The sequence below is a fragment of the Aureisphaera galaxeae genome (assembly GCF_028561275.1).
GTDB lineage: Bacteria > Bacteroidota > Bacteroidia > Flavobacteriales > Flavobacteriaceae > Aureisphaera > Aureisphaera galaxeae.
In genome coordinates this window covers 919,756-977,426 of sequence record NZ_JAQQTF010000004.1, presented here as the reverse complement: position 1 = coordinate 977,426, position 57,671 = coordinate 919,756, and the positions used below count along the sequence as shown (strand labels likewise).

The following is a 57,671-nucleotide window of genomic DNA, read 5'->3' as shown; positions in this document are numbered from 1 at the left end:
ACGAATCCTTTTTTTAGAAGCTTATTGGAAAAATACATTACCTTAACAAGTACATATTTGTTTTACGATTCTAATAAGTGTTCCAATAATGATTGCAACCCTATAATATTTCATAAATAGAATGAAGATAAAGAGCTTAGACACATTGCCATTCGCCTCACTTATGGATTGCTTCCTAGTGGCTTTTGCCAATTATTTTGTCAAAATGCCTACGGATCATGATTTCTACGAAGAACGTTGGAGAAGGGCCAAGGTAAGTTATGCGGATTCCTATGGAATGTTCGATGGAGATACCCTGATAGGCTTTATCATACATGCTATCGATACTCGGAACGGGGATAGGATTGCCTTCAATACAGGTACAGGAGTAATTCCCGAATACAGGGGGAAGCGTATTGTACAGCAATTATATGATCATTGTATCCCCAAACTGAAGGAAAAAGGAATTTCCCTATGTGCCTTGGAAGTCATTACCGAAAATGAAAAAGCTGTTAAAGCATATGAGAAGGTAGGTTTTTCGATTACCAAGCGCTACAAATGCTATGGGGGAACCTTTCAGGTAGGAGCGGAGCAACATGATTATGTCCTAAAAAATGTAGACGCTTCCCATTTTTTGTGGGAAACACTCCATCAGGAAAGCTATTCCTGGGATAACCATATAGAGACCGTCCAAAGGGGATCCTATGATTATTATGTGATCAATTCAAATGGAAAAGAAGCGGCCTATTTCATTTTAGAACCAAATAGGTGCTACGTAGCGCAATTCGATGTTTTTGAAGATACACTTCAGAATTGGGAGCGGCTTTTTTCGGCCATTCAAGGTATTTCGGAAGAAATTCGAATTAATAATGTGGACGAGCAACTGACTTCAAAAATTAATTTTCTGAAACACATTCAATTGAAAAATACCGTGGATCAGTTTGAAATGGAAATGCGTTTATAATCTACTGTAAATAAAAAACCCTCCTTCGCATGAAGCTCCAGAGGGTTTTGATATAATTAGAGGGAAGGCTAATTAATTATTGATGGTCCAAGATAGGTAGTATACAGATCCTACCAATCCCGTACCGAAAGCGGTAATATATTCGTCTTGTAATAAGTTAGAAGCACCTAATTTGAATGTAGATTTCAAGAAACTAGGAACTTTGTAGTTTATTTGCGCATCCACTACATGGAAAGCAGGTACTTGCCCTGTTCCGAAGGTAGCTTCCCACAGATAGGTGTCGCTCCATCTCCAAGCTACATTGAACCCAAAGTTTTCGAACAAATCTGTACTTCCTAAAGTGGCTTTTACCTTATGCTCTGGCGTGTTGAAAGAGGTAAGGAAATCTGGGTTTGCCTCACGATCAAAATCCAATTTGGCATAAGTATAATTACCAGAAAGATCGAATTTATCGGCAATACGCATTGTCAATCCAATAGAACCACCGTAGGAGTTTACTTCGGCATCTGTGTTGGTATAAGTTTGGAAAGCCTGGAAGTCACCATTTGCCAATGCAGCAACCGCTACAGGAACTCCATTAGGCAGTGCCTGTGTTAAACCTACATCTCCGTAGAAAGGAGTTACAACCGTTTCATTGGTAATGAAATCTTCGTAGCTGTTGTAGTATCCGCTCAAGTCTACAAGTAATTTGTTATCGAACAACTTACCACGATATCCCAATTCTATGGTAGATACCTGCTCGGGTTTTACAGCTTCTGGATTGGACACCACCAATTGCGTTGGATCTCCTGTCGCAGCAAATACTCCTACAGAGTTGGCAGAGAAGGAATTGTTATACGCTCCCGTACCGTCTAACTGTAGTTGAGGAACCCCCAAAATGGCTTGTCCACTGGCACTTAAAGGATACGTACGAACATCCATGGCAGGGTTACCTTCGGCACTACCTACTAAAATGGCACGCCCTACATCCAATCCGATAAATAAATCCTGAGTTGTTGGGTTTCTGAAACCAGTTTGGTAAGAAGCCCTAATATTGTGATTCTCGGCAATGGTGAAACCGGCGGCTACCCTTGGAGAGAAGAAACCATCGAATAATTCAGACTTATCGTAACGGATAGATCCTGTAAGTTTTACATCTACATTATCGGAGATCGGTAATTTCTTTTGAATTTGGGTATACAATCCCACTTCAGAGTAATCGATAGGTCCATCACCATCGGTGTAAATAGTACCCGAAGAATTTAGTCGGTATCTTCTATACGATCCACCCACTTGTACTTCGGCAGCATCCCAAAGGTGTCCGAAGTTATAGTTCCCATCCGCATGGTAGTATCTTGATTCGTCTTGGAATCGAGATCCTTCATTCAAATCGGGATTACTAATACTGTTATTGAAAGCAGTGTTGAATTCTTGGGAGCCTGGCTCAAAACGTCCAGTATCGGCTGTTTGTCGTCCTAGGGCATGAGCTTCAGTTTCCGAAAGACCTGCCAAAGTTCCCTGTACAAAAGCACCAACATATTGCCCGAACCACGTCTGATCGTCTTTCCATGCGCGGTTGATGTTAATTCCGGTAAATACCATGTCATAGGAGTTTCCTGCTTTGTCAGGAACAACATATCCTCTTAAAAAGAAATTGTCGTTACGGAATTCAAGTTTATGCTGTTGTTGGAAGAAGTTGTCGATACGATAGCGGTTGGCACCTTGATAAATGGTTTTTCCAGTACCTACTTTACCTTGGTATACAATTTCGAAATCATCCTCCCAAGGGCGGTAGTACAGACCCCAATCGGCTTTTACGCTTTCTGCGTCATAGTCGGTAAGATCTCTTTCATCATATCCTGTTCTACTAACGTCTATAGCAGGTACTAATGCATCAGCTCCTGGAGGAAGTGCTCCAATCGCTACCAAGGTTTCGGCTACACTTCTAATATTCGTGCTTACCTCATCCCCGTATACGTTGATTCCGTCATAATCGGTGGCAGAACGGTCGATACCGCGTTGTAATTTATCTTCTGTATTGGTAGCAAACCAATCGGTTCCGACCAATAGACCGAAATTCACTTTGGCCGCGAATTTATTACTGAATTTATGTGCTGCACGTATGCCTACATCGGTATAATCATTGTTTCCGGCAGCTTCCTGGGAAGTAATCCCTCTTTTAACCATGATGCTTAGACCTTGGTGATCGAAAGGATTCTTACTCGTCATAAAAAGAATACCGTTAAAGGCGTTGGCTCCATATAGGGCGGAGGCGGCTCCTGGAAGAATTTCCACACTCTGTACGTCGGGCTCTATCATTCCCAAAAGGTTACCCAGAGGGAAGTTAAGGGCGGCGTTGGAGTTGTCCATTCCATCTACCAATTGCAGGAACCTATTGTTCGCAAAGGTGGAGAAACCACGGGTGTTGATGGACTTAAACGTTAAACTGTTGGTATTCATATCGATTCCCTTCAGGTTTTCGAGTCCGTCATAAAACTCGGCAGAAGCAGAATTCTTTATTTCCTGAATACCATAGCGCTCTACAGTTACAGGGGATTCGAATAGGCGTTCTGGTGTTCGGGAAGCAGAGATTACTACTTGGTCCAGTTCACTACCTTCTTGTAATGTAATGGAAACACTTTGGTTGTTTTGGGTAATCTGTACCGTAGCGTTTTCGTAGCCAATGCTACTTATTTCTAGCTCAAATGGGGGATTCTCTTCTACGGTTAGGGTAAAACTACCATCAGCATTCGTTGCGGTTCCAACGTAAGTGCCTGAGACTATTACGTTAGCACCAAGGATAGGTTCGTTATCTTGACTGGTCACATTTCCGGTTACAGTTGTTTGGGAATAGGTGGTTCCCACCATAAACAGAAATAAAAAAAACAAAATTCTTTTCATGTCATCAAGTTTAGTGGATTGTGTGGTTGTTGTTCTCATATTTTATGCATGCATAATATAAAGGTGTTTAACCTTCTGGATTAGGGGAAATTGGTTTTTAGTTGTCGTAAATATATAAATCCTATTCAAACAATAGGGTAAATTCCTACATCTATTGCTATTTATGATTTGGTGGGGCCGTTGCTCCAAGGTAAAGAAATTTATCAAACAAATTGATATAATGGTAATTAGCTTTTAACATATTACTAACAAAATACAGAGTTAAACATAGATAAAATTCATTATATTTGTACCTACAAATAATGTAGGTGTTATGAATTATTATTATGAGGCTATTTTTGAGATTATTCGAACCGGGCATTGGATAACGGATTCTGTGTCTAAGGATTTACGGGAATTCGATATTTATGAGCCTCAATTCAATGTACTCCGTATTCTAAGAGGAGCCAAGGGGAAGCCCGTATCCGTAAATACTATATTGGAAAAAATGGTACAACGTTCCAGCAATGTAACTCGAATAGTGGACAAATTAACTGCCAAAGGATTGGTAGAACGTACCTTATGTGAAGCTGATAGAAGGAAGATGGACATCATAATTACCGAAGCAGGTTTAGCGCTGTTGGAAAAATTGGATGCCAAGGTAAACGAATTTCACAAGCCCATGATGAATAACCTGAATCAAGAAGAAGCAGAACAATTAAAACGACTTATACGTAAACTAAAAGGAAAAGAAATATGAAAAAAATAGTTGCCCTAGGCGGAAGTAATAGTAAAAACTCTATTAACAAGACCTTGGCTAGCTACGCGGCTAGCTTGGTGGAGAATTCGGAAGTGGAGGTGATCGATTTAAATGATTACCGTCTACCATTGTACGGAATCGATGAAGAAACGGAAAATGGCATCCCCGAAGATGCACGTAAACTTGATGCGCTTTTGTCATCTGCAGATGGACTGGTCATCTCCTTGGCAGAGCACAATGGTTCTTATAGTGTGGCCTTTAAAAATGTATTCGATTGGTTGTCCAGAATTGACAAAGAGGTATGGAAACAAAAACCCATGCTGCTCATGGCCACATCTCCCGGAGGAAGGGGAGGGGTTACTGTTCTTCAGGCAGCGAAAATGTCGTTCCCTTATTTGGGAGGAAATATCATTGCCGATTTCTCGCTGCCCTCATTTCACAAGAACTTCTCGGAAAATGCACTATTGGACGAAGCATTGAAATCGGATCTTGACGGAAAAATCGATCTACTGAAGGAAGCTATTTAGCGTGGTCTACAACATAAAATTATCCATATTAATTTGTTTTATGAGTATTATGAATGTAACAGCACAAACAATAAATTCTAATACGGATCATTCCAAGAAAAGCATTCTCGCAAGAGGTTGTGATCCGTATCTATCGAATCAATTCGCAAGGATGATCCCTCCCCGTATTGGAAATGCCCATTATGTCCCAACGACCAATGATGAGGATTTTATTGAAAAACTGAAATCCAAGCAATGGTCCATCATATATTTCGCCCCTGGAGCCTGTAGGTTTAGTGCGGCAAAGAAACAGATTCCAGGAGGTAATACCGATACTGCTGGATGGACTCTAAAAGAGTATAAAGACTTGATTCTAAAACTTCAGGGCTCTGATGTACGGATAGTGGAAACTACACAGGAAAGTGAGGCCATTGCCCTATTGAACGTAGCGCTTGAAGGAGCGAGAACCACAGAATGATTTTTTTTAACAAAATTATATGTACCTACAAATAATGTATAGGTTAATAAATTAACAATAGATATGACAACAAAAAGAAACCTTAAGAAAGTATCCCTAGCGGTAATTGCATTGCTTATAATGTCTTTGGGCTATGCCCAGAAACCTGGGGAGAACTATATTCCGAAAGATCCCAAATTCGATAATCTTTTAACCTCCGAGAATACAGTATTGTTGGTGATCGATTTTCAGGAGGAAATGATGGGTACGGTAAGAAATATCGAAAGAGATGTGCTAACGAATAATACCCAAGCCATTATTAAAACGGCACAGGTGTTTAACATCCCTATTATTGAAACTACTATTGGTGTTGGCATTGGAGCCAATGAGTCGACGTTAACCGAGTTTAAGGACCTCATGCCAAATCTAAAAAACATTGATCGTATATCCCTTAATGCCTGGCAGAACCGTGAAGTGATACATGCAGTTGAAAAAACAGGACGAAAAAAGCTAATCATTACCGGACTTTGGACGTCGGGTTGCCCAACGTATACGGCTCTCGACGCCATACAAGCAGGGTATGAGGTATACATTCTCACGGATGTCATGGGAGATGCGACCATAGATGCTCACAACCGAGCCATTGAAAGAATGGTGCAAGCTGGAGCTATACCTTTTACCTGGGAAGGTGCTGGAGCCGAAATACTAAGGGCCTATATTCACCCAAATGCCATGCAATCTGATAAAGTGGAAGGCGGATTTGTGGGAATAATGAAAGAGCATTTCTACCCATTTGCTGGTAAGTATTAATGAATTTATAAAAAGGGCGTTCCGTAAAACGCCCTTTTTTTGATCTGGACCAACATATTGGATTAACTATAATTTTATAACTTTGTGTATCCTATACACATATTAATGAAGCAATCCATAAAACTTACGGTAGATGCAGTGGTATTCGGTTATGAAGAAGGGGAGATCTCCGTACTTCTCATAGAGCGAAAATACGATCCCCATCAAGGTGCATGGGCCATCCCTGGAGGTTTTGTACTGGAAGGTGAGTCCTTGGAAGATGCGGTAGAAAGGGAACTACGGGAAGAAACCGGAGTACGAATTAATTATCTGGAGCAGCTGTATACCTTTGGAGCGCCCGAAAGGGATCCGCGGGGTAGGGTAGTGACGGTAGCGTATTTCGGGTTGGTACGCCCTACGGCCTTTCAATTAAAAGCTTCTACAGATGCTAAAGAAGCGCAGTGGTTTAATATAAAGGAGTTACCAGATCTAGCTTTTGACCATGACTATATCCTTACCGCTGCCATTAAACGACTACAGGGGAAGATTACCTATGAGCCCATAGGGTTTGAATTACTGGACCAGAAATTTCCGTTTTCGGATTTAGAAAAACTATATACTACGCTATTGGGAAGACCCATAGATCGCCGAAACTTTCGGAAGAAGATCAAAGGGCTGTATATATTGGACGAACTTCCCGAAAAAGTGTCCAAAGGCTCCGGAAGACCCGCTCATTTATTCCAATTCAATAAAGAAAGGTACTTCAAGCTGAAAAAAGAGGGTATCATCTTCGAAATTTAATTTACTGATATTCAACAACAAAGAATGTTTTGTGTAAAAAAGACACAAATAAACTTGGCAATAATTTCATTTCATTTTATATTTGTGTAATAAATACGCAAATAACTAAATTTTTACGTCATGTTTGGAATCAGTTATATCAAGTTCGATTCGATGAATTATGTCATCCATTACAAAAATGGTAAGGTGAAGCGCGAGGGGAGAGGGTTGTCCTTCTTCTACTTCACGCCTAACTCTTCCATTGTATCGATCCCAATTCAGAGTGACGATTTTCAATTCGTCTTTCATGAAACTACCAAGGATTATCAGGAGGTAACCTTGCAAGGACAGATTACCTACAAGATTCAGCATCCAAAGCAATTGGCAGAGACGTTGGATTTCACGGTAAATCACAAGAAGCAATACCTGAAGAATGATTATGAAAAGATACAGCAACGTATTATTAATGAGGCCCAAACGGCCAGCGCAGGGATCATTCAGCGGTTGAGCCTTAAAGATGCCCTTAGGAAATTGGATGAGATTGAAAACGAAATTTTCAATAGCCTTCAAACTTCCAAAACTGTTCAAATGCTGGGGTTAGAGATTCTTAGTGTGAATGTGCTAGGGGTAACGCCCAATCCTGAAATGGCAAGGGCTTTAGAAGCTCAGACACGTGAGTCGCTTCAAAAAGAAGCTGACCAAGCGATCTACGAGCGACGCAATTTTGCTGTAGAGCAGGAACGAATGATTAAAGAAAGTGAATTGAATACAGAGATTGCGGTCGAGGAGAAACAGAAGCAGATCGTAGAAAAGAAGATGGAAACCGATGTGGTAAAACAAGAGAACGAACAGGTGCTACAGGAAATGGAAATGGCTTCCAGTATCTCCTTGGAGGAAAAGCGCAAGGAACTGATCGATATTAAGGTGACCAACGAGAAGAAAGAGGCTGATGTGAAAGAATATGTGTTGAATGCTTCTTTGAAACCTTATAAGGAACTCGACTGGAAAATCCTGATGGCGATTTCCAATACTGGGAATGACCCAAGTAATAACATTGCTTTGGCTTTTCGGGAATTGGCCGAAAATGCCGAAAAGATTGGAAACTTGAATATTTCTCCAGAATTATTGGAGTCCATAATGAAAAATAAATCCTAATCATGGAATTTGAAAAGGTCATCATTATAAGGGATAAAACTAGGCTTGAGCAGCTTATAGAGCGATTTAATTCAAAAGCTCAAGCCCGGTTTTACCTAGAACGTACTGGAGGGGATTTTGAGTTCTACGAAAAGGAGCATCAGATATTCTACAATTCCCTTAGGCAGGTTCAGGATTCGGTTTCAAACGTATTGAAGCATAAGGTGATCGACCGTTCGTTTTTGCCTACCTATATTTTCACCGAAAATGACTTGATTGTGGTGCTAGGACAAGATGGTTTGGTAGCAAATACAGCAAAGTATGTAAATGGATTGCCTATTGTGGGTGTGAATCCCGATCCGAAACGCTATGATGGTATTTTGTTGAAATTTCAACCCAATAAAGTAGGATCTGTAGTAAGGCGAATGGTGAAGGGCGGATATGAGATTGAAACCGTGACCATGGCGAAGGCAACACTCCAGGATGGGCAAACCCTTTTGGCATTCAACGATTTTTATATTGGGGCAGATTCCCATGTCTCGTCACGCTATACGATTGAGTTCGAAGGGAAGAAGGAAAGACAGTCTTCCAGTGGTATTTTGGTATCCACCGGAGCAGGTTCTACAGGATGGCTGAGTTCGGTATTCAATATGGCAAATAACATTCAGGGGCATTATTTCATGGACCGCAGGGAATGCAAAACAACTTTGAATTGGAGGGATGATAAGTTGATCTTTGTGGTCCGTGAGCCCTTTTTAAGTAGGATGTCCCAAACGGGAATCGGTTTTGGTACCATCAATAAGGGACAAACCCTAAGGATAGAATCGCTAATGCCTTCAAAAGGGGTTATTTTTAGTGATGGAATAGAATCGGACTTTTTGCAATTCAATTCAGGAAGTATTGTGGAAATTGGTATTGCCAAAGAGAAAGCTAATTTAGTAGTATAGTACATGGAAATACAAGTGATACTTGGTGATATTACCGAAATGGAAGTGGATGCCATCGTAAATGCAGCCAATTCTTCCCTTATGGGTGGATCTGGGGTAGACGGGGCCATTCACAGAAAAGGAGGTCCGGAAATACTGGAAGCTTGTCTTGACATACGTGCTCGTATCGGGAAATTGGATACAGGCAAAGCCGTAATCACTACAGCAGGAAAACTAAAGGCGAATCATGTTATCCATACCGTAGGTCCGGTTTGGAATGAAGGAGGAAAGGAAAAGGAAGGTTTACTTAGGGATTGTTATGTAAATGCGATGCAATTGGCGATCAAACATGGAATAAAAACCATTGCCTTTCCCAATATCAGTACGGGCGTGTACCGATTTCCGAAAGCCTTGGCCGCTCAAATAGCAGTGGATGCTATATTGGAGATGGAAAAGCAAGAAAATATGAAAGAAGTGGTATTTGTTTGTTTTGAAAAGGACAATTACGAACTATACCAAAGAATATTGAACACATGAAAACAATAACACTATATAGACCTATAGGAATTAAGGAATTGGAGCTTATCATTGAAAGTGGTCATGCCCGTTTTCCGCCCAGACTGGAGTGGCAACCTATATTCTATCCGGTAATGAATGAAGGGTATGCGATTGAAATCTGTGTAAAATGGAATACGACCGATGAGTTCTCGGGTTATATAGGCTTTGTAACAGCGTTTCAAGTAGATGCTGAGTATCTTAAGAAGTTTGAAGTTCAGAACGTAGGGGGCACAACACATAACGAACTGTGGGTGCCTGCTGAGGAAATGGAGGTTTTCAATGATCATATTATTGGTACTATAAACGTGACGAAGACCTATATAGGACCAAATTTTAAGGGATCGGAGAATGAAGTAATTAAAAACATAATTAAAACAACTAAAGTGAACATAGGATGAGTTTGTTGAATAACATAAGAGGAGGAGTGTACGGTGTAGCCGTTGGTGATGCCTTGGGTGTTCCTTATGAGTTCCTGTTAAAGGATGATATGGAAAAGCGACCTGCTACTACCATGGTGGGGCATGGGAGTCATAATCAACCACCTGGAACCTGGTCGGATGACAGTTCGTTGACCTTTTGTTTGATGGAAGGTTTAATGAATGGCTACAATACCCATGCTATTGCGGAGAAGTTCATTGCTTGGTATGACGATGCCTATTGGACACCCCACGGAACGGTTTTCGACATAGGCGTGACTACACGTCAAGCCATTTTTTACATGAAGAAAGGGCATACGCCCGAAATCTGTGGCGGTATGGACGAGTACTCCAATGGAAATGGATCACTAATGCGCATTCTACCTCTGGTTTTTCTGTTGGAAAAAGAAGGTGACATCCAAAAGCGATTTCAAATGGTAAAGGATATATCATCTATGACCCATGCTCATTTGAGATCGGTATTGGCCTGTTATATCTACCTGGAGTATGCATTGCAGCTCATGGAAACCAAGGATAAGTTCAAGGCATATCAGAACATGAAAACCTTGGTCAATGCATTTTTGGCTACTCAAGATTTGAATCCCAAGGAAATCGGATTTTATTTCGATGTTCTTGAGTATAATGTTAATGAGATTCAAGTCTCCAGAATTTCGGGAAGTGGTTATGTGGTGAACAGCTTAAAGGCTTCCTTATGGTGTCTTTTGAACACCGACTCCTATAAAGAAGCTGTGTTGGCAGCCGTGAATCTTGGAGAAGACACCGACACCACAGCTGCCATTACCGGAGGATTGGCTGGCTTGTATTATGGCGTAGCACAAATCCCAAAGGAGTGGATCCAACAATTAGCGAGATATGGAGACATTGAAGATTTAATCCTTCGGTTTGAAATAGCACTAAAATCATGAAATTACATACAGAATTATATACGAATCAAATAGAAAAATGGCCCAAAAGCGGTCAACACATCATGGCGCAATACGATGATGAAAAGATTATTGTGTATCAATCGTATCGGCCGGAAATAGGTCATTTCGCCGCTAGGAATCAATATTTCGGAGGAGCATTTAGTCTCAGTAGAATGACTTGGATTAAACCCAACTTCTTATGGATGATGTTCCGTAATGGTTGGGGAACGAAAGAAGGACAGGAAGTTGTATTGGCCATACACCTAAAACGGGAAGCATTTGATCGTTATTTGGATAATGCGGTGTATTCCACTTATAAAGAAGGTATTTATGCTTCCCATGAAGCTTGGCAACAGTCTGTAAAAGAATCAAATGTGCGTCTTCAATGGGATCCCGACCATGATCCTTATGGTGCAAAATTAGAGCGTCGAGCTATACAACTCGGTCTTCGTAATGATGAGATTACCCAATATTCTAGAGAAGACGTTTTAGAAATAGAGGATATATCCGAATTCGTAGCCCATGAGCACACTAAGGTGGAAGCAAAGGACCTTTCAAACTTAATCGTTCCGGCAGAGAAACCGTATTGGCCAGCTTCCGGCACTACTATAAAAAAGCTAGGTCTTGACTCGCACTAAACTCCTTCACTAAGAATTTGGAAAAAAGTCTTCCACATCTGGATCCTTAAAGTTTTTCACATCCAAACTATCGATGGTGTAACTCTCAATTTTCTCACTTTGCTTTTCTGTACGGATCGTAGTGGGAAAAGCGTCCATACGATGAAAATTACCTTCATCGTCCTTAAAGGCTACAACAATTTCTTCTTCCCAGTCATACCAATACGCCCAATGATCTCTATAAGAGGTAACGACCCACGTCTTGGGAGTACCATTCTCACATACTTCATAATGGTATTCGTATTCAACACTTAGATAGGCTTTACGTACCAAATACAGACGCCCAATATGAAAGAGCCACAAATGCCTACCTCGAAGTTTAGACGAACCCTTTCCATCAATCTTGATCGTAGTGGTCCAGTTTTTTCCATTCACTTCAATTTCTAAGGGGCCTTTCCCAATTTTGGCAGTAGCACCATACTCCCAATGGTCGGTGGTTTTGGTGAATTCAATTTTGCTATCACCTTCGGCAATAAAGAACTCAAAGGACGGGGAGAGCTGCTCCTCAAACAAAAGCGTTCGGTCGTCTAGGTAGTCATATCGCTGATAGAAATAGTAGATGTCTTCCCTACATGGAACATTCCCTTTAAAGAAATAACTGGTTTTCCAAGGGGTCGTTGTGCTCATCGAAGGATATCCCGGTATTCCCGGGACTATAGGACCTTCGTAGTTGTTAGCAATGGTATCTTGTTCGCGAGCGTCTTCCAATAGGGCATCCATATCTTTCCAGTACTTTCTTTCTTCAGATTCCGGAGGGTCTATTCCTGGCGGAACGGGTCTGGAATAGGGTTTATTCCTGTCTTTGGGGTCCCTTGGATCGAGTGGGGTATCCTCAGGGATTTCCCTCCCTTTATTTCGTTCCTCTTGTATTTCGGCTTCAGGTACGGTACTTTGTTCCTTCTCTTCGTTGTTCTCTTTCGTTTTATTCCCACTGAGAACAGGAGTACCCTCAAAATTAGTTTCGTATTCGGATTCGAACGAAGCATAGGGGTTGGTATTTGTTATATTCGGGACATTCCATTCAGCTATCGGAGGACTAAGTAAAATAGTAGATATGCTGAATCCACCACTCTGACGGGCTTTGAGCTTAAAACTCTTTGTAAAAGTACCGTTTACATCTACATCTTGTGGATATACCATAACCATTTGCTCCGCGCCTCCTTGTAAGCGTACATTTTTGGGACTTAAGTTCTGAAGCGTTACCGAGACCGGAACTTTCAGATTGTGCATTCCAACAAACTTTAAGGTGACTGTGGCACTTTCTCCTTTTACAAGATGGGGTTTGTCTACCGATAGTTCGACCCCAACCACTTTGCAGGGATAGGAAAGGCTTCTTCCATTTTCGATAAAGGTTAGTTTTTGCGATCCAAGTATGTCATTCGGAATTTTAAAGACAACATGGGTTGAAGACTCTTTTAAAACCGGCAAAGGTCTGTTTCCTAAAAGAACGGTAGTATTGTTGCTATCTCCATCAAAATTACCCGCAATGGTATTGATATCCCCGGACATAAGATAATCTGGGATTTTAACGATACTTGGAAGGGACATTTCATTGTTAGGGGTCGTTGTTTGGGCTAGTAGCGGTAAGCAGCTCATCATAAAACCCAGGGCGAGTAGGGGGATTTTCCTTTTCATCATCACACTATTTAATTGTTACTATATACCCTTTAGTGTATTGCGAAGTTCGATTTGTAATAATCTAAGTTGTTTAATTTCAATTTATTACGAATAATTGGAATGAAAATTACTGACTTCTGTAAAAAGTATACATCATTCTGTAAAATGTATAATTTCTTGAATGCCGTGCGTCTTAGTTTTGCAGTGTAAAATCCAAAGAACACCTAAAACAAAGGATTATGAAAAAAGTAATTTTAGTCACAGGAGCATCATCAGGCATAGGAAAAGCTACTGCCTTGCAATTGATTGAAGAAGGACATACTGTGTACGGTCTAGCCCGTCGCGTAGAGAATATGCAGGATTTGATAGCGGCAGGAGGAAAGGCAATGTCTATGGATGTGACTGTTCACAACCAGGTGAAGGCCGTCATTTCTGAAATACTAAAAAAAGAGCAACGCATCGATGTATTAGTAAACAATGCTGGTTTTGCTGTGTATGGAGCTATAGAGGATGTGAGCTATGATGATGCCAAACGTCAGTTTGAAGTGAATATGTTTGGCTTGGCCGAAGTGACCAAAGCGGTATTGCCCACCATGCGGTCTCAGCAAAGTGGGAAAATCATAAATATTAGTTCTGTGGGAGGTAAGATCTATAGTCCGTTGGGTGCTTGGTACCATGCGACAAAGCACGCTTTGGAAGGATGGAGCGATTGTCTACGTATAGAGGTAAAGCAATTCGGGATCGATGTTGTTATTGTAGAACCGGGCGCCATAAAAACAGAATTTGGTGAGGTCATGGCAGAAAATTTTGCTCGATCGGAGCATAGTGTATATGCCCCTTTGGCCCATAATATGATGAATGCCGTAAAAAGCACCTATGAAACCAAAGGGCAGTCTTCCCCTCCAACGGTTATTGCCGATGTAATTTCCAAAGCCGTAAAAAGTCCAAAGCCTAAAACGCGTTATTCTGCGGGTAAAATGGCGGCTCAAACCTTATTCTTCAGAAAATGGTTCAGTGATCGATTCTTCGACAAAACCATTATGAATATGATAAGCAAAAGGGCTTAAGCGCCAACATTTGGTTTCGTAAATTTGTATAGATCATGGACGAAATATATAACATAGAGAGTATTGAGCAAATACATCAGCTGCTAGGTTTAGGAGAGGTAAAACATCCACTGGTTTCGGTAGTTCATATGAAAAACTTTCCGAAGGAAACCGACTTCGAAGGAATGAAGTTTTCATCAGAACTGTATATGATATCCCTAAAGGATGGTGTGGAAGGCTCCATACAATACGGTAGAAGTTCTTATGATTTTTCCGATGGAACGATGATTTTTACCAAACCCCATCAAGTTATTTACGGTACGACCGAAAATATCTGTCACGATTCTAAAGGATGGCTACTCCTTTTTCATCCCGATCTCATCCGCAAATCGGAATTGGGCCGTACCATCAGTCAATATTCCTTTTTCGATTATGAAGTAAATGAAGCACTTCACCTTTCGGAAGAAGAACAGCAAATCGTTACCGACCTGGTATTGAAAATTGAACGGGAATACCAACAGAATATCGATAAACACAGTCAGAAGTTGATTGTTTCCAATATTGAATTGTTGTTGGGATATAGCACACGCTATTACGACAGACAGTTTTATGTGCGGACGAATTTACACCAAGATCATATTTCGGAATTCGAATCACTACTACGGCATTATTTTAATTCGAACAAACCTACCGAATTAGGATTGCCGAGTGTGAAATACTGTGGGGAGCAATTGAATATGTCACCTAATTATCTAAGTGATTTACTGAAAAAGGAAACTGGAAAGAGTGCTAAAGACCATATAAATGGTTATGTGGTGAATAGAGCCAAGAATAAGCTATTGGGGACAACAGATTCCATTAGTGCAATCGCTTACGATCTTGGGTTCGAATATCCACAACATTTTAGCAAGTTATTCAAATCGAAAACCGGGGTAAGTCCTGCGCAATACAGATCACAGAATTGACATGAAAAAAGTAATTATTACAGGAGCTACCGGTATGGTGGGCAAAGGCGTGCTTTTGGAATGCTTGGATCATCCCGATATTTCGGAAGTGCTCGCCATAAACCGAAGTAGTCTTGAGATGCAACATCCTAAACTGAAGGAAATCTTACTGCAGGATTTCACAGCTTTAGAAAGTGTAAAAGATCAATTAGTGGGTTGTGATGGTTGCTTCTTTTGCATGGGTGTTTCCGTAGTAGGATTAAATGAAGCCAGCTACACTCAAATTACCTATACAATCACGAAAATCTTTGCAGACATCCTACATGAATTGAATCCTAATATGGTTTTTAATTATGTTTCAGGAGCTGGAACGGATAGCTCGGAACAGGGGAGGAGTATGTGGGTGCGCGTAAAAGGAAAAACCGAAAATTATATCCTAAATAGAGGATTTGGCGATGCTTATGCCTTTCGACCCGGCGCGATTATCCCAGAACGGGGCATTAAATCGAAGACAGGATGGTATAATGCTATTTACGTAATCATGCGACCCTTTTTTCCTTTACTTAAAAAATCCAAAAACATTACTACTACCACCAAAATTGGATTAGCCATGATCCATACCTTATCACATTCCATGGCTTTAAAACATCCCGAGAATAAAGACATTAATCTTTGGGCAACGCATTAATCATTATGTTGAAACGAATATTAAAACTTCTAAAACGTATGTTACTCATTTTACTGGGACTCATCGGAATACTAGTCATAGGCTATTTTCTCTTTGTGAATTTACATCCTGCTTTTGGAGGTGATGTAAGTAAGGAACTTAAAGAAACCTATGCAAAATCAGACAATCATGAAGATGGGAAATTTATAAATATCGACGGGGTAGACGATGACATCACCTTTGGTAAGGGAATGAAAATCATGCGAACCATGCTCTTTAATCGCTTTCCCAATGCCAAACCGGACAAAGAATTACCCATGCTAAAGGCGGATTCTGCCCAAGTGGCCGATTATAATGGATCAGCACGACTTATTTGGTTTGGGCATTCCACTTTCTTATTGCAGGCCGAAGGAAAGGATATTCTCATCGATCCTATGCTTACCGATATGCCTTCGCCAATTTCTAGGGATGCACAGCGGAGATTCAACAAATCTCTGCCTATCGAAATAGAACAATTACCGCATATAGATGCGGTGCTCATCTCTCATGATCATTACGATCATTTGGACTATGAATCCATAAAGAGGCTTCGTGAAAAAGTGACCCATTTCTTTGTTCCCTTGGGAGTCGGGGTTCATTTGGAGGCGTGGGATGTCCCCAAGGATCGAATTACTGAGATGGATTGGTGGGAGGAAACCCAATACGAAGGATTTCGGTTTGCCTGCACGCCCGCCCAACATTTTTCAGGGAGGAAATTCAATAACAGGGGAAGTACCTTATGGGCTTCGTGGGTTATTACTTCAGAAAACAATAATATCTTCTTTAGTGGCGATAGCGGGTATGGAGAACACTTTAAAGCCATTGGGGAAAAGTACGGTCCCTTCGATTTTGCTATGCTGGAATGTGGACAGTACAACGAATTATGGCCTGTAATACACATGATGCCCGAAGAAACAGCCCAAGCAGGAGTGGATGTTGGCGCCAGGGTAATCATGCCTATTCACTGGGGTGCTTTTCAGTTGGCTATGCACGACTGGGATGATCCTGTAAAGCGCGTGGTGAAACAAGCTCAGGCCATAAATATTCCCGTGGTAGTTCCTAAAATGGGAGCATCCATAGATCTCAATACGCTGGACGGAGGTACTTATTCCAAATGGTGGTAGGCACTCGGTGAGGTTCTACGCCGCACTCCAAAGGCGGGCTAAGCACCCGCCCCGAAGTCTGCGTAAAACAATTAAATTACCCTAGCAATTATAATTGAAAAAACTGGACTTTCCAGTTCTCTTTACTAATTGTTGGAGGCGAATATATCCAAACCCACATAGAATATTTATATGGATCACTTTATAAAAACTTACTCAGTAATAAATTAGGAATAGGATTGAGCCACAATTATTTAAGAAGTTCTTAGGAATTAGCGCAGTGGTTTTTGGGTATCTTGAACGGTGAATAATCATCATCAAAAAACATTTCGCAATGAACTTCTTCAAAAAAACTGCATGTATAGTGCTCCTCATGGCTGTTGGAGCCCTATACGCCAACGACATTAAAGTTTCTAACGTAGCCTTCAATAAAAAGAAAGGAACTGTAAATTTCGAACTCTATTGGGAAAATGGTTGGAAGAATTCGAAAAACCACGATGCTGCTTGGGCATTTGTTAAATTAATAGATACTAAAGGGAACTACGTTCATGGAACCTTGGGAAATTCCTCACATACAATTACGGCTATTAATGGTCCTGAAGGAGATTTGTCAGTTCCCGAAGATAGAGTAGGGGTATTTGTGGCGCCAGGAGCCATGCATCGGGGCGATGTCCATTGGAACGTACAATTGATGTTGGATGCTTCAGTCTTAAAGAACCTTCCCGAAAATGTAACGGCACAAGTATTTGCCATAGAAATGGTATATGTTCCCAAAGGATCTTTTTACGTAGGGGCTACCGAAAAGGAGGCCATCGATTATGCTTCCTTTTACGAGTCGGATGCCTCAGGAAATCCCGTTGGACCCTACCATATTACTTCGGAAAACCAAGCGATTAAGGTAGGTCCTGAGGAAGGTAATTTGTACTATCAAATAGGCAATTCCCCTTATCGCGGGGATCATGAAGGAACGGTTCCCAGTGCCTTCCCAAAAGGACATGATGCGTTTTATATCATGAAATATGAAACTACGCAAGGTTTGTATTGTGATTTCCTAAATGCTATACCTGCTCATTTGGCGTCGAAATTGAGTCCACATGAAGTAGAAAAATATTATGAAAAGAAAGGTGGGATTCGGTATAATAATGATCAATATAAAGCCGATACCTATAACCGTCCTGCGAATTTCATTACGTGGGACGATGGAGCTTCTTTTGCCGATTGGGCTGGACTGCGTCCCATGACCGAATTGGAATTTACCAAAGCTGCAAGAGGTATTGCCGATCCCCTTGTGCATGAATTTCCATGGGGCACCGATAATACAGCAGCCTTAAAGCGTAAAGTGGCGCTTACAGATGAATTGATATTGGAAGATGGTATTTCTGAAGCAGATTTAAATGACACCAACAGACAAGTGTATGGAGCTTCTTACTATTGGGTCATGGATTTGGCGGGAAGTCTGTGGGAAAAATGTGTAACCATCGGACACCCTATCGGACGGAATTACCAAGGAACCCATGGAGATGGTTCACTTTCTGAAGACGGTTCCGCTACGAATGAAGATTGGCCTAAAGGGATTAATGAAGAAGGAGGCTACGGATACCGCGGGGGCGGTTATTATTATCATGACATGAAAATAAGTGACTTTAATCCACATAGCCCTACGTCCTACAGGCCTTACGGGAGCTGGTCGGGCGGTCCCAGATCTATTGCTTATAGCCAACGGTATGTGAGGACAACCCAATAATTGTGATTTGCGCACATAAAAAAAGGCGAACCCTAAAGTTCGCCAAGTATTAAAAAAACTCAATAATTTGTATTTCTTAAACCTCACAAAACACAAACCAGAATTATTAGGATAAGATGTTTTCTCATTTTACGGTTAAAAGCAGCTTTAGGAGCGACCCGCCCCAGGCCGCTCACTTAAAGCCTAATCTTCCAATAGTTTGAGTAGATTTAATATTCCCATATTACTACTGCGTGCTTAACTGTATAGAGAACTGCATATAGGTACGTAAATCGCAATTGAAAGATTTTCCGTAAAGAACATCTTAACTTAAAAATACCAAGGAGCGTAGCACAAAAATTTGATCTACTTTAAATTTTGTTGGGTTGTAGAATTCGATCAAATATTGTTGATGCAAATATGAATGCTCCCATAGAAATTTCCTACAATTGTATCGGATAATATATTCGCTTAGTAATAAATTATGAAATGCTAATGGCGACAATTGGAAAAAGGGAATTGCCGCCATTTTTGATAGGTAAATTATAGGGAACCTACTATTTGATTACTCATTATGTAATGAATCAAAAGCACGTAAAAAGACAAGAGAAATAGAATGTTATAATCTATGCCCTAGAATTGTAAGGTTACATCAAACTCTATCGCTTCGGAAATGGCGTGATTCTTAAGTTTGTTGTTGTAGGTGATTCCCCAGCGGGTTCGGTCTATCTTAAGTCGGGTTTTCAGTATCTTCTTGTCACCATCTACCAATGTTGGCCAAAACTCAATGGGCTGGGTGATTCCTTTAATCGTAAGATCTGCAAGGATTTTATGATCATTGCTATCTTCGAAATAGATAACATCTGTAATGACTAATATAGCTTTAGGGAACTTCTTCACATCAAAGAAATCAGGGTCTTTTAAGTGTGCAACGGGACCATCGCCCGTTTCTTCATAATCTGGATTCGTAATGCTGGTCATATCCACCTCAAAAAATCCTCCAACAATATCTCCGTTGGCCGTACTAAGCTCACCCTTAATGAAATTAACGGTACCGTTATGTTCACTGAATTGAAAAGCATAGGTTCCCTTCCAATTAATGATGCTCTGTGCTACTTGAAGCGGGTAAGTGTTCTGGGTTTGTGAATGAATGGTTGCACTGATTAATGCAAAGAATAGAATACATAGTTTCTTCATGATGATTTAAATTTTTGATCAAAACTATGGGGATGGGCCATCGGAAATGTCAAAAGAATGTAAAAGAAGTGTCAACCCTTGTAAAAATTCACCAAATTGCCTGTAATTTGTAGGAACCATGAAAAAGAGAATACTTTACTATTCGGGCCTTTTAGTAATAATGACCCTTGGGGTTATGGTTACTATGGGATTCCAAGAAACCGAGGATACGACTTCGAAATTGGCCAAAACAGCCCTTCGGGAGGTAGGACATCAGCTATTACTCGCGAATGAAGATTCCACTTCCTTGGTGCTTCCGGTCATTAAAAAAGAGGATTCCTATCGGATTTCGTTTCAGAAAACACTTGCCATTCAGCCAGATAGCCTGGTAGCTTTGGTAGAAAGAAGCCTTCATAAAGGAGCTATATCCAAAGATTATTTGGTAGAGGTGTTGCAATGTGATGATACAGAAGTTGCCTATAGCTATGCTGTATTAAATGAAGAAGAAAATAATATCATTCCCTGCAGGGGAAGGGGACTTCCAGAAGATTGTTATACCCTTCAAATCACCTTCAATAAACAAAAGGCTTCATTTTTTAATAAACAAACACTTGTATTTATCGTACTTCTTATACTTACCATACTTCTTGTAGAATTCTTACGCCTAAAGAAAGGTCCAGAGATAGTACCGGCGCTTAATGGAGAATTTACCCATGTGGGGAGTTTTCGGTTATATCCAGAGCAGAATAAATTGGTAAAGGAAGCCGAAGAAATTAGTCTATCCGTAAAAGAATGTCAGTTGCTTACCTTGTTAGCAGCGCAACCCAATGCGGTGATAAAGCGAGAAGAGCTAACGAAAAAGGTGTGGGAAGACAATGGCGTAGTAGTTGGAAGGAGTTTGGATACCTATATTTCCAAGCTTAGAAAAAAGCTAAAAGATGATGAGAGCATCAAAATTAGCAATGTGCATGGTGTAGGGTATAAGTTGGAGGTAAAAGGATAGTTAATTTACTACGAGACCTACTACACCTCTAAAAACTCTCCTTTTTCTTCTGCCACGACCATGCCCCAATTGGCAATAGAAGTGAGTACGGGTATCAAGCTTTCTCCAAAAGGGGTGAGGGCATATTCCACTTTTAAAGGGGGTTTCTTGGTATACACCTTGCGGGATATAAGACCGTCTTTCTCCAATTGTTTCAATTGAAGACTCAACGTACGTTCGGTAATAGTCGAAATCAGTTTGCGTAATTCATTGTAGCGTTTCTTTCCATCAATCAAATAAACTAGTATAACGCTTTTCCATTTTCCACCAATCAACTCCATAGCGATACTTGTAGTACAGGAGAACAATTTGTCATTGTACCGAATCAATCTCTTTTCGTGCTTCTCACTCATAATTACCGTTTTGTAGGGACAAAACTACAATACTATACAAAATTATACAACTATACTTTTTATAGTAAAAATATTTTGATATAAACACCTAATAATCAGTATTTTGAAAAAATATGCTGTTACTATCACTTTTGACCGTTATTGCATGATTTCCAAAGGCTTTCTAGTTTTGCACTATACTTTTTATAGTTTAAATCTTAAAGGAACAAACCATAATGAAAGCAATTGTATTAGAAAAAGCAGGAGGCATAGAAAATTTAGTGATGAAAGAAGTGGCGCAACCCATAATTAAAGATGAAGAAGTACTGGTGAAAGTGAAAGCTATCAGTGTAAATCCTGTAGATTATAAAGTACGGGGCAATGAAGATGTTTTAGGAATGATTTGCGGAAGAAACAGTCCTATTGTGTTGGGCTGGGATATCGCTGGGACTGTCGTAGCTGTAGGAGACAAGGTTACTAAATTCAATATAGGGGACAATGTCTTTGGAATGATCAACTTTCCAGGTACTGGAAGTGCCTATGCCGAATATGTAGCTGCTTCCGAAGCGCATTTGGCTAAAATCCCTTCGTCAACCTCTTTTGAAGAAGCTGCTGCGACCACTTTGGCTGCCCTAACAGCCCTACAAGTATTAAAGAATAATGTGAATCCAGGAGATCGCGTATTGATACATGCAGGTTCTGGCGGTGTCGGGCATTTCGCCATACAAATTGCCAAGTCCATGGGTGCTCATGTCATTACTACGAGCTCGGCTAAGAATAAGGATTTTGTGGTGTCCATAGGTGCCGATGAGCATATTGATTATAGAACAGAGGCCTTTCAAGATGTCCTTTCCAATATTGACTTTGTGTTCGATATGTTCAATGGGGAAACGCTCTATAATTCCGTAAAGGTCGTAAAATCGGGCGGTGCCATTGTTTCTATTCCCACTCCTGAATTTTCGGAGGAGATTCTAGCATTGGCCAAAGAAAGGGACGTGAAGGTCCTTTTCCACATGGTACAGTCCGATGGAGAAGATATGAACACCCTAAAGGACATGCTGGAAAGCGGTGCCGTAAAGCCGCAAATTTCAAAATCATTCCCCTTCGATCAAATGGCAAAAGCACATGAACAATTGGAAAGTGGTAGAACCGTGGGGAAAGTAATTGTGAAACTGTAAATAACATTCAAATAAACCTAAAAAAGAGAATTATGAGCTATTATTCAATATTAGATGTAACGCCAACGGAAGATAGTTGGATCGCTGATTATCTCCCTACAGCAGGCAGATTAGTGACAAAACACGGAGGCAAGTATTTGGCAAGAACCGCAAGCCATGAGCGTTTGGAAGGCGAAGGACCCGAAGTCGGTCTTCGTATTGTATTGGAATGGCCTTCTAAAGAGGCTGCCCTTAACTTTATGAACGATCCGGAATATGTGCCACACCTAAAGGCTCGAACAGCTGGTTCTGTAAGTAATCACTATCTTATTGAAGGGAAAGACGATCTTTCCTAGAAAGCAACGAATTTATTAGAGTCTTCCTGCTTCGGTGGGAAGATCTTCATCTTTATGAGAGTTTTTGAAACCATAAATAGGGGGTACAATACTGTATTCAAACCTGGTAAATTAACTGTAGGGATTGTAGTTCCCATTGAGAATTACGCCCAAAGTCCTATTCCTACTATGAAGCGACATCTAGAAAGGGCGCAGCTTATAGAATCATTGGGGTTTAAAGCACTTTGGGTACGGGACGTTCCTTTTCATGTTCCTTCCTTTGGCGATGCGGGACAGCAATACGATCCTTTTACCTATCTGGGATACCTAGCAGGGCAGACACAGGACATTGCCATGGGCGTGGCGAGCATTGCTTTGCCCTTGCACCATCCCGTTCATGTGGCCAAGTCGGCTGCGACCATAGATCAATTATCTGGAGGAAGGTTAATCTTAGGAGTAGCTTCCGGGGATCGGTACGATGAATATCCCGCCATGAATGTTCCCTATGAAAATAGAGGTCATTTGTTTAGGGAATCCTTTAATTACATTCGTGAATCGCAAAAAGAGTTTCCCAGTTTGGAAGAAAATCATTTTGGTCATTTAAAGGGCCATATCGATGTACTACCGAAGGCTACTGGACATAAGATTCCGATGCTCATTACAGGGTTTAGTCAACAATCCATGGAATGGAACGCTGCTCATGGTGATGGTTGGATGTACTATCCTAGGAACTTAACCCAGCAATACCACAGTATCACTCAATGGCGGGAATTAATAGACGCTACAGGAGTTAATGACAAACCATTCATGCAGCCTCTGTATATAGACTTGCAAGAGGATGACGATTATAAACCTGAACCTATTCACCTAGGCTTTAGAATAGGAACAAATTACTTAATAGAATATTTTAATCAACTGGAAAACATAGGGGTTAACCATATAGCATTAAACTTACGCTTTAACCCCATAGATATAGAACAAACCTTAGAACGACTCGCAAAAAAGGTATTGCCGCATTTTAATTCAACACAAGAAAAAGAGAACGTATCATGAAAAAGATCATATTCATTACGGGTAGTACGGATGGTATAGGAAAATTGGCTGCCACAAAACTGGCGAAGGAAGGCCACCAAGTGTATATTCATGGAAGGAACCGTGAAAAATTGGATAGAGTGATTTCGGAAATTAAAAAAGTATCCCACAACGAAGCTATTGATGGCTATGTAGCCGACTTTTCCAGTCTAGAGGCAGTACGGGACTTGGCCACGCGGATAAAGCAGGAACTCCCGAGGATAGATGTGTTGATTAATAATGCAGGGGTTTTTCAAGGCCCTGTCTCTTTGACTCCGGAAGGCTTGGATATTCGCTTTGCGGTAAACTATTTAGCCCCTTATGTTCTTACCGAGTACCTTACGCCCTTATTGGAAAAAGGGGAAGGCACAAGGGTAATAAATTTGAGCTCGGCGGCACAAGCTCCAGTATCTTTGGAAGCGCTTACTGGAACCGCTCAATTATCCGTTCAAGAGGCCTATGCACAGAGTAAACTGGCATTAACCATGTGGAGTTTTTATAAAGCCATGAATAATGATGCCATTGCTATTATTGCTGTGAACCCAGGCTCTTTATTGAACACCAATATGGTGAGGGAGGCTTATGGACACCATTGGTCTTCGGCCGATAAAGGAGCCAATATTTTGTTCGATTTGGCAGTTTCTGAAGCCTATAAGGATATCACCGCCATGTATTTCGATAATGATAGAGGAGATTTCGGAAGAGCGCATCCCTTAGCATACGATGAGATTGCTATTCAACAACTTATTGAGAAAACAGAAGCTATTCTTAAGAATAAAGAGGTGTAGTAGCAAGGGCTTTCTATGTCGCCTTTATACAATTTTGAACAATATCTCTTTGCTATCTTTAGGATTTGGCAAAATCAAATCCTATGAACCACATTTACGATACCTATATCCCTCCAGGATTCCATACCATTAGTGCTTATTTGTTTGCAGCACAACCTGAAGAGCTCATTCAATTTCTGAAGGAGGGTTTCTTCGCCGAAGAAATCAATAGAACTACCAACGAACGTACTGGCGAGATAGCCAATTGTATTTTAAAAATTGGGGAGTCCTGTTTTATGATCAGTCAGGCACGCGGAGAATTTAGCGATATGCGAACGGCTTTTTACTTATACACGGAAGCCGTAGATATGCTTTATCAACGGGCATTGGACCACGGAGCTAAGGATTCTTTTGCTCCGGCCGATATGGACTATGAAGATCGTCAAGCAGGTGTCATAGATCCTGCAGGAAACTATTGGTTTATTTCAAAACGATTGGTCAACAAAGGATATGAAGAGTAATCATCTATAGAGGTGGCCAAGGCGGGATGCTCATTTCGAAATTAAAGAAATTACCTTCATCGTATCTGGCTTTAAGAACCCTAAGGGTGTTCAGATGCTTTTCTCCGTAGTATATGGCAAGTAGCTCTAGGCGACCTTCTGGAGTATGTGGGTCATCAACTAGTGATTGGTCAATAAAATTGATGAATGCCCCTTCAATTTGTGGTAAGAGGTGTTTCCTGAAATCCTCTACCCATTTTACATAGACTTTATTTCTAGTTTCATTGGTAAAAGCATTTCCAGCATCATCCCACCAACACTGTATTTGCAACATATAGGGTTTTTCATAAAAGGCGAATACCCGGCTCTCCGGATGCTGAGTAACAGCGCCTCCAAGGCAATGAAAACTCATATATTGACTTACATCCGAATAGTAACAAGTACGCCCTAAATATTCGTAGATGCTGTCTATAAGGGTATCGTGCTCCTGATTATTTTTTGCCTTTGGAAAGCCCGATGTCACTTTATGCGGATGTGGTCTATCGCAAGTGGAGGTAGGTGCTTCTGGAAGCACCTTGTAGCCTCTATCGCCACAACTGGAGGTTTTGTAGTCAAAGTGATCCATAGTAGAGGTTGGGTTTATGAAATCTGCCACTTTCGCCTGGTGGTGGGCTAGGAGAGAAGCTCCTTCTTTATCACTTTTGGATCGTTTACCTGCCGGAATCTCATAACGGGTCTCCGCTAACTGTACAAAATCCTTTTCATCCGGAATAAGACTGCCGAAGTATTTCCTTAGTAAATCCAATAAATCTGCTTTCGATCCATAGAATTGACCTCCCATACGCGAATGCACCGCACTTAGGTGTCCATCGGGCAATAGGACATTCTCTGGATTGGCTACCATCATTCCACAAGCAGTGGATAATGCTGGATCCAACTCGTCCAGGTTTGCATGCAAATGGGCCCATCGTTTCAAAACTAATTTTACATCATCAGGCTTTTGCCATAAAAGGGCAAAGGATGTCATTACGGGGACAAGACTTGCCAATTTAAACTTGAATTTGGTAATGACTCCAAAGTTTCCGCCACCACTGCCTTTAATGGCCCAAAATAAATCTGACAATTCCTTGTGCGAGGGATATACAATTTCGCCACTGGCCAATACCATTTCGCATTCTGTGATTGAATCACAAGTCATTCCTAGTTTTCGAATGGAAAGCCCCCATCCACCACCTTGTGTAAGCCCTCCTACGTTTACCGATTGACAACCACCTCCCGGAATGATCTGACTTCTAGCCTCTAATTCTTCATATACCTTTCCTAATTGCTTTCCGACGGGGATCCAAGCTTCCTCGTCGCCTATGTATTCAATCGAGTCCATTTTAGAAAGGTCAATAATCATGACCCCATTTCCAGAACACATGCCTTCATGTTGATGACCTCCAGAGCGTATTCTAAAATCCAATCCATGATCTCTGCAATAGGTAAGGCACCATTGCACATGTTCTGCATGTTCACAATAAGCAATGTATTTGGGCATATGACCGAAGCGTGTATTCGAAATTACCCGGGCATAATGATATAGTGGTGAGTCCATATCTATGATCCTAAGATCTTCTGGGGCGCTGCCAATAGAATTTGTAGTCTTCACATCCATGGGAATAACTGTTTAGTGCGCACATGCGCTAGTTAACGGGGAAAGAAAGGCGATCTAGAATAAAATGAATCTCGTCTCTACTTCTAAAGATACAAAATGTTTGTTGTAAGTGTTTGATAGTATGTGTTATACGGAATTAGATTAAACCTTTTGCACTAATGGAAGTCCAAACCATAGCACGAACAAAAATCATTAACACTTAAAGTATTATTGAAATGAAAAAATTTGGAACATTTATTATCGCGGCTTTTATGTTGGTTGGACTATCAAGTTTTGATACTCCCGCCGAGACTTTAGTAAAAGATTGGGTACGTATAGGTACTAAGAAAGTAGATTATAAATTGGACAGGGATGTCATGCATGTTGGACTGGACGATGGTCGCTTCAAAAAACTGAAGTTGATGGTATCCAACGGAAACCTGAATATGCATCGTATGGTAGTTCACTATGCGAACGGATCGAAGCAGGAAATTGAGTTAAGGCATAATTTCAGTAGAAAGAGTACTTCCCGAGTAATCGATCTAAAGGGGAACAAGCGTATTATTAAGAAGATTGTCTTTATATACGATACCAAAAATGCTTCTAAACGTAAAGCCAAGCTTCACGTATTTGGGAAGCACTGATTTTAGATTCAGAATTCAGATAAAAAGACTGTCTTTATAGGCGGTCTTTTTTTTGTCTAAGGCAATATACCCTGTAGTGGGTATTCTATGACTTCGTGGTAAGTATTACTATTGAATATTCATAAAAAGTTATAGATATGAAAAGTTCAAACAAATCCTTATTGATATTAGTTGTGCTACTATGCATGGGTTTTCAATTCAATTCTTTACATGCTAAAGAAGTGGATTCACTTAAACAAGAACGGAAGGATACGCTATGTGGTAAAGCAGATGAACGGATTAAGAAAGTTGAATTTGAGGATAAAGTGAATTTACTGGAAGCGGAAGAGGAATGGATCGAAATGATGAATGGGCAAGTTAGTTCGTTTCAAAAGTGGATTGAAGATGAAGAATTTGAAAAGCAACTATTAGAATATAATTCAAAAATAAAGGAAAGGCACACCAAGACCATTAAAACCATACAAGATGATAAGACAAGTACGATTCTCGAAGCGTACAAGCAAACCGATGATAAGATTGAAGATATAGAAGAGAGAGATGAGGAATTAACGAAACTAAAAGCACCCGATTATCAACTTATCATTTTCATTATCATACTAGCAGGGGTTATAGGCGGGATTGCTCGAACGAATTGGCCAAAGCTTAAAATTATTAAAGAAGAAGTAGAGGAGGTAAAAGAAACGCTTACTGCGGTCAACTCGGGCATAACCATAGCCAATGCCGATGCATTAAAAACAGAAATGGATGATACCATTAAAAAGATGAATCAGGCTATTTTGGATATTGAAGCGACGATAGCTTCTAATACAGAGAAATCGAAGACCTTAGGTGCAAGTATACTTTTCGGGATTATCGCATCTTCCATTTCTATTTTGGCCTTGACCTTAACCGAAAGCAAGGTGCTGGAGTTCGAAAAAGCTACCGATTACTTCGTACTATGGGCGTGGTGTGTATTGGGAGCCATATTTTCAAAGAAATGGATTGAAATACTCTACGGAAGATTAGAGAATCTGGTGAGGAAATAGTATTGTACTATCCAATAAAACTATTAAAACGAAGAGCCCGCCTATTGGTGGGCTTTTTACTTATTCTAAGATAGTGTAATTAAAACGGCATAGATTTACTACATTAACACCATGGAATCACTTTTCGAATTTTTTAGCACCCCGATAGGGATGGCAATCATTACGGCAGGAGTTCCCGTGTTATTTGGACTCATTTACTTACTTGCCAAAAACTATAAGGATTCTCAAGACCGAATGGATTTATAAATCCTCCATTTAAGTTCACTACCAAGAAAACATAAACTTCAAAAATATACCCGGTAAAGGGTATTACGCTGCCTTTGTTTAGCCACTACTTTTATTTTGATATTGGAAGACACCTAAGAAGCTGAAAACTAAGGTTTCTTGTTAGAAGAAGGAATATGATTGCGACACATTGAATTTTGACGAGTCGAGCATTTCTTCATATCCCTGAATACTTCCCAACGCAGGTGTCCATAACATTATCCCCTTTGTATTGATAACAAACTTTATGTGCCATACGATTTGTGTGAACCCGATGTATTGAAGAAAGCGATCTGTAGTTGGCTTATTCATTTTACTGAAAGCTCTAGGAAGAATTGCTAGTCCATCCCCCAATTTCTGTTCAATGCAGGTTCTTATGAATTCATGGCAGTATGGGGTCTTTTCGAAAATGATAAGACCCGCCCCATGGCTAGATACGCCCAAGTATCAATGCCTGGGAGCGTATGTGTTAATAGTAAACCAATTTTATATCCAATGCATAAAAATATCCTTTCATTCTGGCGAGCCATGGAGAACCTTCCCGATGGCGACAGGGATAAACCCTCACCTCGTATTTGTGTCCTTCTACAAGAAATGTTTGAAAAATGGCATTCCAAACCTCCGTGGTTGGACAAAGATCAATTCGGTCACCTCTTCGATCATTACAAGGACGATGACGATATACGATCACTTTCGGTTATGGAAAGAAAGGGATTGGCCATTCAGAAAACACTCGAACTCATAACGAGGGATCCATTTATTTACAAAGGTGAAACCATGCAAATTCATCCTTTGGAATTGATTGTGGGAACGCTTCCACCATACTCTGTGGGTCAAGGCAAGGAATTGATGCGCTATTTGAATGACGAGGAAAGCCTGTACTGGGAAACCCATTATTTAAACGAATGGTCCCCATTTGGGCATACTGTACCCAATCATCAAATCATATTGGAAAAGGGAACTTCGGGCATTATTGAAATGTGTCAGGTGTACATGGAAAAACATCCTGAAAAGAAAGCCTTTTATACTGCCATCATATCGGCGATGAAAGGAATAAATCATTATGCAAATTCCTATGCAGATCGATGCGATGCGATTAAGCTCACCTTCGAGGCTGGTTCGCTCGAATATGAAAATATGTCCAAAGTATCCGAACGGCTTAGAAAGGTTCCTGCAGAACCTGCAGAGACCTTTGCCGAAGCCCTTCAATGCATTCATATAATGCATTGCGCCCTTCATTTTACTGGGGAGATCGTTCCTTTGGGAAGGCTGGATCAGTTGCTGAATCCATATTACGAGGCCGATTTGGACAAAGGAGCTATTACCAAAGAGGAAGCACAGGAATATATCGATGCATTTTGGATAAAGCTGGATGAAAAGGTCATTCTTAATAGACGCTTTGCCGAGGATAGATTTACTTCTTCAGATGGAGCCCTTCTGGGAAGTGGTGCCGCCAGTAATTTTGATCAAGGAGCACTTCTCAATCAATGGATGCAGCAGGTAACCATAGGAGGATGTATAGCCAATGACGCTGAAGACTTCGAAGATGCTTGTAATGATATTACTAAATTCTGTTTGGAAGCTTCTCGAAGATTACCCCTTAATAGCCCAACGCTCGATCTAAGGGTGCACAGTAAAACACCTAAAGAGATCATTAAACTAGCTGCAGAAACCATCATGAGTGGCGGGGCACACCCAGTGCTTTTGAATGATGAACGTATTATCCCTTCCCTGCATACGAAAACGGGAGGGAATGTGGAGCTGGCAAGTGCAAGAAACTATGCCTGCGATGGATGCTATGAAACCCTATTCGCGGGGGAAACCGAGTTTAGTTTTGGATTTGTTCCTGCATTGGATGCCCTTGAAAAAGCATTGAATGAAGGAGCAGGAATTGCTTTCGCGGGTAGTACCTACCTAAGAGGGACGAAGGGAAGCTACCGAACGGCTTCGGCTTCGGAGATAAAGAGTTTCGATTCATTTTATGAAATATTAAAAACCCATATTGGTATTGGGGCACATAAGTTTTTCAATGGAATTCTTTCACAATATGGAATTAAGGAGAATGTTAGTCCTTCTCCATTACTTTCGGCCATGATTTCTGGTTGTATGGAATCCGGTCGGGATATCTCGGGAGGTGGAGCCAAATACAAGCTCTTTTCACCCTTAATGACAGGGATCAGTACTGCTACGGATTCACTTAGGGTCATAAAGAACCTTGTGTTCGAAAAACAATTCATGACCCTAGAGGAATTAGTGAGTTGTTTGCGATCCAATTGGGGACAAAACCCAGAAATCGTTGGGCTTAAGCTTACAAAAGAGCGTATTGAAGAAATAAGAAATGCCTGTCTTGCAGAGCCAAAATTTGGATTCGGAAATGAGGAAGTAGATGAATTGGCATGGAAGCTTATTGAAGATTTCTACGAAGAGCTTGACAAAGCCAGAACATCACCTATGCATGAAGAGCAGTGGGAAACATTGCGGGAAAAGTATGGATCTGAAGAATTTCCTTTCGAAATATTATTTGCTCCAGGGGTTGGAACCTTCGAACAGTATGTGTTTAGTGGAAGCTTCGTCGGAGCCACTCCAGACGGTCGTTTTGGCATGGATCCTATAGCTTCGGACATGTCTCCTGCTCCTAGACATAGTGATTATGATCCCTTACACCCAGAAAACAATGCTATTCAGGTTCCAAATACGACCTTGGATGTAGCCCTTAACTCATATAAAGACAAGCGAATCGATTTGCTTTCGGATGGAGCTCCCGCTGATTTTAATATTCCTGAGGATTTCCCACTTCCCAAGTTGGAAGAGGCCATTCAGAAATTCGCCAATGGAGAAGGGGGTAATATCATAACGATTACTGTAGCAAGTCCAGAGACATTCCAAGCTGCCAAGGAAAACCCAGACGATCATAACCTCCTACGTGTTAGAATGGGAGGATGGACCGAGTTTTTTATCACACTTTTTCCAAATCATCAAAATCAACATCAAAGAAGACCACAATATGGACACTAAGACGAAACAAAAAATCCTGCCCACGCCGCTTCCTTTCTATGAAGGTGAATTTCAAAGTGGGATAAGTGATCCTAGGTATCCCTTACACCCAGGGATTGATCTAGAAGACCCATCTAAATATGAAAGATATAAGGGTATTGTAGACAAACAAAAATGCTGCGCTATTCTTAGAGGAGACGTATTATGCGATAACGCAGAGGAATTGCAAGTGCTTTTAAAGGTGATCTCAGATTATAGTCACCGTTCTATGCTGAAGGCTCCTTCAAAAAACAATCTGTTGCCATTGGATGAATCCAAGGTTCCCGATACCTATCGAGTTACCGTAACCGTAGGATTTGGTGCTTCTTTGTTCGTAGATCCTACTGGATTCGACCGTTTTGGTATACGGGGACAACGTCCAAAATACTTAAAGCCCATGCCGGCTTTTCCAGGGGATTCTAAGGATTTCAATCCGTCCGAGGATCAGTCGGACTTAATCTTCATCGTAGCCAGCGATAGTATGTATGTAAACGTAAGTATTGCTAGGTATTTCGCTCAGTATATCAACAGGGATTGTAGAAAAATTCTGAAAACGGATGATACGAAGAGCTACTTTAAGGTGCATTCTGTAGAACAAGGGTTTAGTAGGCCAGACGAGCGGGAATTCCTTCGCTTTAATGATGGTATCGACAATTTACGGTCCGGGATAGATCTTGAAAAGTTGGTGTTTGTCGATAATAACGATGCAGAACCCGATTGGTGCTTTAACGGTAGTTATATGGTATATAGGAAGATCCGTGAAAACATGCCGGTGTGGGAGGCTTTCCATGATAAAAAGCAAAGTGAAATGATTGGTCGGGATAAGAAAACGAGTATGCCTTTGTCACGAGATAAAACAGGTATTGCCAATCTAACACCTGTATACCCAGACCCCAAAGATGAAAGGGACGGCAAACTGAATGCCCATATACGAAAAGTACAACCCAGAAGGCCTACTCCAGATCTTTTCGGTATTAACGACTTAGACAGACGATTTCTACGCAGGCCATATCCATTTTTTGATGGGGTGGACGAAACCGGAAAATCCGTGAACGGTCTGCATTTTATTGCATACATGAAAAGCATTCAGCAGCAGTTTGAGCATGTTACCAATATGTGGCAAATGAATGAGGACTTTCCAGTACCCGGAACGGGCATGGATGCGCTGTATTCTAAAGGAGTACTTGAGACGATTAGTGGAGGATATTATTTCTGTCCACCAGCTCCTAAGGATAAGGAAGATTATTTAGGTTCTGGGCTGTTTAAGAGTTTCGAGCAAAAACCTTATAAGATCCCTGATTATGTATACGGTTTCGGGATTACATTCATTGATATTGATGAAACCGTCTTTAGAACCTTCGCAAGGGTAAAAGTGATTAAAGATGGGGAGATCGTGCGTGAACTGGATAACCAACAATTTAATACCTACGAATTGGCCGATGGGGAAGATTATGATTTTGGAGAGTTTAAGAATGCTGAGATATTTAACGAGCAATCCAAACCCATTCCTTCAATACTCACACGAGTTCGGGAAATTATTCATCGCGTTACCAGTAAATCGGAGGGAAGCAGGGTAGTTTTCCTAACGGCAAGAAGCGATTTCGATGACAAGCAACTGTTCCTAAACACATTCAGAAGGTATGGTATCGATATGGATTCCGAACGAGTATATGTAGAAAGATCCGGTAACGATACCGAAAATATATCTGTAGCTGCCAAAAAGCGAAAGGTGGTACTTAAATATTTGGATGAAGGGGTATACAGGAGGGTTCGACTCATTGACGATAATAAAGAGAATCTTGAGGAATTCCTCGCCATTGCCGAAGACATTCCCCAAACGATTCTAGACAAAGTAAAGGAAAATCATGGTTTGGGAGATGAGGTTGCTCACCCGATCAATTTCAAAGCCTACATAGTGACCCATGAAGGAAAAATGGAAGATTATCCACTAACATCAACTGATTAAAACACTAATTATGAGATTAACAAAATCGAATGCGGAAATTTCCGTGAAGGTCATAGCAGGATTGGAAGTGGTCCTTTTCGGGCTTAACATTCCAGAAGCAGATAAGGACCGATTGTTAGGATTTAAAATTCAAAAGAAAGTCGGGAATGGCTATATCCTATTGAGTGATGGTAGAAAGTTTGCCAATTCTCAAGATTCCATAATTCAAGATTTCCTGTGGGGGGATTACAGTGTAGATCCAAATACTACTTATACGTATAAGATCAATGCTGTATATGGAACCCCTAATAACACAGAGGAAAGCGAGACCATACAGTTACAAGTGACTACAGAAAATCCAAAGGATCATGAACATGCGGTGTTCTTTAATAGGGGAGTCGCGGGCAGTCAAGCCTATAGCAAGAAGTTTAAAAAGTATAGAAAATGGTATAAGACAGAAGCACTGGAAGAGGACAGTTCGAAAATTAGATACAAACAGTTCATTAAACCAGAAGATGTTCCTAATGGAGAAGCGTATAAATGGCTATCACGCGGATTGGAAGAAGCCTTAATAGATTTCATTGGGAAAGCGAAGGACAAATCCTATTCCATACGAGCTTCTTTGTATGAGTTGTCCTACGTTCCTGCCGCTCAAGCCTTTGTTGATGCATTAGAGAGAGGGGTGGATGTTAAGATCATCCATCATGCAAAGCGCAAGACCTCCTATAAAATGAGCAGAAACTCTAATGCGAAGACCACTATAAACTATACAGATGGCACCAAAGACCTAACATTTAGTGGGGAATTAAAGAAACTAAGGGTGCCCGAAGGTATTACTACGACAGCAATGAAAACAATTGCAAAAGTAGGCGTAACAGATCCTAAGCATTGGCGTGCCTTTAGTAAGATGCTCATTCAAAGGACAAACACCACCATTTCCCATAACAAGTTTATTCTTCTTCTTAAGGATGGAAAACCTGTAGAATTGTGGACGGGTTCTACAAATATCACTTATGGTGGGATTTTTGGACAGTCCAACATTGGGCATATAGTGCGTGATGAGGCCATAGCACAGAAATATTTGGAGTATTGGAACAAACTATCTGAAGATCCTATCAAAACCAAGCGGGGAAGTGATCCAAATTTAACTGCAATGAAAAATTGGATTGCCGAGAACAACCCTAACCTAGATGATATTCCACCCAACAGTATCCACGCCATATTTAGTCCGCGAAAGGATTTGGATATGTTACAGTGGTATGCAGATCAAATAAACAAGGCGAAGGAATCGGTGTTCTTTACGGCTGCCTTTTCTATGGATGATAAGCTATTGAACGTTTTAAAGAACAATAGCGCATCTGCTCAAGGAGCTTTTCAACGGTATTTGTTATTGGAGGGAATAACCGGCTTAATGCGAGATAAATATCCGTTGCTCAGGCAATCCGGTCAGAATAGAATTGCCTATGGGGCCCAATTGAAGCGGAGAAAAGGAATAGAACATACCGATGTGGCTATAGAAACCTTAACCGGCTTAAACGATCACGTAAACTACATCCATACCAAGTATCTATTGGTAGATGCGCTATCCGATGATCCTGTTGTGATAAGTGGTTCGGCGAATTTCAGTGAAGCTTCTACAAAGGATAATGATGAAAACATGCTGATCATACGCGGTAATACGCGAATCGCAGATATGTTTATTTGTGACTTTATGAGACTCTTTAATCATTTTAAGAGAAGAAACGATTCTAACAAACTAACGGATGCACAGTATTTGGCACATGACCATTTGGATCCTGGCTCTCAATGGGTAGTGCCTTACTTCACAGCCGACGATCAATTAGAGCAGCAAAGATTGTTGTTTGGAACTGATGTGGTTTAGGATTCATGGGAAATCATTTGCCCGATTATGCACTTAAACAAATAACTCATGAGTATTAAAGATAGCAAGATACCAGTATCCCCCCCACCATTTAGAAGACTAAGGGTATTAGCATTTGATCCTAGTTTGGCCATTCAGCTAGATACAGCCGAAATGAATCAACTTACTTTGGAGATTCCTTGGGAAACTCCATTAGATCCAGGTCCTATTGGCGAATATGTTGAGGTGATAGATTATGATCCTGGGAGTGGGTTTTTCTATGAACCGGTAGATCTGGAAGATCCAAATATTATTGCCCGCGATGGGCTCACCCCATCAGAATCCAATCCTCAATTTCATCAGCAAATGGTGTACGCAGTCGCTATGTCCACCATTCGCCAGTTTGAAAGGGCCTTGGGTAGGGTTGCCTTTTGGGCGGACAGAACGGTGCGATTGGAAGATGGTTCTTATATCAACAAGTTCGTTAGAAGATTACGAATATATCCACATGCACTAAGGCAGCAGAATGCATATTATAGTCCGCCGAAAAAATCCTTGATGTTCGGATATTTTCCCGTAACAGCAAAGGATGCATACAATTCGCCGGGAACGCTTGTTTTTACCTGCTTATCCCACGATATCATAGCACATGAAGTAACCCATGCATTATTGGATGGAGTACATCCCAGATTTAATGATTCAACCAATCCAGATGTACATGCTTTTCACGAAGCATTCGCCGATATCGTTGCCTTATTTCAACATTTTTCATATCCCCAAGTGTTAGAAAGCCAAATTAAGAACACACGGGGTAATCTTGAAACGGAGAGTTTACTTGGGCAACTCGCTCAGGAATTTGGAAGGGCCACAGGAAGGGGAAGTGCACTTCGGGATGCCTTAGGTTCTATAAATCCCGAGTCTGGAGAATGGGAGTTTAAAAAGGCCGATCCGCATGCTTATGAAACGATCATGCAACCTCATGCACGCGGTTCTATCTTAGTGGCAGCTGTATTTAGGGCTTTTCTGTTGGTATACTCCAAGAACACGGAGGACCTTTTTAGAATCGTAACTCATGGTACTGGGACGCTTCCAGAAGGAGATATTCACCCCGATCTTACCAAGCGATTGTCTATAGAAGCTGCGGAGGCCGCAGATAGGATACTCCAAATGTGCATTCGGGCCATCGACTATTGTCCTCCTGTAGGAGTTACTTTTGGAGACTTTCTTCGCGGAGTAATTACGGCCGATATAGATTTTGCACCTCAAGATGATACCTATCGTATTGTATTCATACAGAGCTTTCGCGAATGGGGTATAAAACCACGTCAAGTAACCAGCATGGGAATGGATGCTTTGAAATGGCCCTCTGCCGAAGAATTAATGCGTAACAAGGTATCGGAACATTACAAGGATCAGGATTATACAGAATATGTGTATAAGTCTACTGCGGCTCGCAGAAGAAGACAAAAACTCGTAGACAATATTAAGGACAGTAATTTTTTGGATTCCATATCTGCCTGGGATTTGGGAAGTGACAGATACGATGTATGGAAAAACCTTAGAAAGCTACGATCCCAGATTCACGAATGGTTTGAGCAGGACAAACAAAGAAAAATAAGCATGGAGGATAGCGAATTATTTGGACTTGTCTTAGGGTATGATAAAGTGCCAAAAACTGTGAAAATGAAAAAGGGAACTCCTACGGTAGAGGTTCATTCTGCACGTCCTACGGTTCGAAAAACATTTGCCGGTAGTTATGCAACAGATATCGTTATTGAAATTACCCAGAAGCGAATGGGATTTTTCGATGAAAAGGTGCAGGTAAAAATGGACGAAGAAGGGCCATCTGAGGGAACAGTTCCAGATTTTATTTACAGAGCTGGGTGTACGATTATCATCGATACGACCACCAAAGACATTAGAAGGGTTATTTGTACTCCAGGGAATATTACAAATAATGAAGAGTTAGACCGATTGCGCAAATTTATTCAAGGAGAGTATGGTGTTATAGGTAATTCTTTTGATGCTGGATATGCAGAGCACCTCTCTCATATGAATAACAATTTTAGGGATGAACCATTTGCTCTTCTTCATCAACAATAATAAACATCAAATAAAGTATTATGCCTAAATTAATTCCACCACAAGACGGTGTTTCCGTTCGAATGTATCGCATAGGCCACGGAGATTGCTTTCTTATAGCTATTCCCCGTGAAAACGAAAATCAGCCCTATTATATTCTAATCGATTGTGGAGCAAAGAACGGTTCGAGAAAGTTCCTTCCCAATAAGGATATAAAGGCTATTATAGATCAGTTAGCAGAAGCGACAGGAAAGATAATAGATTTGGTTATAGTTACCCATGAGCACGAAGATCATGTAAATGCATTTTGGAAGAAGAGGAGTCCATACTTTAAGGATTTTACCATTAAAGAAGCTTGGTTTGCCTGGACCGAAAATCCCGCAGACGAACTGGCCAATAAATTAAGGCAAACCCATAAAGATCAACTTTTGCAGTTGGTTGAGAGTCGTGATAAACTAGGAATGATGCTGAAAGAGGAAAATAGCACCCTAGAGCGTCTCGATGATCTTTTGGGAATGGAGTTTGGCAATACCAATGACCAAGTGCTATCGGTAGATGAATTGAGAGGGCTCGTGGAAGATCCTTCAAAGTCATCCAACAAACAAGCTATGAAATATGTGAAGGATAAAGCACAAGAAAATAAAGGGGTGCGATATCTAAATCCTGGGGAAGTAGTGAATCTCGATGAAACCAGAGTTATGCAAAAGACAAATGGTAATGGTACCCAACAGGTAAAGGCTTATATACTGGGACCACCTAGGGATGAAAAATTACTATTGGATGAGGATCCCAGGGCCAATGAAGGTTTTCAAACGCACAAAGCACATATGTTTTCATTCAACAATGCCGTAACAACAGAAGACAATACCTCACCCTTCCGAAGGGAATTTCGAATTAACAATGAGGACGCCTTTGGCCACGGGTTCTTCAAGGAATATTATGGAAAGGAAGATATTTTGGACATAGAGGATCACGATCAGAAGGAGACTTTCAGTAATGCACCATGGAGACGCATCGACGAGGAATGGCTTTACATAGCAGAATCGATGGCATTAAAACTGAATGACGGTATAAACAATACAAGCCTTGTTGTTGCTTTCGAATTACCTGGCAGTAAGAAAGTACTTCTATTTGGAGGAGATGCCCAAAGAGGAAGTTGGGTATCTTGGAATGACCATAGTTTTAGTGAAGAGGGTACTTCCAAGACAGCCAAAGAGATTTTAGGCCAAACGGTTCTCTATAAGGCATGTCACCACGGAAGTCATAATGCCACATTGAATGGTAAAATTGATGACGATCACCCTAATATTAGTTGGTTAGGCGTTGGTAAGTTTTCCAACGAGTTCACTACTATGATTCCAGCGGCGAGCAAATGGGCAAACTCTAAAAGTAAACCCTGGAGACATCCTTTGCCTACCATTAAGGAGGCATTGGTAAAGAAAAGCCAGGGAAGGGTATTTCAAACCAATGAAAGTAATTTGAAGAAACCCGAAAACATCTCGGATACCGAATGGAAACGATTTATTGACAGGACAGAGATAGATGACCTTTATTTTGATTATCAGATTTTCGACAGGTAATGATTTCCTTTTAAACAATAAACTCCTCAAATAAGACATGCCAAGAAATACCATAAAATCTAAAGACTATACCGCCGTATATAACGAACTTTGGGATTTTCAACAGGAGGCAACCGAACGGGTTTTTGATTATGTTGAAGCTTACACGAATGACGTAACCGATGAATCCGCCCTAGTAGCCATGCCTACTGGAAGTGGAAAAACAGCTATTATAGCAGCGCTTGCGCGATGTACGAAGATAAAAGGTGCAATACTGGTCGTTAGCCCTAGGGTTGCTGTTTCCACACAGATAAGAAATCAGATAGGGGATAGATCGGATACTTCCATTTCAGCGAACTCGAAGAACTTTTTCCAGAAAATAGACGTAGACATCAGCGAAAGAAAGGTCTGCGATTATTCCAAACCACTGGATCATTACCTCAAAGAAAACCCCAAAGGAACCCCATTTGTACTGGTTTGTACCATTCAAAAGATACAAGTAGCCAGTAAACACAAGGAAGAATACCAAAAATTATTGGATAACGTATCCCTTGTAATTTTTGATGAAGGCCATTACGAACCCGCTACTTCATGGAGTCACACTATTAGGGCCTTTAACGTGCCGCGCATCATATTTACCGCAACCCCATTCCGTAACGACCTTAAAAGTTTCGATATAGATTGGGACCTTTCGTATATAGCGTCTTATAATAAGATTGTAAACAAGGGGTATATACGACATATTGAGATTTTCGATCTCGGAAAAGCGGATTCTGCAGAGGCATTTGTAATGGATGTTATCGATCATTATAAAGTGAAAATAGGGGATGAACTTTCCAATAAGAATAAGATTATCATCAATTGCGATAATCGCTATTCCATAATGGAAATGGCAAAAACCCTGCAGGCACTGAAAGTGGATTTCATAGCGATACATGAGGCTTTCGACTCAGGATTTGTTGACGCTCTAAAAGATGAAAGTCTCAAAGATAGATTAGTAAGGAAAGTACCCGAAGATCCACAGCGTCCCAATGCCCCCGTAGTTTGGATCCACCAATACAAACTGTTGGAAGGTATTGATGACCCCTCTTTTCGTGTCCTTGCGGTATATGAACCCTTGCGTAATACAAGATCACTGGTACAGCAAATAGGAAGAATTATTAGAAATCCTGAAAGGAAGGAAGAAAGAGCTTTTGTATTCAATTATACAGATGAGAATTACCTATCGGAATGGAAGGGGTTTTTGTATGCAGAAGATGAAGGATATAACCAAAAGAGTTTTGTGGAAAACGCTTTCGAGCTTATTAATGAAAATATGCCGGATCAAATGTATCTGGAGGGCAGGTTCCGTTCTAAATTAAATATGGAAACTTTCAGCCTCATATCTCCTTTGGAAATAAATAATGTAGTTCAACTACCTTTAAAAGTGAATTTTTTTGAGCGCCTGAATAATTTTAACCTTGACCGGTATTGTATAAATGGAATAGAAAAGCAACTCAGGGAGGATGATAGAATTTACTCCAGTTATCATATAGACTCCAATACACGGATATACCTCTATATTTCCATTTCAAATTCAGGGTTTCTAAAGGAGCGTTATTTTCCCGTAATCTCAAATGATGTAATTCTTATAAAAGCCTTTCCTGAGTACATCGCCTATTACACCAGTTCTGGGAAAGTTCCATTGGGTAAAAGTCTATTGGGTATCGGAATGGGGGTAAACCCCAAACGCCTAAAACGTATTTTTTCGGAAGATGATAAGACCAATCTTATCCGTGTTTCGCTTAATAATTCTGCCATGGGATCACGTGAATTGCGGTCGCATAGTTTTCAGGCACCTTCTATCGAGAAATCGACTCCCTTTCTTAACGACTTCACGCATTACATAACATCTGCCTTCGGATCGTATATTGGTAAGAAGACCTATAAAAATTACAAACGAGAGCCTGAAGGGGATGGAACCGTGCAATTACGTACCTATGTGGGTTTTAAAAATGGTAGGATTACCCAATCCGAATCTAAGTACGTTTCATTGAATGAATACCTCGCCTGGTTGGATTACTTAATAGATCGAATTTCAGACGTTAACAATGTTCCTGTGACAACTTTTGATAGGTACGCCAATGAAAAGTTGAATGTAATTGATGAAGTTCCTAGAAATATCCTTTTGGACTTATTTGATATTGAAGAACAGAAAGAAGGAGTTTCCATTTATGACATCGAAGATAAATGTTTGCCTATCAAGAAGTATAAGGGCATTTATTTTTTCAAGCTTAGACTAAATGAGACAGAATATCGAATCGAAATAGCTTTCGACAAGGAAGTGAAGAAGTTCATGCTGAAAGCACCACAGCTGGAACTAAACGCCATTATACATGATAGGGCTAATTCTCAAACTTCCAGTATAATTCGACAGCTGAATGAACATCAAGCCTTCCGAATTTTAACCGAGAAGCATTACTTATATGCTAATGGTTTTTTCTACAAAACCTCCTTGCGTTATGGACGTCAACTGAATGAACGAAATTTTACCTTAAAAAAGATCATTCATGGAATAGATGCCTTGAGCTGGTGTACTTCCGAAAAAGGGATTAAAAATGGAAAAGATGATAATTCGTGGCAAGAGAAGTCCATTTTCAACCTAATTGATACGTTCGGCGAAAAAACCGAACTAGCAAAACATTTCGGTACGAAAATAGATCTATTGGTGTGCGATGATATGGGCACCGAGTGCGCGGACTTCATAGCAATTACCGATGATAACCGGCTTATTTTCATTCACGCAAAAGGGAAGGGCAACAAACCAACACAGGCTACCCAAGGTTACGGAGCCACTCAGGTGAGTGAAGTTTGTAATCAAGCCATTAAGAATATTCAATACATATCCATGTTCGATACCAAGAAACCCAAACACCTTGATCGATGGGCGAAAGAATATTCTTGGCAATACAAAAATGAAAAACAGGGGATCGACTTCAAAATAAGGAATAGGATTCGGCGTAATACAACGGGTTATACGGACGACAAGGCCTGGGATGCCATTGAAGCCCTTAAACTGAATCCCAACGCTCAAAAAGAGGTTTGGGCCGTTATCGGAGGTTCCTTTTCGAAGGATCGTTTTATTAAGGAATTAACGAAAGATAATCCGAATGCCGAAGTAATACAGGCCGCACTTATTCTTAAAAACACGCTTGCTGCCATAGGGTCCTTAGGAGCAAGTTTTAAGGTGTTTTGTCATTAAAAAGTACATCTACCACAAAAAATAATAGTGATATACCCAAAAAGGGTTTTTCCTATATTAAAATAAGGTCAATACTCCTTAATATCTGATATTCAGTTTCTTATATTTGTATTAACCTAACAGCACAATACCTAAACCCGCTTACTATTTGGGTATGTAAAAGGAGTTTATGAAACGTTTTAAAAGGTTTCTATAGATAAGATTACGAATCTACTAGCCATCTCTTATCTACTCATCACCTTATCTCCTCCATCTTCAGAATTCTTTCGTGTGTTAGGCCGAACAACTATATCGTATCAGCCCAAAAAAGCGCGTATGTAGCATGAATGCTATGTATGGGCACTGCTTGTATACGTAGTAGAACAACATGGAGGAAGCCGAAAATCCACTTCAGAAGAAAAGAGTAAGCGATAAACTTAAAACCACAATCATGGAAAAAAAATCTAAGAATCCACCTTTGCGATTCAAAGTTCAACTGTCGTACGAACAGCTCCCACAAGTAGAATTGGACCTCGTGGGGTTTCTATTCGACTGTCGCGGAAGATTGTTGCAGCGTCAGTTTGCAAAAGATCTAGAACTCGTCTTCGACTTAAGTAAAGATCAGCGCGTACAGCGCACCGAGGACCTAAGGCTTTTTGTAGCACCAACCACCGACAAGCGAATCCTAGCTGTTACCAATTTGGAGGAGATGGACAATTACAAGGCCTATGAACCCATAATGACTGCGCTTCAAGACGATAGCATCGTACGCGTAGCTCCCATTCCAGAATTCCTTACACAGTTCTGGCTTTACTGTAAATGTCGTGTAAAAGGTAAATTGTCCAAATGGGTAAACATGGGCAATGTATGGGAAAACAAACCAGTATGTAATGCAAGGGTACATATTTGTGAAGTAGATCCCATTATCTTTTGGATCCGTAAAATTCCGGATCATATTATCGCAAGAGTTCCTGAAGCCATTTTAAAACCGGAGAGAATTAGACCTATACCAAGGCCCATTCCCGATCCACCGCCCTTTGAACGCATGGCCCTTTCAACCTCAACACCACCTCCTGTCGAAAATATGTTCGATACACTTTCAGTAGAGGAAAAAAGAGCTAAGGTCACCGAACAACTTCCGGAATTAAGTACTGCAATCAAACAAAATTTAGCCACAGGAAACCTTAATACCATTCGGGAAACCATAGTGGCTAATTATGCGGTATTTCATCCTTGGTTCTGCCTTTGGCCATGGTGGTGGCCCTACTTCTATAAGTGTAAGGAGTTGGCTGTTGTAAAAACCAATGCCAATGGTAGATTCGATACTACAATTACCTATAATTGTTTTGGAGATAAGCCGGATATCTACATTTGGGTAGAATACTTCATCAATGGAGAGTGGACCACTGTATATAAACCACCAATTCCATGTTATACCTACTGGAATTATAATTGTGGTAGCGATATTAACATTCAGATTACCGATCCACGGGTACCAGCAGATTGTTGCTGTGACTGTGGTATTGGGGGCGAATTGGTATTCGTAAGAACCATTAGTAAAGGTACCAGTGTTTCCCATATAGAACAGGATAGTGTGTTGTTGCCACCGCCGGGTCAAACGGTACCGTACGATCGTATTGGTTTAACTGACGCATCGGCCTTTGGAGATGTGTGGCCTATGACAACTACGGTAGATGATTACAAGCGACCCTTTGGAGGAACTCCTTCCATATATATGGGCTTTGGTAGTGATTTGCCAAACAACGGAATCTACTACTACAGATGGAGTTATCGTAAGAAAACCGATGCAGATCTTACACCAGTTGGGGATTCCTATAAGCCAGTTCCACCTACAGGAGGAGCCGTACACAAGGGATACGATTTTCAATTTTTGGACTCGAACAATGATGTACAGATCGGAGCCAACAGTGTGAAATTGGGACCATTTAGTGTAGGAGGGAATGACAATCTATATATCATCCCACCACAGCAACCAACGATGGCGCCATTTAATGTCCCCGAGGACAGTCCGCTTTGGCACGAACAAACATACAATATGAGAACCATTGCATTCGATTCTACCACCTTGGGTGGAGATGGATTGTATGAATTTAAATTGGAGCTGTTTGATCAAGCTGGAAATCTTCTGAGCAATATCCCAAGGGATACCTTTAAGATTCCGCAGCATAACAATGCAGGTTTAAGTCGTAATGCACCGGATCAGTACTTGGAAGATCCGACAGGAAATGTAATTTCTGGGGGAACTGCGGATGCTTACAATATGTTGATGCGATTTGACAACGAAAGTTGTGATGCCGACATCTTTACTATCAATGTAAATGGTTCGCCAGCATCCCTAGACTGCTGTGGTTTTGTAAACTACAAACCCAATGGTATAGAAGCTACCCTTGAGATCACTTTTGAAGCTACGCACCCTAATGATTTTGCGGTGTTCAGCTTTGGTGTGGTAAAAGGAACCTGCGGAGGTGTAGGCAATGCCAATGCGCACGGAATGGTAATAGATAGCGCTATGGGTTATACCTTGAGCGGAGGTATCTACAGCAAGAATTTTACACCTTCCGAATTATTGGGTGAATGCTATGACGATGGGGAAGGAAAAGCCGCGTTTGGGCAAAACCTTAATGTCTATACTATGGCTACAAATGGATGGAGCCGAGTGAAACGTGATGCCCATAGAAGCGCAGCTTTTGCATTAGAACCTTAAGAACGGTATATCGAAACCGAAGTAGTTAGAACAGTAAGCCCGTAAGTGTTTTGTTTACGGGCTTCTTTATTAGACGTCCTCTGCATAATTGATCCTCTAACTATTTGGAGGTGTCTTTTTCTGTTTTTTCAATCCAAAGACTGGGTGTAATAATGGAATTCTCAGAATAATAAGATCATAAATCATCCAGCTGATCAAGAAGGTACCTAAGGTCATGAGCCCTGCCTTGATAAAGAAATTCCATTCCAAATTCATAAGATAAAAGCCCAAGGCAATAGTAATCGTTTGGTGTAGGATATAAAAAGGATACACCGCGCGATTCGCATAACTTAATTGACGACTGGGTTTATTGAGATATTGTGCTGCATAACCAAACAATACCAGTATCCACGACCAAAGATTAATAATCTTCAAGGCGCCTTCTCCTAAATGTTGAGGCCAATCATCGGCTTCAATAAATAACCATCTAAGGATTAAAAGTGTAAATGAAATGATTCCTAAGATCAAGGCTTTCTTTTTAATGCGCTCTAAAGATTCCCAAAAGACATTTCCTGTGGCAATCAGCACAAAGCCATAGAAAAACAAAATAATATAAAACGAGATCGTAAACCAATCGCCAATAAGAGCGTGGGTAGTAGGGAAGAAGGGTTCAACAAATACTTCAACCAAAAAAAGTGGAATGATAAAAATATAGAAACCGAAAGGTTTCGAAATTACTTTTTTGATCCATTCTACAAAACGTGTTTTGTTTCGTTTCAAATAGATGAATAGAGGAGATAAAACCAAAGAAAAGAGAAATAGATAAGGTAAAAACCATAAGTGGTGCCAGGTGATATTCCCTTCTGGATAAGGACCTCCGGCAAAAGAAGCCGTAGTATAGTACTCCCAATAGGATCCTACAAATTCGCCCGTTGTTAATCGCTCAAAGTATACCTGTGGAGGAACAATGATCAACATTCCGAATAACAAAGGAACTCCCAAACGCAGATAACGCTCTAAATTGAATTGCCCCAGATTCCTTTTTGATAGTGCGAAATATGTTCCCATTCCAGATATAACAAATAAGATGGGAAGGCGCCACTGATTTAAAAAGATCATCGGCCAACGTAACCAATCATAGATTATATTGTTCTTGATATGCCAGTCCCAAGGAACAAAGAACATCCCTACATGATATAAAATTAATAGTCCAAATACCAGTACCCGTAACCAGTCTAAATCGTGTCTTCTAATTGTTTTTTGCATGATGAATTATTTTTCGACAAAATTGAGATGTGCGTCGTAAACTGCCTAATTTTAAGGGCTCACATCCGTTCGGAATTACAATAGTGGAGAAATTGGAGAGTTTTATCCCTTATTTTGCTTCATAAATTGGGTAGGGGATATGCCCACATGTTTTTTGAAGGCATTGTAGAAAGTAGATTTAGAATTGAAACCTACCGATTGTCCAATGGCCTCGACCGTTAGATGAGCATACTGGGAATCCAACAGCTTACCTTTGGCCACTTCGATACGCTTCTGATTGATATAATCGTTGAAATTATATCCTGTTTCTGTGTTGATGATTTTGGAAACAGCATTGGCATTTACATCCAAATGTGAAGCCAAGGATTTTAGGGACATTTCTGAAGAGAGAAAGGAAAGTCCCTCCTGCAAATACGTTTCAATGTCTACAAAGTCCACCCCATTAGAAGTAAGGGTTTCATATTTATCGGCGATCCAAGAATTCTCGAAGAACCGTGATTCTGAAAGAATGAATACTGAACTTACAAAGGTGAGTGCAGCCATAAAAATCACAATGTAATGATCCCCTGCATCGTCGTCGTAACGCAGAAAGATGAAGAGCAATACCCCAAGCAGCAGAACGAGGGATAAGACCGAGTTCCGGGTAAATACATATTTATCGACCTTCACCTTTTGGGTAGCAGGTTTTATTGTTTTTCGCTTTTTCACAAGGAGTAAAATGCAGAGCACTATATAAACTGAAACGCTAATAAGGATCAACCAGCGGAATTCACTTTTAATTAATTGATATTTATAGGTAGTACCTTCGGGGACGGCTACCATAGGGATAGCATCATGATAGGCATCTAGGTAGGCATTGAGCTTGACTTCCAAAGGACTCGTATAATATCCAATCTGAGTGAGCATGTATAGTACTGGCAGCAAAAAGTGCATCCAGTGTGTTTTTAAGCGTATCGGTTTACGCTCTAACAAGGCATATGTAAAGAAATAGATGGAAGGTACGATAAGCAGTACCAAAGGTTCCGTGGAATCATTTGCATGTAGGGTATATTTCATAAGCCCCGTATAGCAGAGATAGGTGTCCGTACAAACGATGGCTTGAATGAGCAATGCCCAACCAAAAATGCGAATGGCCGATCCTGCCTTAGAGCGCACAAAAATGACTAAACTTAGAAAGTACGCCTGTACAATTCCCAAAAACATAATGTGCGAAGCCAGATCGTGGCGAATGGGTATCTGATCTATGATGTGCTGTAGACTCTCCAATGGATCGTAATAAAGCCTAAAAATAAGGAATTGGAGGGGATGGGAATGCCTCTAAGACAACATTAATACTGCGTGCCATACACCTAATTCATCGCCAATTGTTTAAAATCGGTTTTTCCATTGGAAGCGATGGGGATACTATCTATTTGTACTATTATGTTCGGAATCATATACTTGGGTAGGTATTTCATCAAATGGATTTGAAGCCTCACAACGTCCATTTTAAGTTCATCTTCCATAACGACAAATGCTTTCAACTTGTCTATTTCTCCGTTCGCTTTCGTTGGAAGTACGACAGCCTGTAATACGCCTTGAACCTCTTTCAACCGAAATTCTATTTCTTCCAGTTCTACCCTGAATCCCTTAATTTTGATCTGTCGGTCGATTCTACCATGAAAATATATATTGCCATTCTCATCCCGGGAACATAAATCTCCAGTTTTATACACCGTTTCCTTTTCTGAAAATGGATCCGGGATGAAATTATGAGCAGTTAGTATATGATTATTGATATAGCCATGGGTAACACCAACACCGGAAATCCAGAGTTCACCTTTCCTTCCATTAGGATGTAATACCCCATCGTCATTTACGATATATGCTTTCATACCCTGTATGGGTTTACCTATTGGAATAGATGTCCCAGCCGTTAATTGTGAATGCTTTAGTTGGGTAGCGATGGAGATATCGGTGCATTCCGTAGGGCCGTACATATTATATAGAGAGCAGGAGGATTCTTTTTTCTGAAACCAATCGGCCAAATGCGCGGGATTTATGGTTTCTCCTCCCAAAATCAAGGCCTTTAAAGAATTTAGCCCTTTGTATTCATTTCGACTTGCCAGATATAATACTTGATAAATGGCTCTTGGAACACAATTAATGTGGGTTATTTGTTCATCTTGAATTCGCTTTAAAATGCGTAAAGGATGGTATCCTGCCTTATCACTCATGACAAGGGTTCCCCCGGAACAGAGGGTGCCGAAAATGTTTTTATACATTGCATCGGAAGTAAACGGAATCATGATCAAGGTCCTGCTCGATGGCCCGATATGGCAGAATTCCCGATACCAATGACATAGATTGGCAATACCCATATGGGAAACCCTGACCCCTTTGGGTTTCCCACTAGATCCTGAGGTGTAAATGATATAGGCGTGCTTACCTGAAAGTAATTTGAACGAGCCATTTACAGGGGTAAATGGTACATTCATCTGAATTTGGACGAAGCCCTTGGTTTCTGGAGATACTGCTCCATTTTCAGTAAGAATAAACCGAACCTTGCAATCTTCGAGTTGTGCTGATACCATTTCATTAGGCATCTCTAGAGAAATGGGAAGCATTACGCCACCTGCGCCTAGAATACCTAGTATGCCTACGATTAGATTTGAATTATGAGAGCTTCGAAAGGCTACTACATCGCCTTTCTTTACCCCTTTATCAAGTAAGAGAGCACTTAAATGATAAACTTGTTCCAGCAGCTGTGCATAGGACATAGCCTTCCCAGCACCATCAATAAGGGCAACTTTATCCGGATGGGAAAAGGTTACCTTTTCAAATTGCAGGTGAACAGGAAGAAAATCTGTGGTTTCGGACGCCTTTTTAGCTATGGTAGTGAATGTTCCATTTTCCCCCAGAAACCTCATTGGCCTCGTAGATTCCATCTTCACTTGCCGAGGAAGAAACAAAAACCAGTTCGCCTCCTTCGCTTTCCCATCCATGTGGTTCTTCGGGCTTAAAGTATCCCGCTGCACCTGGTCCAACCGCAGACTTTCCACTAGGTGTAACTATCGCACCTTCTCCTGCAATAACTACATAGGATTGCCCAAATGGGTGGGAGTGTAGAGGAATATTTCCTCCATTTAAAATCGTAACTCGCTGCACTTCCATATCTGCCCCTTGACTCAAGGTTTTTGCATAGGTGTTGTCAGCTCCTGGGACTTTTTGTCCTAAATCTTGCTTACTCATATTGCTTAGTTTTAAATTTTATAACTATGATTGTATGTATTGTGACCTTCTTTGTAGAAGGTTGAAATTTTTCTGGCTTTCTCGTTTTTAAATCTTTGATTTTCATGGTATAATACACTGCGTTCTACCGCCAGGCTCACCCTTCTTCCCAATTCTTCGGCCAATGCCATCTCTGCAGGTCCATAAAGACGTTCTTCACTGCTTTCGAGCGACAATATCTCCATGGTTCCAATGCAACCACTGGGTAACACTAAGGGTACAATAAGTGCCGACCGCACCCCTAAATTGGATAGAATAGATTCAGGCCCCTCATTTGTATTTTGAGGAGTTGTCTTATAAATTCTTGGTGTTTTTGAAGCCACTATGCTCCGTTTGCCTCCAGCATCCTTTTGCGTATACGGTCTAAAGGCCTCACCAATTTTTATATTCATAGCTGGGTCGAGCCCCGCCATATGCTGTTCAGTCACGTTTTGAACCCTTCCCGGTCCAAAGAACAAGTCGATACTAAACCAATCCCCTAAATAAGGGACTGCGATTTCACCTAACTTTGGGAATGTATCGTAGAAGCTCGTATCGCTCATGAGTATTTTGCTACTCTCTACTAAAAAACCCAAAAACTCCTCAACTTTTTTGCGACCCACAATGTAGGTCATGGTCTGTTTCCAGAATTCTTGTTTGGTATGGCTCGCTGTAGCTAATTTCATGCCTGTATATCTTCATTTCTCGGCCATACAAATCCATTTGTCGTAGATGTTTCAGTCGTCGTATCCAAAGGATAGGTAAAGCATCGGGTATTAATAAACTCACCATTTTCCATCCTTGAATTGGAACAAATACTCACCGGGAAAGTAGTTCCATCTTTACGCACCAACTTCGCGCTGAAATTCACCAAGGGGCGATTATCCAACAGTCGGGTAAGCATTTCTTCGATGACTGCCTGATCTGCATGAAACTTCATAATGGGCTGGCCAATGTACTCTTCTGGTGCATCTTCATATCCCATGGACTTCAGTTCTGCTTGGTTGGCCCAAAGAATAGTACCGTCGGGACCTACTATATGAACGGGAATACTTCCCTGCATGAAGAAATCCTCCAGTTCGGTAAAGCGGCGTTTTTTTTCATCCTCGTTCAAGCCAGCAAGGAGATCATTAACGTTGACAGGGTTTGCTTTTTGTTTTTCTGAAAAATCCTGAATGGACTCCGCAACAGGTTTTGTAAAACAGCGTGTATTTACAAAGTCACTTCCATCCATTAATGAGTTGGAATAAATCGCCACGGGAACGGCATCTCCCTCAACAGACTTAAGATTTGCCTTGTAACTCACCAGAGGACGATCGTGTATTAATCGATCCAGCATATCCTCAATGACAGCCTGTTCGGAATGAAATTGAGCAATGTGTTTGCCAATATAGCTTGCAGGGTCGTTTTCTAGACCAATCGGCGTATAATCTGCCTTATTGGCTCTTTTTATAATACCATCGCCTCCTACGATATGGAGTCCGATAAGTGCATTTTCGAATAAATCTTCGAATCTTACAAGGTCTTTTTCCTGATAGTTTGTTGCTTCGTTCATATTATTGAGCATTAATATTGAGATAGTTATTTAACAATTGAGTAATGGTGGTCATATCGGAGCCATACTTGTCCTTTAGGCTAAGCAGCCAGTATTCTGGGATGACTCCCAAGCAACCAGCAAAGGCGTATCTTCCGTTGGATAGTTTTACGTTTAACCGTTTACAGAAATAATTACGATGAAAATTGGTATGGCATAATGCTGGGAAAGATTTATACATGAATTCTTTGTCAGCCAAAAACAAGGCTTTTACCTTACCCAATTTTGGATCTTCTATATAGTTCGGGGCTTGCGATGGCTGTTCTCCTAACTCCAATCCCAATGCTGTTCCCAGCTCATACACGAATTTTTCGGAGGATTTGAGAGCATTCCGTACTTCTTGAGAACCGCCCATGAACACAAATTTTCGCTGTGTAAATGTGAACATACGTCCTGTGGACGAATAGGGAGGCTGATTTCGGAAACATTTTGTCTGTGTCGAAATCCGGACCATTTCATCAATTTCCTGATCCCGTTGCGATATATAGGCGTGATAGCACGCTGCTGGGTTTAGGGCGTATTGTAATGGCTCCGCGTTGTTTGCATAACTACCCTCGGATGGATTCGTGTAAGAAGGTATAGCCGATAGGAAAACGGCCTGCGTTGGGTGATCTTCAAAATAGTTGATCGTCTCCAAGTCTTTTATAGAGATAATGGGAGGGAAGCTTATTTCTACAGTTTTCATTTTCTTCCCCCAAACAAGGAAACACTGCTCCAGTAAATCCATGAGTGTTTTATCTGCCTCATTTACCAGCAATAATGCCTCGTCTAACACTTGACTTTTTTCTTCGGAAATTGATAATTGCGTTTCCATTTAGAAGAAGTTTTTAATGATTGAGTTGAGGGTTCTAAACTTATCCAATTCCATTTCGAAGGAAGTAATTTCGGCTCCCCTTAGATCCTCTATTAGCATTAAAAAGCTCACAAATTCTAGCGAATCGATAAGGCCACCGTCTATAAGGTCTTCATTTGGAGAAATGTCTTCAACGCCTTCATTGGCATCCAATTGAAGTAACCAAGTCTTTAGGGTATCTAGTGTTTTTTGATGCGTTAATGTTAGCATGCCTTAAATATTTATAGTTGCTGTAAACCCTAGCCTGTCTTCAAAAAAGTGAAGGGTATGCTTTAAAACCGTTCTATGAAAAGCTTTCCGCTCAGGATGTTCGAGTAAACGGTTCCTGAGTTTGAGGGGTTCCTTAAATCCCGCATTGCGATAACAAGTGGGGTTATAGAAACCTTCCAAACTAAATTGAATGTACCGAACCAGATATGCTTCAATTTTCTTCATATCTTTTTTGGAATGCTTCTGCAAAAGTTCATTGTAGAATACTTCGGTCAATACTTTCCCCATACTAATATGCCGACTCTCATCCTCGTAGTGCACGCGGTTTATACTTTGTACAATCTCAGGTAACCGACTGTCCTTCATCATATATTTATTGTAGTAATGCCCGATCTCTTCGAAAATCAGAATCTGTGAAAAGGTGATGAACCGTTGGATTTCGGCAGGGTAGGATGAATCGAATCGGAATCGTTTATACGGCATAATCTCTCCTCCGTAGCGAAGACAGAATTGGGCAAAAAACCACATATGCTCATTTTCTTCACCCAAAAAGTGATTTAAATAATCCGAATATTCCTCAAAGCCTGGTTGATATATGTATTGAAGTACAGCAGTTAATAACTCCCGTATCCCATGAACATTGATACTGTAAAAATTAAGACTCTCCCATTTACAAAGAGCCATGAATTGAGTGTCGTCTATAGTATCAAAAGGAATTACCTTATAAATGGACAAAAGCTCTGGACTCATCCATACTTGATCGTTTGGAAGGGATTCGGACCAATTAAAATCTTTGTAGGGATTGTACTCCCTTTCCATACTCTGGCCAACCAGTTTTTGCATGGTCTTGGCCGCTTTGGCTTCTATATTTGATTGTGCTTCCTTTTTCATAAGGGACCTATCCTTAATAAATATTCGTCTTCATGGGATGCTTCCCTAAATAGGGATGCAGGAAATAGGAGCGATTTCACCACAGTGGTACTTCGCTTAGCCGCAAAGGCTTCAAAAAAAGCAAGGGAACCTTGGTTTCCAGGACATACTGTGGCTTCAAGAAACTTAGCCGTAGGAGATAACCTAGCGATGATACTTTCGATCATGGCTTCAGCAACACCTAATCGCCTGTACTGCTTGTCGGTAGTGATTTGCCAAACGAACAAGGTATCTTCCTTTTCTGGAGGAATATATCCGCATAGCGCTCCGATCATCTTTTCTCCATCTTCGACCACTGTACATGTTTGTGCATAATGCGCACCCATTAGCATATAGCAGTAGGTAGAATTTATATCCAATACTCCAGAAGCGCTCACCAAATGATGTATGTTGGCGGCATCTGATGGGCGAGGGGGGCGAAAAGTGAAATCGTCATAATTCTTTTCGGCTATATCCGAATGAATGGGTTCTGTCAATATTTGTTTTATCGGGCACAAAAAGTATCCACTTTAAAATTTTCATATGAATAAGACAGAATCATAGTCATATACAATATGACATAAGATTCATTGGGTATAATAACTAGAACTAAAAAATCAATTGGGTAAGGACCGAATCGATGGGGAAGTGTTCTATAAAAGTAAGGAATAAAACCCATAAACCGCTACGGTAAAACCGTAGTTTTCAACATGTTTTCAAAAACTCAAAGAAGTTGGTATTGATAAATATACCCTGTATTGGGTATTCCTGTGCTTATGATTGAAATAGATATTTACCCTATCAATTTCAAAAATCTAAGCCATGAATTCTAAAGTAATCTGTTCTATAAAAGAAGATGTAAATATCAATGACATCTTACCCAACCTTCCTGCTTCCAATCAGCAACAAATAGGAATAAAAAGACTGTACGATCTATCTGATAAAATGAAGGAATTCATGAACGAGCGGAACGCTGTTAATTCCCTAACTGGATTTTCCGATGAAGAATTGCTGACTCAGATACTCAAAGAAATGCCTAACTATGAAAAAAGGCTGTATAACACTTTTGAGCTCGACTTACCCAACGGAATCGATGTAGAAGAACTTATAAAGTATCTCAATGACCATGATATGGTTCATTATGCCGAATTGGATGAGATAAACTATAAGGAAGAAGTGGTTATGGATGGGGAGATTCCGAACGATCCCTTATTCAATGACTTATATGGTTTACAAAAGTTGGAATGCCTTACCGCATGGAAAAAAACAGAAGGAGAAAACGTCATAGTGGCGGTGGTAGACAGCGGTGTAGACTACAATCATCCCGACATACAGTCTAATATGTGGACCAATGCAAACGGAGAGTTTGGGTATAATTTTGTAAACAATACTCCAGATCCCATGGACGATGATGGTCATGGCACCCATGTGGCTGGGACTATAGCCGCTACGGGAAATAATTCCATCGGCATTGTTGGAGTAGCGCCTAAGGCAAAGATTATGGCGGTTAAAGGGCTTTCCCCATCGGGTGGCTCCAGTTTAAACCTTTCACGATGTATTAAATATGCCGTAGACAATGGCGCCCATATCATCAATAACAGTTGGGGTCCTGGTAGATCACAAAGTGTAAGGGATGCGATCGAGTATGCCGATAGAAAAGGGGTAATCACTCTTTTTGCGGCGGGAAATGCCAATATGAAAGTGACGCCAGATATGGCAGCCGGTAATACGCGTGTCATTTCAGTCGCTGCTGTGAACCGACGTGATTCTCGCGCTTCTTTCTCTAACTTCGGCACTAAGGTCGATGTTTCTGCTCCCGGTGTTTCCATTAAATCCTTGCAGCATGGGGGCAATATGTATTCCGTAAAAAGTGGTACTTCTATGGCTTGTCCACATGTAGCGGGTTTGGCCGCACTTATTAAATCTATGGAACCGGACATAAAGAGAACTGCCCTCATGAAACTGCTGCAACAAACTGTAGATCCCCATTATTCAGATCAAAATAAACCTATAGGTGAAGGACGTGTTAATGCAAGGAAATCGGTAAAACAGATTGCGGTACCGACACAAGCCGAAGCGATGGTAACTTCCTATGATGCCGTGATCAATGAATCCGCACAGATTTACCTCATCAACCTATACTTCAAACAAAAGGAGCTAAAAGAAGAACTAAAATTCAATTCTATTGGAGAGTTAAGTGCTTGTCTAGATATTATGGAGACCAAGAAGATGGCTTATTCATTCGATGATCAAACAGTACGGTTCTTTTAAGCCGGGTGTATTTTTTAATTATTAAAACATGGAACTATGAATTCGAGATATTTAAATGTAGGATGTTGGAATATAGAACACTATGGCAAGTCTACCGATGATAATGATGAGAATGAGTACGCATTGGCAGAGCATATTGAACTTTCGGGCGTAGATATTCTAGCATTGCAAGAACTATATATTACCGATTCCACCAACATGGAGAACAGACATTTAAGGAAGGCCTTAGACTTGATTGAAGAACACACAGGTAATTCTTGGGAATACGAGATATTCCCGAATAAGAATGCTGGTGATAAAAGTCAGCTGTGCGGGGTTGCATGGAACACAGCTCGGGTGACCAAGGAGGAGACCTATAAGATTCCTGTAAAAACTCATGTGATGCATGAAGGCAAGCGCTTGGGGTTATGGGATCGAACTCCGCATGCGGTTAAGTTCGCTACAGAACCTGGCAAAACCGATTTGGTGGTGATCCCTATTCATATGAAATCGAATGTAGGGAGAAGGCACGAAGTAATTCTGAAGAGAAAATATGAGGCTGAAACTTTGATTGATAATATTGGAAATGTAGTAGACAAATTGAATGATAAAGACATTGTTATTCTAGGAGATACGAATTGTAAATCCAGAAGCGAAGAGGCCATACAAGCATTTGTTAAGGGTGGTTTCGAGGATTTAAACGAGGATGACATCCCTACTTTCGTTCGTGGAAACGAAGCACCTTTTGATAGGATTTTTATTCCCCAATCTGAAGAGAGAAAGGCATTCTGGTATAGCAGGCAATACATTTTGCGCGCCGCGAGTCCCTTGGCTCACGATACATACTTATCCGATCATTATTTGATCAAGACCATGGTAAAAATCCGATCTGATGATAATCGATAGACACGTTTAGTTAAACCATCGACCTACAGAGAATTGAAAAGCAAGTATCGTAGAACCTTCGGTATCACCGGCATCGTATCTAATCACGTCAGAGAGTTTTAAATTAGTCCTGAATTGTACAAACCAATCTTGAGTAACGTCATAAGTAACACCAGCAGTGAATCCAGGAGCAATTCTCTTAAAACGGTTTCTATTTTTGGTATCTCCATTAGAGAATTTTGTTCGCTCAGCAATCTTAACACCCATATGGATTCCACCATCTATACTCAAAGGTTCAGCAACTTGATACTTAACGAGGAAAGGGAGATTCAAGTATATGACTCGTTCGTAGCCTTCATTTAGGTTCTGTCCTTCCCCTGACACATGGGGTTCTACGCTCAAGCTCCATGGATCGATTACCTTTTTGTCAATTACTGCACCGGCATTGGCAAAAAAGAGGAAGGAATTATCCCCAACGTCGCCATACATATTGGAAAGGTTAATGCCTGCTTTGGCTCCAAATTCCCATCCGCTAAAGAAACTGCCGGAGGATGTATCCTCTTGGGCGGACAGGGGAGTAACGATAAGTAACGTACAAATGATCAAAATATGGGTTAAACATTTCATGGTATGGTGTATTAGTTAGTATCGTTTCCAATACATCGAAACACTTCAAAAATGTCATCAGTTGCATAGAATCCAATAAGCGAAATATCTTTACTAAAAAAGAAAATGTAGATTTGATATGTGCAACACTTCAAGACCATAGAGGACTATTGTAAGGCGATCCAGATTGCTCCTCCCAAGCAACCCTATTTCGATATTCGGAGTTTTGAAGAGAACATGCCTACTGTTGTGGCCAATATGGAGCCATTTAAACACGAGTTCTTTGCCATTGCCATCAAGGTAGAGGGATCGGGGAAGGCAATATCCGGACACCATACCAATTTTCCTGATGGCGCCACTGTGTTTTTCAATTCACCCTTTCAAATCATTTCATGGGATATATTGCCCGATTGGGAAGGGTACTACCTTATCTTTTCGAAGGAATTTATTACCCAATCCAAGCATCTACAACAATTGCTTATGGAGTTTCCCTTTTTGAAGATCGACAGATCCATCCCCTTCGAGGTGAAATCCAAGGAAGTTTCAAAATTGCTCTCTGTTTACGAAGCCATTTATGAAGAAAACAGAACTCTGAAAGAAGATTCTTTGGCTATTATCGAGGCTCA

The 57,671-nt window shown here is 40.8% G+C and carries 52 protein-coding genes (1 of these 52 running past the window's edge); 36 read left to right on the top strand and 16 right to left on the bottom strand.

The genetic code is table 11. The features are described from left to right. The first annotated feature begins 121 nt into the window (after window positions 1-121). Window positions 122-943, top strand: a complete 822-nt coding sequence (locus POV27_RS09735) for a GNAT family N-acetyltransferase (RefSeq protein WP_272862564.1) — start codon at window positions 122-124, stop codon at window positions 941-943. Between the two features lie 72 nt (window positions 944-1,015). Here POV27_RS09735 and POV27_RS09730 read toward each other — a convergent pair whose 3' ends face one another. After that, window positions 1,016-3,823, bottom strand: a complete 2,808-nt coding sequence (locus POV27_RS09730; RefSeq protein ID WP_272862563.1) for a TonB-dependent receptor — start codon at window positions 3,821-3,823, stop codon at window positions 1,016-1,018. Window positions 3,824-4,136: 313 nt separating this feature from the next. On the opposite strand from POV27_RS09730, the gene POV27_RS09725 reads away from it, so the two are divergent. The 11 genes from POV27_RS09725 to POV27_RS09675 all read left to right on the top strand — a co-directional run bounded on the left by POV27_RS09725 (window position 4,137) and on the right by POV27_RS09675 (window position 11,692). Then, window positions 4,137-4,562: a MarR family winged helix-turn-helix transcriptional regulator gene (locus POV27_RS09725; RefSeq protein WP_272862562.1), complete on the top strand. Its 426-nt coding sequence runs from the start codon at window positions 4,137-4,139 to the stop codon at window positions 4,560-4,562. After that, complete coding sequence (locus POV27_RS09720) at window positions 4,559-5,089, top strand: NADPH-dependent FMN reductase (RefSeq protein WP_272862561.1); 531 nt, start codon at window positions 4,559-4,561, stop codon at window positions 5,087-5,089. The genes POV27_RS09725 and POV27_RS09720 overlap by 4 nt, the downstream gene beginning before the upstream one ends. A gap of 40 nt (window positions 5,090-5,129) precedes the next feature. Beyond that, a complete protein-coding gene (locus tag POV27_RS09715) occupies window positions 5,130-5,546 on the top strand; it encodes a hypothetical protein (protein WP_272862560.1) in 417 nt (138 codons plus the stop codon). A gap of 63 nt (window positions 5,547-5,609) precedes the next feature. Beyond that, the gene (locus tag POV27_RS09710; protein WP_272862559.1) at window positions 5,610-6,335 is read left to right on the top strand and encodes an isochorismatase family protein; all 726 of its coding nucleotides are present in this window, start codon (window positions 5,610-5,612) and stop codon (window positions 6,333-6,335) included. 105 nt (window positions 6,336-6,440) lie between these two features. Further along, a complete protein-coding gene (locus tag POV27_RS09705) occupies window positions 6,441-7,115 on the top strand; it encodes an NUDIX hydrolase (protein WP_272862558.1) in 675 nt (224 codons plus the stop codon). A gap of 120 nt (window positions 7,116-7,235) precedes the next feature. After that, on the top strand, window positions 7,236-8,249 hold the full coding sequence (locus tag POV27_RS09700; protein ID WP_272862557.1) for an SPFH domain-containing protein: 1,014 nt from the start codon (window positions 7,236-7,238) through the stop codon (window positions 8,247-8,249). Window positions 8,250-8,251: 2 nt separating this feature from the next. After that, the gene (locus POV27_RS09695) at window positions 8,252-9,175 is read left to right on the top strand and encodes an NAD(+)/NADH kinase (protein WP_272862556.1); all 924 of its coding nucleotides are present in this window, start codon (window positions 8,252-8,254) and stop codon (window positions 9,173-9,175) included. 3 nt (window positions 9,176-9,178) lie between these two features. Beyond that, window positions 9,179-9,691 carry an O-acetyl-ADP-ribose deacetylase gene (locus tag POV27_RS09690; protein ID WP_272862555.1) on the top strand — a complete coding sequence of 171 codons (513 nt, stop codon included), beginning with the start codon at window positions 9,179-9,181 and terminating at the stop codon, window positions 9,689-9,691. Next, window positions 9,688-10,110: an ADP-ribosylation/crystallin J1 gene (locus POV27_RS09685; RefSeq protein ID WP_272862554.1), complete on the top strand. Its 423-nt coding sequence runs from the start codon at window positions 9,688-9,690 to the stop codon at window positions 10,108-10,110. The genes POV27_RS09690 and POV27_RS09685 overlap by 4 nt, the downstream gene beginning before the upstream one ends. Then, entirely contained in the window at window positions 10,107-11,054 is a 948-nt protein-coding gene (locus POV27_RS09680; RefSeq protein WP_272862553.1) for an ADP-ribosylglycohydrolase family protein, read from the top strand. Before POV27_RS09685 ends, POV27_RS09680 begins: the two co-directional genes overlap by 4 nt. Further along, window positions 11,051-11,692, top strand: a complete 642-nt coding sequence (locus POV27_RS09675; RefSeq protein WP_272862552.1) for a DUF4291 domain-containing protein — start codon at window positions 11,051-11,053, stop codon at window positions 11,690-11,692. Before POV27_RS09680 ends, POV27_RS09675 begins: the two co-directional genes overlap by 4 nt. Window positions 11,693-11,701: 9 nt before the next feature. On the opposite strand, the gene POV27_RS09670 is transcribed toward POV27_RS09675, so the two are convergent. After that, window positions 11,702-13,366, bottom strand: a complete 1,665-nt coding sequence (locus POV27_RS09670; protein WP_272862551.1) for an IPT/TIG domain-containing protein — start codon at window positions 13,364-13,366, stop codon at window positions 11,702-11,704. Window positions 13,367-13,587: 221 nt separating this feature from the next. On the opposite strand from POV27_RS09670, the gene POV27_RS09665 reads away from it, so the two are divergent. The 5 genes from POV27_RS09665 (at window position 13,588) to POV27_RS09645 (ending at window position 18,891) form a co-directional block, all read left to right on the top strand. Beyond that, complete coding sequence (locus POV27_RS09665) at window positions 13,588-14,415, top strand: oxidoreductase (RefSeq protein WP_272862550.1); 828 nt, start codon at window positions 13,588-13,590, stop codon at window positions 14,413-14,415. A 35-nt stretch (window positions 14,416-14,450) separates the two neighbouring features. Beyond that, window positions 14,451-15,359 (top strand): helix-turn-helix domain-containing protein, encoded by a 909-nt coding sequence (locus POV27_RS09660; protein ID WP_272862549.1) that lies wholly within the window; start codon window positions 14,451-14,453, stop codon window positions 15,357-15,359. A 1-nt stretch (window position 15,360) separates the two neighbouring features. After that, complete coding sequence (locus tag POV27_RS09655; RefSeq protein ID WP_272862548.1) at window positions 15,361-16,026, top strand: NAD-dependent epimerase/dehydratase family protein; 666 nt, start codon at window positions 15,361-15,363, stop codon at window positions 16,024-16,026. Between the two features lie 38 nt (window positions 16,027-16,064). Then, window positions 16,065-17,168, top strand: a complete 1,104-nt coding sequence (locus POV27_RS09650; protein WP_272862547.1) for an MBL fold metallo-hydrolase — start codon at window positions 16,065-16,067, stop codon at window positions 17,166-17,168. Window positions 17,169-17,481: 313 nt separating this feature from the next. Beyond that, entirely contained in the window at window positions 17,482-18,891 is a 1,410-nt protein-coding gene (locus tag POV27_RS09645) for a formylglycine-generating enzyme family protein (protein ID WP_272862546.1), read from the top strand. Between the two features lie 612 nt (window positions 18,892-19,503). On the opposite strand, the gene POV27_RS09640 is transcribed toward POV27_RS09645, so the two are convergent. Continuing rightward, window positions 19,504-20,067: a YceI family protein gene (locus POV27_RS09640; RefSeq protein WP_272862545.1), complete on the bottom strand. Its 564-nt coding sequence runs from the start codon at window positions 20,065-20,067 to the stop codon at window positions 19,504-19,506. Between the two features lie 118 nt (window positions 20,068-20,185). Between POV27_RS09640 and POV27_RS09635 the strand changes: the two genes are divergently transcribed. Beyond that, window positions 20,186-21,049 carry a winged helix-turn-helix domain-containing protein gene (locus POV27_RS09635; protein ID WP_272862544.1) on the top strand — a complete coding sequence of 288 codons (864 nt, stop codon included), beginning with the start codon at window positions 20,186-20,188 and terminating at the stop codon, window positions 21,047-21,049. 20 nt (window positions 21,050-21,069) lie between these two features. On the opposite strand, the gene POV27_RS09630 is transcribed toward POV27_RS09635, so the two are convergent. Then, window positions 21,070-21,441, bottom strand: coding sequence for a winged helix-turn-helix transcriptional regulator (locus POV27_RS09630; RefSeq protein ID WP_272862543.1), 372 nt, complete (start codon window positions 21,439-21,441; stop codon window positions 21,070-21,072). Between the two features lie 215 nt (window positions 21,442-21,656). On the opposite strand from POV27_RS09630, the gene POV27_RS09625 reads away from it, so the two are divergent. The 5 genes from POV27_RS09625 to POV27_RS09605 all read left to right on the top strand — a co-directional run bounded on the left by POV27_RS09625 (window position 21,657) and on the right by POV27_RS09605 (window position 25,271). Next, window positions 21,657-22,598: an NADP-dependent oxidoreductase gene (locus tag POV27_RS09625; RefSeq protein WP_272862542.1), complete on the top strand. Its 942-nt coding sequence runs from the start codon at window positions 21,657-21,659 to the stop codon at window positions 22,596-22,598. Window positions 22,599-22,630: 32 nt separating this feature from the next. Further along, window positions 22,631-22,933 (top strand): DUF1330 domain-containing protein, encoded by a 303-nt coding sequence (locus POV27_RS09620; protein ID WP_272862541.1) that lies wholly within the window; start codon window positions 22,631-22,633, stop codon window positions 22,931-22,933. 54 nt (window positions 22,934-22,987) lie between these two features. Then, complete coding sequence (locus tag POV27_RS09615; RefSeq protein ID WP_272862540.1) at window positions 22,988-23,965, top strand: LLM class oxidoreductase; 978 nt, start codon at window positions 22,988-22,990, stop codon at window positions 23,963-23,965. After that, window positions 23,962-24,771, top strand: coding sequence for an SDR family NAD(P)-dependent oxidoreductase (locus POV27_RS09610; RefSeq protein ID WP_272862539.1), 810 nt, complete (start codon window positions 23,962-23,964; stop codon window positions 24,769-24,771). The genes POV27_RS09615 and POV27_RS09610 overlap by 4 nt, the downstream gene beginning before the upstream one ends. An 83-nt stretch (window positions 24,772-24,854) precedes the next feature. Further along, entirely contained in the window at window positions 24,855-25,271 is a 417-nt protein-coding gene (locus POV27_RS09605; protein WP_272862538.1) for a VOC family protein, read from the top strand. Window positions 25,272-25,275: 4 nt separating this feature from the next. On the opposite strand, the gene POV27_RS09600 is transcribed toward POV27_RS09605, so the two are convergent. Next, window positions 25,276-26,907, bottom strand: coding sequence for an FAD-binding oxidoreductase (locus POV27_RS09600; protein ID WP_272862537.1), 1,632 nt, complete (start codon window positions 26,905-26,907; stop codon window positions 25,276-25,278). A gap of 215 nt (window positions 26,908-27,122) precedes the next feature. Here POV27_RS09600 and POV27_RS09595 point away from each other — a divergent pair, with 215 nt between their 5' ends. The 10 genes from POV27_RS09595 (at window position 27,123) to POV27_RS09550 (ending at window position 45,244) form a co-directional block, all read left to right on the top strand. Further along, window positions 27,123-27,530, top strand: a complete 408-nt coding sequence (locus POV27_RS09595) for a DUF2541 family protein (RefSeq protein ID WP_272862536.1) — start codon at window positions 27,123-27,125, stop codon at window positions 27,528-27,530. 137 nt (window positions 27,531-27,667) lie between these two features. Beyond that, a complete protein-coding gene (locus POV27_RS09590; protein ID WP_272862535.1) occupies window positions 27,668-28,555 on the top strand; it encodes a YEATS-associated helix-containing protein in 888 nt (295 codons plus the stop codon). Between the two features lie 111 nt (window positions 28,556-28,666). Then, window positions 28,667-28,801: a hypothetical protein gene (locus POV27_RS09585; protein WP_272862534.1), complete on the top strand. Its 135-nt coding sequence runs from the start codon at window positions 28,667-28,669 to the stop codon at window positions 28,799-28,801. Window positions 28,802-29,314: 513 nt separating this feature from the next. Beyond that, the gene (locus tag POV27_RS09580) at window positions 29,315-31,834 is read left to right on the top strand and encodes a pyruvate formate lyase family protein (protein WP_272862533.1); all 2,520 of its coding nucleotides are present in this window, start codon (window positions 29,315-29,317) and stop codon (window positions 31,832-31,834) included. Continuing rightward, on the top strand, window positions 31,824-33,818 hold the full coding sequence (locus POV27_RS09575) for a Dyp-type peroxidase (RefSeq protein WP_272862532.1): 1,995 nt from the start codon (window positions 31,824-31,826) through the stop codon (window positions 33,816-33,818). The genes POV27_RS09580 and POV27_RS09575 overlap by 11 nt, the downstream gene beginning before the upstream one ends. Before the next feature lie 10 nt (window positions 33,819-33,828). Then, window positions 33,829-35,679: a phospholipase D-like domain-containing protein gene (locus POV27_RS09570; RefSeq protein WP_272862531.1), complete on the top strand. Its 1,851-nt coding sequence runs from the start codon at window positions 33,829-33,831 to the stop codon at window positions 35,677-35,679. A gap of 48 nt (window positions 35,680-35,727) precedes the next feature. After that, window positions 35,728-37,761, top strand: coding sequence for a gluzincin family metallopeptidase (locus POV27_RS09565; RefSeq protein WP_272862530.1), 2,034 nt, complete (start codon window positions 35,728-35,730; stop codon window positions 37,759-37,761). A 20-nt stretch (window positions 37,762-37,781) separates the two neighbouring features. After that, a complete protein-coding gene (locus POV27_RS09560) occupies window positions 37,782-39,320 on the top strand; it encodes an MBL fold metallo-hydrolase (protein ID WP_272862529.1) in 1,539 nt (512 codons plus the stop codon). A 37-nt stretch (window positions 39,321-39,357) separates the two neighbouring features. Continuing rightward, a complete protein-coding gene (locus tag POV27_RS09555; protein ID WP_272862528.1) occupies window positions 39,358-42,540 on the top strand; it encodes a DEAD/DEAH box helicase in 3,183 nt (1,060 codons plus the stop codon). Between the two features lie 430 nt (window positions 42,541-42,970). After that, window positions 42,971-45,244 (top strand): hypothetical protein, encoded by a 2,274-nt coding sequence (locus POV27_RS09550; protein ID WP_272862527.1) that lies wholly within the window; start codon window positions 42,971-42,973, stop codon window positions 45,242-45,244. Window positions 45,245-45,340: 96 nt separating this feature from the next. Here POV27_RS09550 and POV27_RS09545 read toward each other — a convergent pair whose 3' ends face one another. From POV27_RS09545 to ectA, 10 genes are all read right to left on the bottom strand, one after another. Beyond that, on the bottom strand, window positions 45,341-46,489 hold the full coding sequence (locus tag POV27_RS09545; protein ID WP_272862526.1) for an acyltransferase family protein: 1,149 nt from the start codon (window positions 46,487-46,489) through the stop codon (window positions 45,341-45,343). A 102-nt stretch (window positions 46,490-46,591) separates the two neighbouring features. Next, window positions 46,592-47,755 (bottom strand): helix-turn-helix domain-containing protein, encoded by a 1,164-nt coding sequence (locus tag POV27_RS09540; RefSeq protein WP_272862525.1) that lies wholly within the window; start codon window positions 47,753-47,755, stop codon window positions 46,592-46,594. 83 nt (window positions 47,756-47,838) lie between these two features. Beyond that, window positions 47,839-49,398 carry an amino acid adenylation domain-containing protein gene (locus tag POV27_RS09535; RefSeq protein ID WP_272862524.1) on the bottom strand — a complete coding sequence of 520 codons (1,560 nt, stop codon included), beginning with the start codon at window positions 49,396-49,398 and terminating at the stop codon, window positions 47,839-47,841. After that, window positions 49,355-49,720, bottom strand: coding sequence for a cupin domain-containing protein (locus tag POV27_RS09530; protein WP_272862523.1), 366 nt, complete (start codon window positions 49,718-49,720; stop codon window positions 49,355-49,357). Before POV27_RS09530 ends, POV27_RS09535 begins: the two co-directional genes overlap by 44 nt. A gap of 11 nt (window positions 49,721-49,731) precedes the next feature. Then, a complete protein-coding gene (locus tag POV27_RS09525) occupies window positions 49,732-50,424 on the bottom strand; it encodes a GAF domain-containing protein (RefSeq protein WP_272862522.1) in 693 nt (230 codons plus the stop codon). Further along, window positions 50,421-51,293 carry a PAS domain-containing protein gene (locus POV27_RS09520; protein WP_272862521.1) on the bottom strand — a complete coding sequence of 291 codons (873 nt, stop codon included), beginning with the start codon at window positions 51,291-51,293 and terminating at the stop codon, window positions 50,421-50,423. The genes POV27_RS09525 and POV27_RS09520 overlap by 4 nt, the downstream gene beginning before the upstream one ends. Window position 51,294: 1 nt before the next feature. Beyond that, window positions 51,295-52,146 (bottom strand): class-II aminoacyl-tRNA synthetase family protein, encoded by an 852-nt coding sequence (locus POV27_RS09515; protein WP_272862520.1) that lies wholly within the window; start codon window positions 52,144-52,146, stop codon window positions 51,295-51,297. Next, a complete protein-coding gene (locus tag POV27_RS09510; protein ID WP_272862519.1) occupies window positions 52,147-52,395 on the bottom strand; it encodes a phosphopantetheine-binding protein in 249 nt (82 codons plus the stop codon). A gap of 3 nt (window positions 52,396-52,398) precedes the next feature. Then, complete coding sequence (locus tag POV27_RS09505; RefSeq protein ID WP_272862518.1) at window positions 52,399-53,286, bottom strand: diiron oxygenase; 888 nt, start codon at window positions 53,284-53,286, stop codon at window positions 52,399-52,401. Then, the gene (gene ectA, locus POV27_RS09500) at window positions 53,283-53,801 is read right to left on the bottom strand and encodes a diaminobutyrate acetyltransferase (protein WP_272862517.1); all 519 of its coding nucleotides are present in this window, start codon (window positions 53,799-53,801) and stop codon (window positions 53,283-53,285) included. Before ectA ends, POV27_RS09505 begins: the two co-directional genes overlap by 4 nt. 325 nt (window positions 53,802-54,126) lie before the next feature. On the opposite strand from ectA, the gene POV27_RS09495 reads away from it, so the two are divergent. Continuing rightward, window positions 54,127-55,575, top strand: coding sequence for a S8 family peptidase (locus tag POV27_RS09495; RefSeq protein ID WP_272862516.1), 1,449 nt, complete (start codon window positions 54,127-54,129; stop codon window positions 55,573-55,575). Between the two features lie 36 nt (window positions 55,576-55,611). Continuing rightward, window positions 55,612-56,460 carry an endonuclease/exonuclease/phosphatase family protein gene (locus POV27_RS09490; RefSeq protein WP_272862515.1) on the top strand — a complete coding sequence of 283 codons (849 nt, stop codon included), beginning with the start codon at window positions 55,612-55,614 and terminating at the stop codon, window positions 56,458-56,460. A 6-nt stretch (window positions 56,461-56,466) separates the two neighbouring features. On the opposite strand, the gene POV27_RS09485 is transcribed toward POV27_RS09490, so the two are convergent. After that, the gene (locus POV27_RS09485; RefSeq protein WP_272862514.1) at window positions 56,467-57,066 is read right to left on the bottom strand and encodes a porin family protein; all 600 of its coding nucleotides are present in this window, start codon (window positions 57,064-57,066) and stop codon (window positions 56,467-56,469) included. Between the two features lie 120 nt (window positions 57,067-57,186). Here POV27_RS09485 and POV27_RS09480 point away from each other — a divergent pair, with 120 nt between their 5' ends. After that, window positions 57,187-57,671 carry the 5' portion of a helix-turn-helix transcriptional regulator gene (locus tag POV27_RS09480; protein ID WP_272862513.1) on the top strand. The gene runs 430 nt beyond the window's last position, so only the first 485 of its 915 coding nucleotides appear in the window; the start codon lies at window positions 57,187-57,189; its stop codon lies beyond the right edge, outside the window.

Excerpts from the sequence above, each read along its gene's own strand:
- POV27_RS09735 (WP_272862564.1), top strand. The coding sequence starts at position 122 with ATGAAGATAAAGAGCTTAGACACATTGCCATTCGCCTCACTTATGGAT.
- POV27_RS09730 (WP_272862563.1), bottom strand. The coding sequence starts at position 3,823 with ATGAAAAGAATTTTGTTTTTTTTATTTCTGTTTATGGTGGGAACCACC.
- POV27_RS09725 (WP_272862562.1), top strand. The coding sequence starts at position 4,137 with ATGAATTATTATTATGAGGCTATTTTTGAGATTATTCGAACCGGGCAT.
- POV27_RS09720 (WP_272862561.1), top strand. The coding sequence starts at position 4,559 with ATGAAAAAAATAGTTGCCCTAGGCGGAAGTAATAGTAAAAACTCTATT.
- POV27_RS09715 (WP_272862560.1), top strand. The coding sequence starts at position 5,130 with ATGAGTATTATGAATGTAACAGCACAAACAATAAATTCTAATACGGAT.
- POV27_RS09710 (WP_272862559.1), top strand. The coding sequence starts at position 5,610 with ATGACAACAAAAAGAAACCTTAAGAAAGTATCCCTAGCGGTAATTGCA.
- POV27_RS09705 (WP_272862558.1), top strand. The coding sequence starts at position 6,441 with ATGAAGCAATCCATAAAACTTACGGTAGATGCAGTGGTATTCGGTTAT.
- POV27_RS09700 (WP_272862557.1), top strand. The coding sequence starts at position 7,236 with ATGTTTGGAATCAGTTATATCAAGTTCGATTCGATGAATTATGTCATC.
- POV27_RS09695 (WP_272862556.1), top strand. The coding sequence starts at position 8,252 with ATGGAATTTGAAAAGGTCATCATTATAAGGGATAAAACTAGGCTTGAG.
- POV27_RS09690 (WP_272862555.1), top strand. The coding sequence starts at position 9,179 with ATGGAAATACAAGTGATACTTGGTGATATTACCGAAATGGAAGTGGAT.
- POV27_RS09685 (WP_272862554.1), top strand. The coding sequence starts at position 9,688 with ATGAAAACAATAACACTATATAGACCTATAGGAATTAAGGAATTGGAG.
- POV27_RS09680 (WP_272862553.1), top strand. The coding sequence starts at position 10,107 with ATGAGTTTGTTGAATAACATAAGAGGAGGAGTGTACGGTGTAGCCGTT.
- POV27_RS09675 (WP_272862552.1), top strand. The coding sequence starts at position 11,051 with ATGAAATTACATACAGAATTATATACGAATCAAATAGAAAAATGGCCC.
- POV27_RS09670 (WP_272862551.1), bottom strand. The coding sequence starts at position 13,366 with ATGAAAAGGAAAATCCCCCTACTCGCCCTGGGTTTTATGATGAGCTGC.
- POV27_RS09665 (WP_272862550.1), top strand. The coding sequence starts at position 13,588 with ATGAAAAAAGTAATTTTAGTCACAGGAGCATCATCAGGCATAGGAAAA.
- POV27_RS09660 (WP_272862549.1), top strand. The coding sequence starts at position 14,451 with ATGGACGAAATATATAACATAGAGAGTATTGAGCAAATACATCAGCTG.
- POV27_RS09655 (WP_272862548.1), top strand. The coding sequence starts at position 15,361 with ATGAAAAAAGTAATTATTACAGGAGCTACCGGTATGGTGGGCAAAGGC.
- POV27_RS09650 (WP_272862547.1), top strand. The coding sequence starts at position 16,065 with ATGTTACTCATTTTACTGGGACTCATCGGAATACTAGTCATAGGCTAT.
- POV27_RS09645 (WP_272862546.1), top strand. The coding sequence starts at position 17,482 with ATGAACTTCTTCAAAAAAACTGCATGTATAGTGCTCCTCATGGCTGTT.
- POV27_RS09640 (WP_272862545.1), bottom strand. The coding sequence starts at position 20,067 with ATGAAGAAACTATGTATTCTATTCTTTGCATTAATCAGTGCAACCATT.
- POV27_RS09635 (WP_272862544.1), top strand. The coding sequence starts at position 20,186 with ATGAAAAAGAGAATACTTTACTATTCGGGCCTTTTAGTAATAATGACC.
- POV27_RS09630 (WP_272862543.1), bottom strand. The coding sequence starts at position 21,441 with ATGAGTGAGAAGCACGAAAAGAGATTGATTCGGTACAATGACAAATTG.
- POV27_RS09625 (WP_272862542.1), top strand. The coding sequence starts at position 21,657 with ATGAAAGCAATTGTATTAGAAAAAGCAGGAGGCATAGAAAATTTAGTG.
- POV27_RS09620 (WP_272862541.1), top strand. The coding sequence starts at position 22,631 with ATGAGCTATTATTCAATATTAGATGTAACGCCAACGGAAGATAGTTGG.
- POV27_RS09615 (WP_272862540.1), top strand. The coding sequence starts at position 22,988 with ATGAGAGTTTTTGAAACCATAAATAGGGGGTACAATACTGTATTCAAA.
- POV27_RS09610 (WP_272862539.1), top strand. The coding sequence starts at position 23,962 with ATGAAAAAGATCATATTCATTACGGGTAGTACGGATGGTATAGGAAAA.
- POV27_RS09605 (WP_272862538.1), top strand. The coding sequence starts at position 24,855 with ATGAACCACATTTACGATACCTATATCCCTCCAGGATTCCATACCATT.
- POV27_RS09600 (WP_272862537.1), bottom strand. The coding sequence starts at position 26,907 with ATGGATGTGAAGACTACAAATTCTATTGGCAGCGCCCCAGAAGATCTT.
- POV27_RS09595 (WP_272862536.1), top strand. The coding sequence starts at position 27,123 with ATGAAAAAATTTGGAACATTTATTATCGCGGCTTTTATGTTGGTTGGA.
- POV27_RS09590 (WP_272862535.1), top strand. The coding sequence starts at position 27,668 with ATGAAAAGTTCAAACAAATCCTTATTGATATTAGTTGTGCTACTATGC.
- POV27_RS09585 (WP_272862534.1), top strand. The coding sequence starts at position 28,667 with ATGGAATCACTTTTCGAATTTTTTAGCACCCCGATAGGGATGGCAATC.
- POV27_RS09580 (WP_272862533.1), top strand. The coding sequence starts at position 29,315 with ATGCATAAAAATATCCTTTCATTCTGGCGAGCCATGGAGAACCTTCCC.
- POV27_RS09575 (WP_272862532.1), top strand. The coding sequence starts at position 31,824 with ATGGACACTAAGACGAAACAAAAAATCCTGCCCACGCCGCTTCCTTTC.
- POV27_RS09570 (WP_272862531.1), top strand. The coding sequence starts at position 33,829 with ATGAGATTAACAAAATCGAATGCGGAAATTTCCGTGAAGGTCATAGCA.
- POV27_RS09565 (WP_272862530.1), top strand. The coding sequence starts at position 35,728 with ATGAGTATTAAAGATAGCAAGATACCAGTATCCCCCCCACCATTTAGA.
- POV27_RS09560 (WP_272862529.1), top strand. The coding sequence starts at position 37,782 with ATGCCTAAATTAATTCCACCACAAGACGGTGTTTCCGTTCGAATGTAT.
- POV27_RS09555 (WP_272862528.1), top strand. The coding sequence starts at position 39,358 with ATGCCAAGAAATACCATAAAATCTAAAGACTATACCGCCGTATATAAC.
- POV27_RS09550 (WP_272862527.1), top strand. The coding sequence starts at position 42,971 with ATGGAAAAAAAATCTAAGAATCCACCTTTGCGATTCAAAGTTCAACTG.
- POV27_RS09545 (WP_272862526.1), bottom strand. The coding sequence starts at position 46,489 with ATGCAAAAAACAATTAGAAGACACGATTTAGACTGGTTACGGGTACTG.
- POV27_RS09535 (WP_272862524.1), bottom strand. The coding sequence starts at position 49,398 with ATGAGGTTTCTGGGGGAAAATGGAACATTCACTACCATAGCTAAAAAG.
- POV27_RS09530 (WP_272862523.1), bottom strand. The coding sequence starts at position 49,720 with ATGAGTAAGCAAGATTTAGGACAAAAAGTCCCAGGAGCTGACAACACC.
- POV27_RS09525 (WP_272862522.1), bottom strand. The coding sequence starts at position 50,424 with ATGAAATTAGCTACAGCGAGCCATACCAAACAAGAATTCTGGAAACAG.
- POV27_RS09520 (WP_272862521.1), bottom strand. The coding sequence starts at position 51,293 with ATGAACGAAGCAACAAACTATCAGGAAAAAGACCTTGTAAGATTCGAA.
- POV27_RS09515 (WP_272862520.1), bottom strand. The coding sequence starts at position 52,146 with ATGGAAACGCAATTATCAATTTCCGAAGAAAAAAGTCAAGTGTTAGAC.
- POV27_RS09510 (WP_272862519.1), bottom strand. The coding sequence starts at position 52,395 with ATGCTAACATTAACGCATCAAAAAACACTAGATACCCTAAAGACTTGG.
- POV27_RS09505 (WP_272862518.1), bottom strand. The coding sequence starts at position 53,286 with ATGAAAAAGGAAGCACAATCAAATATAGAAGCCAAAGCGGCCAAGACC.
- POV27_RS09495 (WP_272862516.1), top strand. The coding sequence starts at position 54,127 with ATGAATTCTAAAGTAATCTGTTCTATAAAAGAAGATGTAAATATCAAT.
- POV27_RS09490 (WP_272862515.1), top strand. The coding sequence starts at position 55,612 with ATGAATTCGAGATATTTAAATGTAGGATGTTGGAATATAGAACACTAT.
- POV27_RS09485 (WP_272862514.1), bottom strand. The coding sequence starts at position 57,066 with ATGAAATGTTTAACCCATATTTTGATCATTTGTACGTTACTTATCGTT.